General features: G+C 38.5%; 51 protein-coding genes (1 of these 51 running past the window's edge). 24 read left to right on the plus strand and 27 right to left on the minus strand.

Annotated features, from left to right (window positions below):
- The first annotated feature begins 240 nt into the window (after positions 1-240).
- The 4 genes from HMPREF1320_RS01220 (at position 241) to HMPREF1320_RS01235 (ending at position 3,507) form a co-directional block, all read left to right on the plus strand.
- On the plus strand, positions 241-945 hold the full coding sequence (locus HMPREF1320_RS01220; RefSeq protein WP_002672085.1) for a MotA/TolQ/ExbB proton channel family protein: 705 nt from the start codon (positions 241-243) through the stop codon (positions 943-945).
- 27 nt (positions 946-972) lie between these two features.
- The gene (locus HMPREF1320_RS01225) at positions 973-1,359 is read left to right on the plus strand and encodes an ExbD/TolR family protein (RefSeq protein WP_002672086.1); all 387 of its coding nucleotides are present in this window, start codon (positions 973-975) and stop codon (positions 1,357-1,359) included.
- 8 nt (positions 1,360-1,367) lie between these two features.
- Positions 1,368-2,183, plus strand: a complete 816-nt coding sequence (locus HMPREF1320_RS01230; protein WP_009751468.1) for an energy transducer TonB — start codon at positions 1,368-1,370, stop codon at positions 2,181-2,183.
- Between the two features lie 109 nt (positions 2,184-2,292).
- Positions 2,293-3,507: a bifunctional folylpolyglutamate synthase/dihydrofolate synthase gene (locus HMPREF1320_RS01235; RefSeq protein ID WP_009751478.1), complete on the plus strand. Its 1,215-nt coding sequence runs from the start codon at positions 2,293-2,295 to the stop codon at positions 3,505-3,507.
- Positions 3,508-3,548: 41 nt separating this feature from the next.
- Here the strand turns inward: HMPREF1320_RS01235 and mgtE are convergent, their stop codons facing one another.
- From mgtE to HMPREF1320_RS01260, 5 genes are all read right to left on the minus strand, one after another.
- Positions 3,549-4,904 (minus strand): magnesium transporter, encoded by a 1,356-nt coding sequence (gene mgtE / locus HMPREF1320_RS01240; protein WP_009417199.1) that lies wholly within the window; start codon positions 4,902-4,904, stop codon positions 3,549-3,551.
- 27 nt (positions 4,905-4,931) lie between these two features.
- A complete protein-coding gene (gene rsmA, locus HMPREF1320_RS01245) occupies positions 4,932-5,705 on the minus strand; it encodes a 16S rRNA (adenine(1518)-N(6)/adenine(1519)-N(6))-dimethyltransferase RsmA (RefSeq protein WP_009417192.1) in 774 nt (257 codons plus the stop codon).
- A gap of 4 nt (positions 5,706-5,709) precedes the next feature.
- The gene (locus tag HMPREF1320_RS01250; protein ID WP_009417191.1) at positions 5,710-6,786 is read right to left on the minus strand and encodes an LptF/LptG family permease; all 1,077 of its coding nucleotides are present in this window, start codon (positions 6,784-6,786) and stop codon (positions 5,710-5,712) included.
- Between the two features lie 97 nt (positions 6,787-6,883).
- Entirely contained in the window at positions 6,884-8,014 is a 1,131-nt protein-coding gene (gene tgt, locus HMPREF1320_RS01255) for a tRNA guanosine(34) transglycosylase Tgt (RefSeq protein ID WP_009751464.1), read from the minus strand.
- 85 nt (positions 8,015-8,099) lie between these two features.
- The gene (locus HMPREF1320_RS01260; RefSeq protein WP_009751473.1) at positions 8,100-9,137 is read right to left on the minus strand and encodes a DUF445 domain-containing protein; all 1,038 of its coding nucleotides are present in this window, start codon (positions 9,135-9,137) and stop codon (positions 8,100-8,102) included.
- Between the two features lie 148 nt (positions 9,138-9,285).
- Here HMPREF1320_RS01260 and HMPREF1320_RS01265 point away from each other — a divergent pair, with 148 nt between their 5' ends.
- Positions 9,286-9,774 (plus strand): DUF2271 domain-containing protein, encoded by a 489-nt coding sequence (locus HMPREF1320_RS01265; RefSeq protein ID WP_009751431.1) that lies wholly within the window; start codon positions 9,286-9,288, stop codon positions 9,772-9,774.
- Positions 9,775-9,793: 19 nt separating this feature from the next.
- Positions 9,794-10,483: a DNA alkylation repair protein gene (locus tag HMPREF1320_RS01270; protein ID WP_009751426.1), complete on the plus strand. Its 690-nt coding sequence runs from the start codon at positions 9,794-9,796 to the stop codon at positions 10,481-10,483.
- On the opposite strand, the gene HMPREF1320_RS01275 is transcribed toward HMPREF1320_RS01270, so the two are convergent.
- The 4 genes from HMPREF1320_RS01275 to HMPREF1320_RS01290 form a co-directional block, all read right to left on the minus strand.
- Positions 10,480-11,028, minus strand: coding sequence for an RsmD family RNA methyltransferase (locus HMPREF1320_RS01275; RefSeq protein WP_009419692.1), 549 nt, complete (start codon positions 11,026-11,028; stop codon positions 10,480-10,482). The two genes, HMPREF1320_RS01270 and HMPREF1320_RS01275, sit on opposite strands and share 4 nt — an antisense overlap.
- 92 nt (positions 11,029-11,120) lie before the next feature.
- On the minus strand, positions 11,121-11,840 hold the full coding sequence (locus HMPREF1320_RS01280) for a YebC/PmpR family DNA-binding transcriptional regulator (protein ID WP_009750545.1): 720 nt from the start codon (positions 11,838-11,840) through the stop codon (positions 11,121-11,123).
- Between the two features lie 7 nt (positions 11,841-11,847).
- Positions 11,848-12,984 (minus strand): CapA family protein, encoded by a 1,137-nt coding sequence (locus tag HMPREF1320_RS01285; RefSeq protein WP_009751482.1) that lies wholly within the window; start codon positions 12,982-12,984, stop codon positions 11,848-11,850.
- Between the two features lie 8 nt (positions 12,985-12,992).
- On the minus strand, positions 12,993-13,643 hold the full coding sequence (locus HMPREF1320_RS01290) for a phosphatidylserine decarboxylase family protein (protein ID WP_009751444.1): 651 nt from the start codon (positions 13,641-13,643) through the stop codon (positions 12,993-12,995).
- 520 nt (positions 13,644-14,163) lie between these two features.
- Here HMPREF1320_RS01290 and prmA point away from each other — a divergent pair.
- Genes prmA through HMPREF1320_RS01305 form a run of 3 tightly spaced genes read left to right on the plus strand, consistent with a single transcriptional unit; the run spans position 14,164 to position 17,189 of the window.
- Positions 14,164-15,000 (plus strand): 50S ribosomal protein L11 methyltransferase, encoded by an 837-nt coding sequence (gene prmA / locus HMPREF1320_RS01295; protein WP_009751436.1) that lies wholly within the window; start codon positions 14,164-14,166, stop codon positions 14,998-15,000.
- Entirely contained in the window at positions 15,000-15,686 is a 687-nt protein-coding gene (locus HMPREF1320_RS01300) for an SMUG2 DNA glycosylase family protein (protein WP_009751424.1), read from the plus strand. Before prmA ends, HMPREF1320_RS01300 begins: the two co-directional genes overlap by 1 nt.
- Before the next feature lie 3 nt (positions 15,687-15,689).
- On the plus strand, positions 15,690-17,189 hold the full coding sequence (locus HMPREF1320_RS01305; protein ID WP_009417202.1) for a phytoene desaturase family protein: 1,500 nt from the start codon (positions 15,690-15,692) through the stop codon (positions 17,187-17,189).
- On the opposite strand, the gene HMPREF1320_RS01310 is transcribed toward HMPREF1320_RS01305, so the two are convergent.
- The 3 genes from HMPREF1320_RS01310 to ettA all read right to left on the minus strand — a co-directional run bounded on the left by HMPREF1320_RS01310 (position 17,153) and on the right by ettA (position 21,709).
- On the minus strand, positions 17,153-19,216 hold the full coding sequence (locus HMPREF1320_RS01310; protein WP_009751471.1) for a M13 family metallopeptidase: 2,064 nt from the start codon (positions 19,214-19,216) through the stop codon (positions 17,153-17,155). The genes HMPREF1320_RS01305 and HMPREF1320_RS01310 overlap by 37 nt on opposite strands.
- A 136-nt stretch (positions 19,217-19,352) precedes the next feature.
- On the minus strand, positions 19,353-19,931 hold the full coding sequence (locus HMPREF1320_RS01315) for a flavin reductase family protein (protein WP_009412825.1): 579 nt from the start codon (positions 19,929-19,931) through the stop codon (positions 19,353-19,355).
- 86 nt (positions 19,932-20,017) lie between these two features.
- On the minus strand, positions 20,018-21,709 hold the full coding sequence (ettA, locus tag HMPREF1320_RS01320) for an energy-dependent translational throttle protein EttA (protein WP_002672152.1): 1,692 nt from the start codon (positions 21,707-21,709) through the stop codon (positions 20,018-20,020).
- A gap of 272 nt (positions 21,710-21,981) precedes the next feature.
- On the opposite strand from ettA, the gene HMPREF1320_RS01325 reads away from it, so the two are divergent.
- Together HMPREF1320_RS01325 and HMPREF1320_RS01330 are read left to right on the plus strand one after the other, a co-directional pair.
- Positions 21,982-22,581, plus strand: a complete 600-nt coding sequence (locus tag HMPREF1320_RS01325) for a hypothetical protein (RefSeq protein ID WP_009751456.1) — start codon at positions 21,982-21,984, stop codon at positions 22,579-22,581.
- On the plus strand, positions 22,571-22,855 hold the full coding sequence (locus tag HMPREF1320_RS01330) for a winged helix-turn-helix domain-containing protein (protein ID WP_009751459.1): 285 nt from the start codon (positions 22,571-22,573) through the stop codon (positions 22,853-22,855). The genes HMPREF1320_RS01325 and HMPREF1320_RS01330 overlap by 11 nt, the downstream gene beginning before the upstream one ends.
- A gap of 30 nt (positions 22,856-22,885) precedes the next feature.
- Here the strand turns inward: HMPREF1320_RS01330 and HMPREF1320_RS01335 are convergent, their stop codons facing one another.
- The 6 genes from HMPREF1320_RS01335 to HMPREF1320_RS01360 form a co-directional block, all read right to left on the minus strand.
- On the minus strand, positions 22,886-23,506 hold the full coding sequence (locus HMPREF1320_RS01335) for an L-threonylcarbamoyladenylate synthase (RefSeq protein WP_009751442.1): 621 nt from the start codon (positions 23,504-23,506) through the stop codon (positions 22,886-22,888).
- Between the two features lie 17 nt (positions 23,507-23,523).
- Positions 23,524-23,940, minus strand: coding sequence for a PaaI family thioesterase (locus HMPREF1320_RS01340; protein ID WP_009750555.1), 417 nt, complete (start codon positions 23,938-23,940; stop codon positions 23,524-23,526).
- A gap of 50 nt (positions 23,941-23,990) precedes the next feature.
- Complete coding sequence (locus tag HMPREF1320_RS01345) at positions 23,991-24,308, minus strand: DUF4298 domain-containing protein (protein ID WP_009751472.1); 318 nt, start codon at positions 24,306-24,308, stop codon at positions 23,991-23,993.
- 32 nt (positions 24,309-24,340) lie between these two features.
- Positions 24,341-24,649, minus strand: a complete 309-nt coding sequence (locus HMPREF1320_RS01350; protein WP_002672207.1) for a septum formation initiator family protein — start codon at positions 24,647-24,649, stop codon at positions 24,341-24,343.
- Positions 24,649-25,263: a uridine kinase gene (gene udk, locus HMPREF1320_RS01355; protein WP_002672209.1), complete on the minus strand. Its 615-nt coding sequence runs from the start codon at positions 25,261-25,263 to the stop codon at positions 24,649-24,651. The genes HMPREF1320_RS01350 and udk overlap by 1 nt, the downstream gene beginning before the upstream one ends.
- A gap of 103 nt (positions 25,264-25,366) precedes the next feature.
- Positions 25,367-26,212, minus strand: a complete 846-nt coding sequence (locus tag HMPREF1320_RS01360; protein ID WP_009751447.1) for an NADAR family protein — start codon at positions 26,210-26,212, stop codon at positions 25,367-25,369.
- Between the two features lie 800 nt (positions 26,213-27,012).
- Between HMPREF1320_RS01360 and tig the strand changes: the two genes are divergently transcribed.
- The 7 genes from tig (at position 27,013) to HMPREF1320_RS01395 (ending at position 34,134) form a co-directional block, all read left to right on the plus strand.
- Positions 27,013-28,341, plus strand: coding sequence for a trigger factor (tig, locus tag HMPREF1320_RS01365; protein WP_009751461.1), 1,329 nt, complete (start codon positions 27,013-27,015; stop codon positions 28,339-28,341).
- 232 nt (positions 28,342-28,573) lie between these two features.
- On the plus strand, positions 28,574-29,233 hold the full coding sequence (gene clpP / locus HMPREF1320_RS01370) for an ATP-dependent Clp endopeptidase proteolytic subunit ClpP (RefSeq protein ID WP_009417196.1): 660 nt from the start codon (positions 28,574-28,576) through the stop codon (positions 29,231-29,233).
- On the plus strand, positions 29,233-30,465 hold the full coding sequence (gene clpX, locus HMPREF1320_RS01375) for an ATP-dependent Clp protease ATP-binding subunit ClpX (protein ID WP_002672217.1): 1,233 nt from the start codon (positions 29,233-29,235) through the stop codon (positions 30,463-30,465). The genes clpP and clpX overlap by 1 nt, the downstream gene beginning before the upstream one ends.
- 63 nt (positions 30,466-30,528) lie before the next feature.
- Positions 30,529-31,131: a thioredoxin family protein gene (locus HMPREF1320_RS01380; protein WP_009751455.1), complete on the plus strand. Its 603-nt coding sequence runs from the start codon at positions 30,529-30,531 to the stop codon at positions 31,129-31,131.
- A 30-nt stretch (positions 31,132-31,161) separates the two neighbouring features.
- Positions 31,162-31,800 (plus strand): hypothetical protein, encoded by a 639-nt coding sequence (locus HMPREF1320_RS01385; protein WP_009751432.1) that lies wholly within the window; start codon positions 31,162-31,164, stop codon positions 31,798-31,800.
- 4 nt (positions 31,801-31,804) lie between these two features.
- On the plus strand, positions 31,805-32,479 hold the full coding sequence (trmD, locus tag HMPREF1320_RS01390; protein WP_009751450.1) for a tRNA (guanosine(37)-N1)-methyltransferase TrmD: 675 nt from the start codon (positions 31,805-31,807) through the stop codon (positions 32,477-32,479).
- A 26-nt stretch (positions 32,480-32,505) separates the two neighbouring features.
- Entirely contained in the window at positions 32,506-34,134 is a 1,629-nt protein-coding gene (locus tag HMPREF1320_RS01395; RefSeq protein WP_009751476.1) for an AMP-binding protein, read from the plus strand.
- On the opposite strand, the gene HMPREF1320_RS01400 is transcribed toward HMPREF1320_RS01395, so the two are convergent.
- The 5 genes from HMPREF1320_RS01400 to HMPREF1320_RS01420 form a co-directional block, all read right to left on the minus strand.
- Positions 34,131-35,624, minus strand: a complete 1,494-nt coding sequence (locus HMPREF1320_RS01400) for a sulfatase (RefSeq protein ID WP_009751474.1) — start codon at positions 35,622-35,624, stop codon at positions 34,131-34,133. The two genes, HMPREF1320_RS01395 and HMPREF1320_RS01400, sit on opposite strands and share 4 nt — an antisense overlap.
- 372 nt (positions 35,625-35,996) lie before the next feature.
- On the minus strand, positions 35,997-37,820 hold the full coding sequence (locus HMPREF1320_RS01405) for a HEAT repeat domain-containing protein (protein WP_009751453.1): 1,824 nt from the start codon (positions 37,818-37,820) through the stop codon (positions 35,997-35,999).
- A gap of 10 nt (positions 37,821-37,830) precedes the next feature.
- Complete coding sequence (locus HMPREF1320_RS01410) at positions 37,831-39,276, minus strand: SWIM zinc finger family protein (RefSeq protein ID WP_009751454.1); 1,446 nt, start codon at positions 39,274-39,276, stop codon at positions 37,831-37,833.
- Between the two features lie 330 nt (positions 39,277-39,606).
- A complete protein-coding gene (locus HMPREF1320_RS01415) occupies positions 39,607-40,461 on the minus strand; it encodes a hypothetical protein (RefSeq protein ID WP_009417194.1) in 855 nt (284 codons plus the stop codon).
- A 55-nt stretch (positions 40,462-40,516) separates the two neighbouring features.
- The gene (locus HMPREF1320_RS01420) at positions 40,517-41,479 is read right to left on the minus strand and encodes a transketolase family protein (protein ID WP_034553797.1); all 963 of its coding nucleotides are present in this window, start codon (positions 41,477-41,479) and stop codon (positions 40,517-40,519) included.
- Positions 41,480-41,760: 281 nt separating this feature from the next.
- Here HMPREF1320_RS01420 and gltS point away from each other — a divergent pair, with 281 nt between their 5' ends.
- Positions 41,761-42,999: a sodium/glutamate symporter gene (gene gltS, locus HMPREF1320_RS01425; RefSeq protein WP_009751443.1), complete on the plus strand. Its 1,239-nt coding sequence runs from the start codon at positions 41,761-41,763 to the stop codon at positions 42,997-42,999.
- Positions 43,000-43,226: 227 nt separating this feature from the next.
- Here gltS and nagB read toward each other — a convergent pair whose 3' ends face one another.
- The 3 genes from nagB to HMPREF1320_RS01440 form a co-directional block, all read right to left on the minus strand.
- The gene (gene nagB / locus HMPREF1320_RS01430; protein WP_009751462.1) at positions 43,227-45,170 is read right to left on the minus strand and encodes a glucosamine-6-phosphate deaminase; all 1,944 of its coding nucleotides are present in this window, start codon (positions 45,168-45,170) and stop codon (positions 43,227-43,229) included.
- Between the two features lie 249 nt (positions 45,171-45,419).
- A complete protein-coding gene (gene cysS / locus HMPREF1320_RS01435; protein WP_009417189.1) occupies positions 45,420-46,898 on the minus strand; it encodes a cysteine--tRNA ligase in 1,479 nt (492 codons plus the stop codon).
- 33 nt (positions 46,899-46,931) lie between these two features.
- The gene (locus HMPREF1320_RS01440; RefSeq protein WP_009751457.1) at positions 46,932-47,876 is read right to left on the minus strand and encodes a glycosyltransferase family 2 protein; all 945 of its coding nucleotides are present in this window, start codon (positions 47,874-47,876) and stop codon (positions 46,932-46,934) included.
- 355 nt (positions 47,877-48,231) lie between these two features.
- Between HMPREF1320_RS01440 and gyrA the strand changes: the two genes are divergently transcribed.
- The 4 genes from gyrA to gltX all read left to right on the plus strand — a co-directional run bounded on the left by gyrA (position 48,232) and on the right by gltX (position 53,971).
- The gene (gene gyrA, locus HMPREF1320_RS01445) at positions 48,232-50,757 is read left to right on the plus strand and encodes a DNA gyrase subunit A (protein ID WP_009751430.1); all 2,526 of its coding nucleotides are present in this window, start codon (positions 48,232-48,234) and stop codon (positions 50,755-50,757) included.
- 632 nt (positions 50,758-51,389) lie between these two features.
- A complete protein-coding gene (locus HMPREF1320_RS01450; RefSeq protein ID WP_034553813.1) occupies positions 51,390-51,749 on the plus strand; it encodes a YraN family protein in 360 nt (119 codons plus the stop codon).
- A 50-nt stretch (positions 51,750-51,799) separates the two neighbouring features.
- Positions 51,800-52,462: a hypothetical protein gene (locus HMPREF1320_RS01455; protein WP_009751477.1), complete on the plus strand. Its 663-nt coding sequence runs from the start codon at positions 51,800-51,802 to the stop codon at positions 52,460-52,462.
- 6 nt (positions 52,463-52,468) lie between these two features.
- A complete protein-coding gene (gene gltX, locus HMPREF1320_RS01460; protein WP_009751427.1) occupies positions 52,469-53,971 on the plus strand; it encodes a glutamate--tRNA ligase in 1,503 nt (500 codons plus the stop codon).
- A gap of 155 nt (positions 53,972-54,126) precedes the next feature.
- Here the strand turns inward: gltX and HMPREF1320_RS01465 are convergent, their stop codons facing one another.
- Positions 54,127-56,250 carry a Tex family protein gene (locus tag HMPREF1320_RS01465; RefSeq protein ID WP_009417190.1) on the minus strand — a complete coding sequence of 708 codons (2,124 nt, stop codon included), beginning with the start codon at positions 56,248-56,250 and terminating at the stop codon, positions 54,127-54,129.
- Positions 56,251-56,759: 509 nt separating this feature from the next.
- On the opposite strand from HMPREF1320_RS01465, the gene HMPREF1320_RS01475 reads away from it, so the two are divergent.
- Positions 56,760-57,671: the start of a tetratricopeptide repeat protein gene (locus HMPREF1320_RS01475; protein ID WP_009751481.1), read on the plus strand. Its footprint extends 1,599 nt past the window's final position; only the first 912 of its 2,511 coding nucleotides appear in the window; it begins with the start codon at positions 56,760-56,762; its stop codon lies beyond the right edge, outside the window.

Consider the following 57,671-nt stretch of genomic DNA (forward strand, 5'->3'; position numbering starts at 1 on the left):
TTCTTAGCTCAGCTGGTTCAGAGCATCTGCCTTACAAGCAGAGGGTCACTGGTTCGAATCCAGTAGAGTCCACAAAAGCTACTCAATACTGAGTAGCTTTTTTTGTTAATTATTCATTTAAAAAACAAATGATTATCAAGCACTTATAATTTTATAAATTGTTAATTATTAATTAATAATTGTGTATTGATAATTATTTCTTACTTTTGCGATATTTTTAAACAGAAAAACAAAAATAATATGTTAGGATTACAAACTTCTGTAGACGTTGCGACTACTGCAACCGACACTGCTCCCGTCGCAGTACAAGAGAAAACCCTTTCTATAATGGAACTGATTCTAGATGGTGGTATGGGGAGTATCATTATTATTAGTATTTTATTTGTGATGCTCGCTGTAGCTCTTTTTCTCTATTTTGAACGCCTTTTTGCTATTAAGGCAGCTTCTAAGATGGATAAAACTTTTATGTATAAAATACGTGATTGTATCTCAGCTGGGCGCTTAGATGCTGCTAAAATGCTTTGTGTACAATCCAATACTCCTGTAGCACGCCTTATTGAAAAGGGGGTTTCTCGTATAGGTAAACCTCTTGAAGATATCAATAAAGCTATTGAAAATGCAGGCACTTTAGAGGTCTACAATCTTGAAAAGAATACGGCTATTCTCGCTACTATTGCAGGAGCAGGACCTATGATTGGATTCTTAGGTACAGTTGTTGGTATGATTATGTCATTCCACGAAATGGCTTCAGCAGGCGGTCAGGCAGAGATGGGGTCATTAGCAAGTGGTATCTACACCGCGATGGCAACTACCGTAGCGGGGCTTATAGTAGGAATTATTGCTTATGTAGGCTACAACCACTTAGTAGTAAAAACTGATAAGGTGGTACACCTAATGGAAGCCAATGCTGTTGAATTCTTAGACTTGTTAAACGAACCTCTATAGGTCTTAAAAAACTACTCTGATCTAATTATGAAATTAAAAGGTAGAAATAAAGTAAGTCCTGAGTTCAGTATGTCGTCTATGACGGACATTGTGTTTCTGTTGTTAATATTCTTTATGATTACTGCCAACAGCCCCAATGCACTCGATTTGTTATTGCCTAAAGCTAAAGGTAAAAGTACTAATACACAAAACGTTTCAGTAAGCATTGATAAAGATTTAAACTATTTTCTTGACAAGAAACCTATTTCAGTAGATAATCTCGATACAGAGCTCAAATCAGCGCTCAAGGGAGTGGAAAATCCTACTATCATTTTGCGTGTAGAGGAAAGTGTACCTATTGAAAATGCGGTAACAGTGATGGATGTGGCAAACCAAAACCAATTTAAGGTGATTTTGGCTGTCCGTCCAAAATAGAAAGGTATATGAATTTATTCGATACAGAACATAAACGGAAATCATTAGCACTCACTACGGCTGTGATGTGTTTAGTAATCTTCATACTATTTTTTGCAGGAATGAAGTACTTAGACCCACCGCCCGAAAAAGGTGTAGAGGTTATTTATGGAGTCGATTTGGTAGGAATGGGCGAGCGCACTCCTCCGCCAAGTGCTGCTAAACAGGAAGAAACTAAAACGCCTCCCCAAACACAACCAGAACAGAGTATTTCACAAGAAGTAAAGGAGAACCTTTTGGCTCAAGATAACAACGAAGAAGTTTCTGTACCCGAAGTACCTAAAAAGAAAGAAACACCTAAAAAAGACACTCCAAAAGAGAGTCCCAAACCCGCTCCTAAGCCTTCACGGGAAACTTCGGATGCGTTATCAAATATATTGGGAGCTGCCAATGTAGGTGGTAGTGGTACCTCAGGACAAGGAGATGGCAACCAACCTGGTTATCAAGGACAGATAGATGGTAGCCAGTACGCTAATTCTTATTATGGCTCAGGAGGTGGTAATGGCACTGGCAAAGGTTGGGGACTTAAAGGTCGTACTATTGCTTCACAAGGTAAAGTACCTCAAAATTGTAATGAAGAAGGACGCGTGGTAGTGCAAATAGAAGTAGACCGTAGTGGTAAAGTAGTAAAAGCTACTGCTGGTGTGAAAGGAACTACTAACTCTGCTCAGTGTTTGCTGGAAGCTGCTCGAAAAACAGCTGCTATGCACCGCTGGAACGCAGATGATAATGCCCCTGCACGTCAAGTAGGTTTTATTGTTATCAACTTTAAACTCGGAGAATAAGAAATAAATTAATAATTGGTAATTAATAATTAACGAAATGAGATAATGGTTATACTATAACTGATTATCTCATTTTTGATTGTACAACAACTAAAAAATATCTTTAACATTGAATTATCAAGAAACACTTTCGTGGATGTTCAACCGCTTACCAATGTTTCAGACACAGGGTAAAACCGCTTTGAACAACAAATTAGACAATATCCTCGCCTTTACTTCGGTGTTAGGAAACCCTCAAACAAAATTCAAAAGTTTGCATATCGCAGGCACTAACGGAAAGGGTTCTTCCAGCAGTATGCTCGCTTCTATCCTACAAGAGGCAGGATATAAGGTAGGATTGTACACTTCTCCACACCTCAAAGACTTCCGAGAACGTATCAAAATTAATGGGAGGGAAATACCTGAAGACTATGTGGTAAGTTTTATAGCTAAAAACAGACCTTTTTTGGAAGAATATCACCTCTCATTCTTTGAAATGACAGTGGGAATGGCGTTCAGCTATTTCGAGAATGAAAAAGTAGATATCGCTGTGATAGAAGTAGGCTTAGGAGGGCGTTTTGACTCCACTAATATTATCACTCCCGAAGTTTCTCTTATTACCAATATCTCCAAAGACCATACTGATATTTTAGGAGATACTTTACCTAAAATAGCTTTTGAAAAAGCTGGTATTATCAAACGAAATGTGCCTGTAGTAATCAGTGAATATCAAGAGGAGACAGCTCCCGTCTTCACAGCAAAAGCTAAAGAAATGAAAGCTCCTATTATTTTTACCAATCACATAGAAACTTCTCTTACAACCGATCTTCAAGGTGCCTACCAAGAGAAAAATATCAAAGGAGTAATAGCTGTTACCGAATTGCTTATCCACCAGGGGTGGGATATTACTCCGGAGAATATTGCACAAGGTCTTTTACACGTAGTGCACAATACAAATCTGAAAGGTCGTTGGCAAACCCTTGGCTCCTACCCTACTATCGTATGTGATACAGGACATAATGTGGGCGGACTTACTTATGTGATGGAACAACTAAAAAAGCAAACCTATACACATCTTCATATTGTAGTAGGTTTTGTAAAAGAAAAAGATGTAAATAGTGTTTTAGAGCTTTTCCCAAAAGAAGCTACCTATTATTTTTGCAGTCCTGCTATTGCAAGAGGACTTAATGTAGATACATTAAAGGAAATTGCCACTGCAAAAGGACTCCAAGGGGAGAGATATTCTTCAGTAGCAGAAGCCTTAAATGCCGCTAAGGCACAAGCGCTTCCCACTGACTTTATCTTTGTTGGTGGAAGCACGTTTGTAGTTGCGGAAGTGTTGTAAAATAACAAAAAGTGAATACTGAAAAACAAATGAAGGTTGTTTTAAAACCCTAATATCATTTTGGCAATAAAAAAGTAAATCAAGATACCTAAAACATCGTTGCTGGTAGTGATAAACGGACCCGTAGCAACCGCTGGGTCAATACCGCGCTTGTGGAGAAGTATCGGGATAAAAGTACCTATCACAGCAGCATTTACAATCACTGTAATGAGTGCTATGGCTACCGTAATACTTACCAAATACTCAGCTTGAAAAGCAAAATGGCTTACTAATATCACTATTCCTGCAATAGTTCCTCCGTTGATGAGTCCTAATAGAAATTCTTTGAGCAACCGTTTGATAAGTTCGCCATCGATAGAATTATTTGCCAACCCTTGTACTATTATCGCCGATGATTGTACTCCCACATTTCCCGCAGTAGCTTGAATAAGCGGAATAAATATCAATAATATAGGGTAAATCATCATCGTATCCTGAAAACCATTGATAATACTCGCTGCACCTAATCCTCCGAACATTCCAATAAGTAACCAAGGCAAACGCGCTTTGGTAAGTTTCCATACACTATCGCTTGCCTCTACATCATTGGTGATACCTGCTGCCAACTGATAGTCTTTTTCAGCTTCTTCTTTTATCACGTCCACCACATCATCAATAGTGATGCGCCCCACAAGGCGTTTCATCTCATCAACTACGGGAATTGCCTCTAAGTCATACTTACTCATTATGTGAGCTACCTCTTCGGCTGTATCAGTAACGTATACGTAATCTACTTTTGGAATATAAATGTCTTTCACTTCTGAACGTGTGGAAGTAGTAAGCAAATCTTTAAGTGAAAGTCGTCCTTTAAGCACATCATTATCATCTACCACATAAATAGAATGCACACGAGTAACGTGAGCCGCCTGTTCGCGCATTTCTTTTACGCATTTTAGCACATTCCAATTCTCATTTACCTTTACAAGTTCCTTCGCCATTAGTCCTCCCGCAGTATCTTCGCCATAACGAAGTAATTCTACGATATCTTTGGCGTGTTCTACGTCCGAGATATGCGAAATAACCTCTGTTTTTCTATCTTCGGGCAATTCAGAAATGATATCCACCGCATCATCGGTGTCCAACTCGATGATTTCATCGGCAATTTCTTTTGCAGAAAGGTTTTTTAAGATATTCTCACGGTAATCATCGTCTAATTCTGTGAGTACATCTGATGTTTTCTCAGCATCAATTAAACGAATGATGTATACCCCCTCTTCAATATCCAATTCGTGAATGATTTCAGCTATATCGGCATAGTGCAAATCATTTAAGAGGGTTGTAAGTTCTTTATTTTGTTTTTCCTCAATGAGTTTATGGATTTTCTCAATGAGTTCATCTGTTATTTTAAAAGTTGTCATAGTTTTAAGACGTCAAATCGTTAGCTATCAAACTTGATTACTGATTTTTTTAGTAATAAAAACAAACTCTTGCCAAGGCAATTGCTCAGGACGTTTATCAAATATAGGGTCTTGCTTTAAATTCTCATCTGTAAGTAGTGGTTTTAGGCTGTTGCGAAGGGTTTTTCGCCGTTGATTGAAAGCTGTTTTCACTACGGTAAAGAATAATCTTTCATCACAATCTAAATGGAAGTCAGCTTTTCGTACTAATCGTATTACACCGCTCTTTACTTTGGGCGGAGGATTAAAAACACTCTCCGAAACTGTGAATAAATAGCTCGTTTCATAAAAAGCCTGTACTAAAACTGATAAAATTCCATACGTTTTTCTGCCTTCGTGCTCGCATATACGTTCGGCTACCTCTTTCTGAAACATTCCACTAAACTCAGGAACATATTTTCGCAGTTCAAGTAGTTTAAAAACGATTTGAGTAGAGATATTATAAGGAAAATTACCTATAATAGCAAATGGTTCGGATAAATAACCCGCTACATCATATTTCAAAAAGTCATCGGCAATTATTTTTCCTCTTAATGCAGGATAATTTGCCTCCAAATAAGCTACCGATTCCTTATCGATTTCCACTATGTGCACATCAACGTCTTTTTTGAGCAAAAACTGAGTGAGTACGCCCATTCCAGCTCCTATTTCTACTACTTTTTTATAGTTTTTTAGCGATAATGTATCAGCTATTTTCTGTGCAATGTTTAAATCTTTTAAGAAATGTTGCCCTAAATGCTTTTTTGCTTTTACTAATTCCATAAATTTAACTTCTTACTTTCCGGAGTAACAAAATAGCTAAGGTAAGGAAAATAAGGTTAGGCAAGAGGACAGCCATCAATGGGGATAAGCCTCCTGAGGTTTGGGCAAGGGTTCCAAACACACGGTCGAAGAACACAAAGCTAAACCCTACAACTACCCCCACCATTAAGTTGATTCCCATTCCTCCGCGCTTTTTCACCGATGAAACAGCCACGCCGATAAGCGTAAGGATAAAGGCAGTACTTATTGCGCCCCAACGGCGGTATTTTACCAATAGATACATATTTAAATTGGGCGAACCTTTCATCTTTTCGTGTTCAATGAACTTATTTAACTCAAACAAGTTCTTATTTTCAGCTGTATATTCCATCGGCATTAGGTCATCGGGTTTGAAATTGAATATCGTGTCTAACTGGTCGCGTTTCACTATCACATCGTCGCCCTCCCCTATCTTTCTTTTGGAGTAATTGGTAAGCCGATAGGTTTTCGTGCTGTCTATCCACTGAATCGTTTCGGCATTTATCTTTTCCGTCATCTTAATACCATCAAAATGTTCTACTGAAAAGTTATACCCGCGTTTGTCTTGGTAGTTAAACGAGCTTACATAAAGGTAATCGTTGTCAGAAAACTGATTGTAGAGGTCTGAAACGCTTTCCACCTTCGAAGAACGTATATACTTATTCCAAAAATCATTATACACAGTGCTGGCAGCCGGTACAATAAACATTCCCATAAAAAACACTATCACCGAAATGATACTCGCACCCACGATATACGGACGCAAAAAGCGCATATACGATACACCTGAGCTCTGGATAGCGATTATCTCGGTATTATTGGCTAACTTTGATGTAAACCAGATGATAGAGAGGAACAGCAAGATGGGGAACAATATATTGGCAAAATAAACGATAAAACTGAGGTAATACCACAGTATTTCGTTCATCGGGGCGCCTTTTTGTATCATCTTATCTACTTTTTCAGATAAATCTACGATAATTCCGATAGGAATAAAGAGAATTATCATCATAAAGAAGGTAAGAAGATAGCGTTTTAAGATGTACCAGTCGAGTATTTTCATTTTTTTGTTTTTTAAACCTTCCCCTATCCCCCTCCAAAGGGGGAATTAGCGACGCAAAAGCGTTTTTATCAGAAGTATATTAATTAATTTAATTTGTTTAAAGACGATTTGACATATCAGTAACCATTTTTGTCTTCCACGTAAGGAAAGTACCCGCTACAATTTGTCGGCGAGCTTCCCTCACAAGCCATAAATAGAAACCAAGATTGTGAATTGAAGCGATTTGTTTGCCCAAAAACTCGTTAGCAGCGAATAAATGACGTAAATAGGCTTTCGTGTAATAGGTATCTACGTAAGTATGCCCATCAGGGTCTATGGGCGAGAAATCATCTTCCCATTTTTTGTTTTTAATATTGATAATTCCTTTTGCAGTAAAGAGCATTCCGTTGCGAGCATTGCGCGTAGGCATTACACAATCCATCATATCCACTCCCAAAGCAATATTTTCCAATATATTAACGGGTGTACCCACTCCCATAAGGTATCGGGGCTTGTCTTTGGGGAGAATATCGCATACAAGTTCGGTTATTTCATACATTTGTTCTACGGGTTCGCCTACTGATAGCCCCCCGATAGCGTTTCCGTCGGCATTTTTGCTTGCAATATATTCGGTAGACTGTGTACGAAGGTCTTTATAGACTGACCCTTGTACTATCGGGAATAAACTTTGATGATAACCGTATTTAGGAGGTACTTTTTCGAGGTGAGCAATGCATCTATCGAGCCACCTATGCGTGAGATGCATTGAACGTTTTGCATAACCGTATTCACAAGGGTAAGGCGTGCATTCATCAAAAGCCATCATAATATCAGCTCCTATACTGCGCTCTATTTCCATTACTTTTTCGGGTGAAAAGAAGTGAAAAGAGCCATCGATATGGCTTTTGAACTTTACACCTTCTTCTTTTATCTTTCGATTGGCAGCTAATGAATATACTTGATAACCACCGCTATCGGTAAGTATGTTTCTATCCCAATTAATAAACTTATGTAAACCTCCTGCTTTTTCCAAAATGGGTGTTTGAGGTCGTAAATAAAGGTGATAGGTGTTCCCCAAGATGATATCGGCATTAATATCGTCTTTCAGTTCGCGTTGGTGCACTCCTTTCACGCTTCCCACCGTTCCCACAGGCATAAAAATGGGGGTTTCAATCACGCCGTGGCTGGTAGTAATCTTCCCAGCACGTGCTTTAGTATGTTCGTCTGTTTTTAGTATTTCAAAATCCATAGTTGAAACATTTTCGGGCGCAAAGGTAGGGAAGAATTAGCAAATTAGCAAATTAGAAAAGTTAGCAAATAGGCTAATATCTCTTTCAGAATAACTGAGTAAGGGCGTAAATAGCCAAACCGACTAATCCGCCTACCAAAGTGCCATTGATACGGATAAATTGAAGGTCTTTACCTACTTCCAATTCAAGTTTTTCGCTCAATTCGCGTCCCTCCCAGTTCTCCACCGTATGACTGATGAGTTTTCCCACTTCCTCTTTGTTTTTTAGCACAAACTGATAGGCAGTTTTCTGTACCCAAGTGTCTATTTGGTGTTGCAGCTGGACATTTTGGCGGAGTTCATCGGTGAGGCGCTCCGTAGCGGTGCGCAATAGCTTTGCAAGATGTTGTTCCCACTCAGGAGTATTGAGTTTTTCGGCAAATTCATACAATTGCGCTGTAATTTCAGCCCTGATAGGGTGTGTTTCATCTTCCGATGCTTTTACAACTAACTGATAGAGCCCATTGCTTACCTTCCGAGTAATTGTATCTTTAATAAACGATGGTACAAGAGGAGGAAATTGGCTGTCAATTTCGTGTTGCACCAGCTCTTGATGTTCGGCGAGGTAAGTAGCTACTTTTTCAAAAGCTTTTCGAAGAAATTTCTGATGTTTATTCTCGTCTAAAAAAGTGGTGAGTACTTCGCTTGCTTTTGCATTGAGAGGTATTTTTCTTACAAAAGTTTCTATCTGGTGAGGAGTACTTTCTTTCGAGAGCCACTCAACTATAAATGATGATACTTTAATATCGGTAATGTAAGGACGTATCTGTTTAGGTTTAAGGAAGTTCTCCACCACAAAATCACCTAAATTCTCCCCGATGTCATTCTTTCTTTCCTCAATGAGGTTGGTATGTGGAATGTTTAATCCTAATGGTTTGTGAAAAAGCGCTGTTACTGCAAACCAATCGGCAAGCGCTCCTACCATAGCGGCTTCGGAAAAAGCCTTTATATAACCTATAAAAGTGAGTTTGGGAGCTTTTTTGTACCATACCACCATTGCCATATAAATGATGAGCATCAAAACAAAGAGCCCCGTAGCTATATTCTTGTGGTGTTGTAGTTTTTGGCGCTTGGAACTGTTCATAAATTATCAGTTTTTCAGGTGCAAAGGTACGAAGAAAAGTGGGAAAAATAAAAAAGTTGAGTAATATAAATTGTCAGATAGTAATTATTGTCTATCTTTGCATCAGTTTATTCTAACTGATTGTATTTAACCCTTAACTATAAAAAAAATGAAAAAGCACTTTTTAATAACATTAGCCGTAGGAATAATTGCTTTACTTACTCTTTCATTTGTACAGCAAGCAACTGTTAAAAAATACAAATGCCTCATACAACTCACTAATTACAAGGGTGAAGGAGCCTACATAGTAGTTTCACTCATCAATCCCGAAGGTAAATATGAGCAAACACTACAAATTCTTGGAGATGATCCTGAATGGTACGACGATCTTACTCAATGGTGGAAGTTTTATGGCAAACGCCAGACAATTGATGGGATTACGGGAGCTACCATTAGCGGAGGAGAACGCGCTGTAAAGATACTTACAATTGATGATAGTAAACTGAACAAGGGCTACAAAATACGTTTTGAGACTGCCGTTGAAGATGAATATTACTATGCTAAAGATGCTGAAGTAGAATTTAAAACTGAGAACCTTAACACTAAAATTGAAGGTAAAGGTTATATCCGTTATGTGAGATTAATGCCTAACGATTGACAATCACCTTAAAGAAATTATGAGTAAAGAAATTATTTTAGACCGGTTATGGGCATTAGAAGACTCTCCTTATAGAGATTTTACAGCGAATTTGATTCCCACTGTGGAGAAATCTCGTATTATAGGGGTTAGAACACCTGCAATGCGAGCGTTGGCTAAAGAATTAGTAAAGCATTACCCCACTGAAGCAATGTCTTTTTTAGAAGAGTCACCTCATTATTATTATGAAGAGAATAATCTACACGGTTTTATCATTGAACAGCTAAAAGATTTTGATAAAGCGATGCAATATACAGAGCGGTTCCTCCCCTATATTGATAATTGGGCTACGTGTGATACTTTTGCTCCTAAAATCTTCTTGAAATACCCCGAAGAGACATTAAAACACATCAAACAATGGATTACAAGCAAAGAAACCTATACAGTACGTTACGGAATTGGCTTGTTATTGTCTAATTATTTAGATGCTCTTTTTAAGGAAGAATACTTAACCTGGGTAGCAAAAATTACCTCAGATGAATATTATATAAATATGATGATAGCGTGGTACTTTGCTACTGCTTTAACAAAACAATATGAAGCAACAATCCCTTACATAGAATCAAAAACACTTTCTCCCTTTGTTCAAAATAAAAGTATACAAAAAGCAAGGGAAAGTCGCCGTATTTCCGAAGATACTAAGAAATATTTGTCGCAGTTTAAACTCTAATCTTGCTCTTCTCTTTCAAAAAAACTAAATACGCTCCCCCCATATTTCTTCGCTTGTGAGAAAAATGGCTGTTCTGATAAATCTGTTTTAGACGAATGTTCAATAATGAGCATTCCATTTTCAGTAAGTAAGTTTTGATTGAAGACAATATCGGCAATAGTAACAAACTTTTCAATCAGGAAATCATACGGAGGGTCAGCAAAAATAACATCAAACTGCTGAGTAGTACGTTTTAAATATTCATATACATCGGCTTTAAGTGCTGTAATAGGATAGACTAATTCACGTGCTATTTTATTGATAAATTGCACACAACCGTTATGGTTATCAACTGATAATACTGAGGGGCAACCTCTACTTGCAAACTCATAGCTAATATTTCCTGTTCCTGCAAAAAGGTCGAGTACAGAAAGTTCTTCAAAATAATAATAGTTATTGAGTATATTAAAAAGAGCTTCCTTCGCAAAATCGGTAGTAGGGCGAACTGGCAATTTATTAGGTGCTATAAGCTGTTTCCCCTTATTCTTCCCTGATATTATTCTCATAAAGATTAACCTTTTTATTGAACAGTTTCCCTCACTGTTAAACTCTGCATTACCTCGTTCATAGCTTTTTGGGTAAAGGATAAACTCATTAATTATTCTTCCACTTCTTTCATCGTATGGTACACCTGTTGCACGTCCTCATCTTCCTCTATCTTCTCGAGAAGTTTCTCCACATCGGCTTGTTCTTCAGGGGTAAGTTCTTTCGTTACTTGTGGAATACGCTCAAAGCCTGACGATAAGATTTCTATGTTACGACTTTCTAACTCTTTTTGGATAGCTCCAAAGCTCTCAAAAGGCGCATAGATGAGGATACCGTCTTCGTCTACAAACACTTCTTCTGCCCCGAAGTCTATCATTTCGAGTTCTAACTCTTCGGGGTCTATCCCATTGCCATTAATACGGAAGTTACAAGTGTGGTCGAACATAAACTCCACTGACCCCGATGTGCCTAAAGTACCATTACACTTGTTAAAATAACTGCGGATATTAGCTACGGTACGGTTGTTATTGTCGGTTGCCGTTTCTATGAGTACAGCAATACCGTGAGGTGCATAGCCTTCAAAAAGAACTTCTTTATAGTTTGCAGTATCTTTTTCAGTTGCTTTTTTGATGGCGCGCTCAATATTTTCTTTAGGCATATTGGCGGCTTTGGCATTCTGTATCACGGCACGCAAACGCGAGTTACTCTCAGGGTGAGGACCTCCCTCTTTCACTGCCATTACAATATCTTTCCCTAAACGGGTAAATGTTTTTGCCATTGCTGCCCAACGTTTAAATTTACGGGCTTTTCTAAATTCAAATGCTCTTCCCATTTTTATTTTAGTTATTAGTTATTAGTTTGTTATCTGTCTGTTCTGTTGTTTTAATCAAAATTTGGTTATTCACAAAGTGTAAAGGTGTCTCAGGAAAGTCAAGATGAGTAAGGCGTTTCATCTCATTAAACACCTTGCAATCATTATCGAGTTTTAATCCTTTCACTTTCGTCTGTTTCACTGAAATCACATTGGCATAAAGAAAATTGCCTTTGCGGTCAATCTTAATATCAAGCAAAGGAGCAATACCATTAACTCCTTGCAGATTAAAATGCCCATAAGTATTGAAATTTCCCATACTATAAGCGATAAACTTCCTATTGTACACTTCCACCGCGCGGGTAACGTGAGGCCCGTGCCCCAATACAATATCGGCACCTGCGTCTATTACCGAGTGCGCAAACTTATACACATTCCCCCTATTCTCACCGAAGAAAAACTCATCAGCTCTCGGCACACGTGTATTTTTAGAGCCTTCAGCACCTCCGTGGAAAGAAACAATGAGAATATCCGCCTGTGGGCGCAATTCCTTTACCAAATTGGTAGCCTGCTCTATGTTGTTTATCGATAGCATATTGCTATTGGGCGAAAAAGCACAAAAACCGTACTTTATGCCTTCTTTCTCAAATACAACCGACTTTTTTTCTACTGGTCCTGCGTGGTATATACCCATCTTATCGAGTATCTTAGCCGTATTGCGCCGTCCTTTTTCACCAAAGTCATTGGCGTGATTATTAGCGGTACTCATCAGGTTAAAACCTGCTTCCTTAATGATTTTCCCATAGCGGTTGGGCATACGGAAAACATAGCAAGGACTCTCTTCTGTATCCTTGCACTTCTCGAAATCGCCACTCTTGCACTTCTCCGAATCGCCACTATCGAGTATCACTCCTTCTAAATTTCCGAACACAATATCACCTTTCAGATAGGGTTTTACGTATTTAAAACTGTTCACCGCATCGTCCTTAGGCAAATAACCAGCAGGAAAACCCGAGCCTATCATCACATCGCCAACGGCTACTATGGTAAGCGTATCTTTGGTACGAACGAGTAAGGTATCAACAGTAGTATGCACCAAACTATCTATTTGAGCTGTAGCATATCCACTAAAACTTAATGCTATTAACAATAAGATTCTCTGCATCTTATTCTTTATTTTTCGGCAATCACATCAACTCCTCCTTTTACGGTCTGATTGAGTTGTACATTTATTTTCGTCCCCAAAGGCAAATACACGTCTACACGCGATCCGAATTTGATAAATCCAGCATCTTCGCCTTGTACCACTGTTTCACCGACTTTGGCATAATTCACAATGCGTTTAGCCAATGCTCCCGCTATTTGTCGGTATAACACTTCACCGAACACAGGGTTATCTACCACTATGGTAGTACGTTCATTCTCTTCCGAAGCCTTAGGGTGCCACGCTACCAAATACTTTCCCGGGTGATACTCGCTATAAGTAACCTTTCCGCCTAAAGCATAACGAGTTACGTGCACATTCACAGGCGACATAAAAATCGATACCTGCAAACGTTTATCTTTAAAATATTCTTTCTCAAACACTTCTTCTATCACCACCACCTTACCGTCTACGGGAGCGATAATATGCTGGTCATTTTTAGGCGTAATGCGTTTAGGATTTCTAAAGAACTGCAATATAGCTATCAAAAATAAAAAAGCTACTATCTGTATAAGCTTCTTAAGCCACGGTATATCAACAAAATAATGCGCTATAAGCGATATACCTATCACGGCGAATAGCGTAATGAGAATAATCTTAAAACCTTCCTTGTGAAACATTGTATGCAATTATTTTAGGGTGCAAAGATACGAAAGAATTAACAAATTGCAACGCACAATAAATATTTTTCAACCATAATTCTTGGTCTTCCCTATTTTTTTACTACTTTTGCCCTCTGACATTAAAACTTTAATAACTATTGCATTTTTTTTTGCATATCGGCAATTTTAACATTTTTTCCTCAATGTCGAAAATTGAAGTTTTTACCAATTGAAATACAGCTTAATAAGACGTTAGCTTCGGCTTACCTCCGTCTTAGGTTCGTCTTTCCTTCGTCTTAGGTTCGTCTTTCCTTCGTCTTAGCTTCGCTCTAACATCATCTAAACGGCAGAGTAGCTGTAACTCTTATTTAACTGATTAATAAATATTTAATATTTTTCATAGCAATAAAGATAAAGAAGTGTTTTAATCAATTTTTTTGAAGAAAATGCACGGTTTTTATATATTTTAACATTTTTTTCTCAGTTTTCTAATCAGTACTCCACTTAAATAAATAATACTGATAATCAATTATATTTAATGAATTACATAGAATACACTTTTACCATTGCCCCTATGGGGGTTGCTTCTGAAATATTAGTTGCCGAACTCGCCGAAGTAGGCTTCGAGAGCTTTGTAGATACCGAAACCGGTTTGCAGGCTTATATACAAGAACCTTTTTGGAATGCTAATATACTCTCTGACATACAGATACTTCACAGCGAGGAGTTTCAAATTACCTACACACATCAAACTATTGAACAGGTGAACTGGAATGAGGAATGGGAAAAACACTTCGAGCCTATCACCGTAGACGATGAGTGTACCGTTCGTGCTACCTTTCACCCCAAAGCACATACCCCTTATGAAATTGTTATCGACCCTAAGATGAGTTTCGGTACTGGTCATCACGAAACTACTTATATGATGTTGCAATTCCTTTTAAAGGAAGAACTCAAAGGCAAAAAGGTACTCGATATGGGTTGTGGCACGAGCGTACTCGCTATTATGGCAGCCAAACGCGGTGCTACTGAGGTACTCGCCATTGATGTAGACGAATGGTGTGTAAAGAACTCCATAGAAAACGTAGAACGCAATGGTTGCGAGCACATCAAAGTACAGCTGGGAGATGCTTCTTCACTGGCTAATGAAAAAGACTTCGACCTTATTATTGCGAATATCAACCGTAATATTCTCTTAAACGATATACCGCAGTATGTACCAGCTCTCAAAACAGGAGGCGCTCTCTTGCTCAGTGGTTTTTACAAGGAAGATATACCTCTTATCCGCGAAAAAGCGGAAGCATACGGTTTGCAATACATCGAGAACTTAGAACGCAACAACTGGGTAGCAGTAAAATTCAAAAAACAAGCCTAATGAATACTTTTGCCGATAGAATTATCAACTTCAACACACATTTAGAGTACAACCAATCCTTGCCTAAGGATTTTGATGTGCTGAATCCTTATATGGATAACCCTGAAACTATGGAGGTAATGCGTGCTTTTTATCACAAATTCTACAACGATAACCGTCAGCGGAAATTCATTATAGGCATCAATCCCAGCCGACACGGGGCAGGAGTTACAGGCGTTCCTTTTACTGATACCAAGCGATTAGAAAGCGAGTGTGGTATTGTAATGAAGTCGGCACATACCCACGAAGTATCATCGGTTTTTATGTATGATATGATAAAAGCATACGGTGGAGTTACTAAGTTCTACAATGATTTTTATATCAATTCTCCTTTTCCTTTGGCTATTGTGCGAAAAGCCTCTAACGGCAAATGGCTCAATGCTAATTATTACGATGAAGAGGCACTCTTCAAATCATTAAAGGACTATATGATAGAAACTTTAAAAAAGCATATCGCCTTAGGAGTAGACACTCAAAAGGTGTTCGTATTAGGCAAAAAGAACGCTACTTTCTTACAAAAATTGAATAAAGAAGCTACTTTATTTGGTGAAATGGTAGTATTAGAGCACCCTCGCTTTATCCAACAGTATAAATCAAAAGAAAAACAGCTGTATATCGATAAGTTTTTGACGAGTTTTGGAATATAGACAATGAAGCAATACGATGTTTTGGTGATAGGTAGCGGACTCTCGGGGCTCTTTTCGGCTTTGCTCTTGGCTAAAGCAGGAAAGAAAGTGTGTATATTGGAGAAAAATGAGCAGTATGGGGGTAACCTGCAAACTTTTGTGCGCAATAATACGCTGTTTGATACAGGAGTGCATTACATAGGAAGTCTTGCAGAAGGTCAGGTACTATACGAGTATTTTAAAGATGTAGGTATTGCCACTCATCTTTCGGTAGAACGGCTTGATATAAACGGCTACGACCGTATTTGTTTTGGCGATACACCTAACGTGATGTATCCTCACGCTCAGGGGTATGAGAACTTTGTACAACAACTCCTCTCCTACTTCCCCAATGAAAAAAAAGCCTTAGAAGAGTATGCTCACACAATGCAATCTATTTGCGATAAGTTTCCACTCTACCGCCATAAGCAAGCAGTAGCCGATTACGATGTACATACGCTTTCCTTAAAACTCTTAGACTTCCTCAACGGTATCACTACCAACGACCGACTCAAAGCAGTGCTCTTAGGCTCTAACTTTCTCTATGGAGGTGCTGATGAGCAGACACCTTTATACGTACACGCGTTATCGGTCAATTCATATATAGAAAGTGCTTGGCGACTCACACAAGGTGGTAGCCAAATCACCAACTTGCTCATTGAAAAATTGCACCAATACGATGCTGACCTTTTCAACCAAAGGGAGGTCATAGGCTTTGAATACAGTGAAGGGAATACTATCAACACAGTACTCACCAAACAAGGAGAGCAGTTTGTTGCAAAACAAATCATCTCGGCTATAGATGTAAAGCAACTACTCAACATCACAGGCAAAACGCCTTTTAAGCCTTCTTTTTGCAAACGCGTGCAGGGCTTACAACCTACGGTTGCTGCCTTTTCATTGCATTTGGTACTCAAGCCAAATTCTTTTCGCTACTTGCCCTATAATGTGTATTGGTTTAAGGATAACAATAGCGTTTACCACGCTACTAATTACCCTAATAACGACTTCCCGATTTCGTATATGCTCTCTATGAATCCTCCGAAGGACGGCAGGGAATATACTGATAATGTTACTATCCTCACCTATATGAACACTGATGAACTGCAACGCTGGCAAAATAGTTTCACGACCAATACCGAGGGTAATCATAGAGGCAACCAGTATGAAGTTTTCAAAAGTCAGCGTGCTATGGATTTATTAGATGTAGTTGCTCAACAATTTCCCACACTCAAAAGTGCTATTGCTCATTACTACACCTCTACCCCACTCACTTACCGCGATTATATAGGCAACCCCACGGGAGCATTGTACGGCTACAAAAAAAACGCTAACCATATAATGGAAAGCGTTTTTATGCCACAAACTCACATCAAAAATTTGTATGTTACAGGGCAGAGTGTTGCAATGCACGGATTAGTAGGAGTTACTATCAGTGCGGTACTCACCTACCAAATTTTGATGCGGTCTTCAGGTTTTTTATAGAGTTTATCACCTTCTTTTACATCAAAGGCTTTATACCAAGCGTCTACATTCACAAGCGGACCGAATGAACGGAAATATCCTGGGCTATGAGGGTCGGTTTTTACTTGGTTTGTAAGGTATTTATCAGTAGAAAGCGTACGCCATACAGTACCCCAAGAGATAAAGAAACGTTGTTCTTGAGTGAAATTGCTTATTTTACCTACATTGCCTTTGTCTTTTAAGTACATTTGCAAAGCATCAAAAGCGATATTCACCCCACCGAGGTCAGCTATGTTTTCACCACTGGTGAAAGTACCATTTACAAATACACCTTTTACAGGTTCGTATTGGTCGTATTGTTTAGCAAGGGCTTTGGTAGCGTTCTCAAAGTTCTTTTTATCTTCAGGAGTCCACCAATTTTTTAGATTACCATCACCGTCAAATTCAGCGCCACTATCGTCAAATCCGTGTGTCATTTCGTGACCTATTACAGCACCAATACCACCGAAGTTCACCGCAGGGTCGGCTTCGAAATTGAAGAAAGGAGGTTGTAAGATAGCCGCAGGGAACACAATTTCATTATACAATGGATTGTAATACGCATTCACTGTTTGAGGCGACATACCCCATTTAGTTTTATCTACAGGCTTGCCTACTTTTTCCAAACTTTTTTGGTAAGCCCATTCACTCACGCGTTGCAAGTTAGCAAAATACACCGTTTTAGCAGCCGGTTCAATAGTCAATTTAGAGTAGTCTTCCCACTTATCGGGGTAACCTACTTTCACAGTAAATTTATTGAGTTTAGCCAAAGCCTTTTCCTTAGTAGCATCTGACATCCAAGTTACATCTTTGATATGTTGTGCAAAGCTCTTTTTGAGATAATCTACCAAAGTAACCATTTCTTCTTTAGCTTTAGGTGGAAAATACTTTTCTACATACAATTTACCAAAGGCTTCACCCAAAATACCATTGATCACACTTAGAGCGCGTTTGTTCATCGGACGTTGTTCTTGTTGTCCTTGCAACTCCTTGTTGTAGAAGTTAAAAGAAAGCTCATCAAGTTCTTTGGTAAGGTTGCTCGCATTATCGGCTACTAATTGATATTTGAGGTAATCTTTGATAAGAGGCAAGTTCTTTTCGTTGATAAACTTATCGTATTGTTTGTACAAACGAATTTCAGAAACAACTACTTTATCAGTGTTCACCCCTACGTTTTTAAGAAACTGAGGTAGATTGAGGTTCTTCACTAATTTGCTAAGCTCAGCCATTGTTTGAGGGTTGTAGCTAAGGTTAGGGTTGCGGTCTTCCTCATTGGTGAGCATCAATTTAGCTACCGAGCGTTCAAAATCTACCATTTGTTTAGCTTTCTCAGCGGCTTTATCGTCTTTAAGCACTTTGAAGATAGCCTTTACATAATCTTGATACTTTTGTAAAGCCTCAGTATTCTCCTTGTTATCTTTTTGGTAGTAATCGCGCCCCATACCGATGCTAAAGTTGCCGAGATACACAGTATTCATATTAGAATCCTTCATATCGGCATATACCCCCCAAGCACAGATAGGGTTTTCGCCCTCACGAGTTACCTCTTCCAAATACTTTTGAAGGTCTGTGAGGTTTTTAATAGCCTCAATCTTATTCAAATAACCTTCAATAGGTTTAAGCCCTTCGGCATCGCGCTTTTTCCAATCGATAAACGATTCGTAGAGGTCTTTTATTTTCTGACCTTCAGTACCTTGAACGAAGTTTTCCTTGAGGAGATTATCCAAGATAAGCAAGCAATTCTCATCGGTTTTCTCGCGTAGGATATGGAAAGAGCCCCACGTAGGTTTATCGGCTGGTATTTTGGCAGTTTTAGCCCAAGTGCCGTTCACATAATTGTAGAAATCATCTTGCGGACGTACCGTAGTGTCCATTTCAGCAAGAGCAATCCCCTTGTCAGCATTTTTGTCTGTCATTGCATTTTCTGATTTTTTGTTATTCCCGCCACAAGCAACAATGAGTGCTGCCGACGAAAACAACAGTGCGGTTTTTACTGTTTTTCTCATCATCTTGTATAATGTTTTTGTTTAATGAAGCAAAGGTAAAAAATAATTAGCAATTAACAATAAAGAATATAAAAAAAGCTTTGCTAAACCTTGTAAGAGTTTTAGCAAAGCTTTCTTTTTTCTTATCTTAGATAAGCCATTACTTAATACTGAAATTCAAACCTTTGTGTTCTCCCAATCCGTAATAATGTTTAAAGTTATAGATAAGTGGTTCCCACTCTAATGGATTGATTTTATTACCTTCCATTACCAAATGGTCTTCAGCGTGTACTTGCACAAATTCCAATTCTACAAGTACATAAGCATCGCGGTCATTCACGTTTTTCACTTTAGCTTCTGCCTGAATAGGACATTCGGCAATACGCGGAGGGCGTACTTTTTCTGAAGGTAATTGAGTAAATCCACCAATACTAAACTTGTCGTCAGTATAAGTGTATTTACCCATTTTTTGAGGAGGTACAGGGTTTTGAGCGGTATAAGGGGCAATAGCCTCTACTTTTTCCCACATAGCTGCCGTAGGGAGGTTAAAAACTACCTCGGGCACTTCCATCACATTATGATAAGCCTTGTTTAGTTTTACAAGCGCTATCACAGCATTCGCACCTAAAGTAAAGGTGCTTGAAATAGGCGTTACATCGGCGTTTCCATCTTTATCGGTAGTAGTAAGAAGTACTACAGGAAACCCGTAATAAAACATAGTTGGTAAAAAAGACTTCATACTATTTTTTTATTTTGGCACAAAAGTACAAAATCCAATTGGAAAAACAATAAATATTTATCAAAAAGTTTTCATATTTATTATTCTTACCGTACTAATTTCTTATACTTAATACGAGTAGGTGTTACTTCTTTGCCAAGTCGTTTTTTCTTATTCTCTTCATACTCTGAAAAGCTACCTTCAAAGAAATACACTTGTGAGTCACCTTCAAAAGCTAAGATATGAGTACAAATACGGTCTAAAAACCAACGGTCGTGTGAAATTACTACTGCACAACCTGCAAAGTTCTCTAAACCTTCTTCTAAGGCGCGAAGAGTATTTACGTCTAAATCGTTGGTAGGCTCGTCTAACAGTAATACGTTACCCTCTTCTTTAAGAGTCATTGCCAAGTGTAAACGGTTGCGTTCTCCGCCTGAAAGAGTAGCTACTTTTTTATTTTGTTCGCTACCACCAAAGTTAAATCTACTGAGATAAGCACGAGAGTTCACTTGTCTACCCCCCATCATAATGAGGTCTTGTCCACCAGAGAAATTCTCCCATATAGACTTCTCGGGGTCTATCTGTTTGTGAGTTTGATCTACATAAGCTATCTTCACCGTGTCACCTACCAGAAACTCACCACTATCGGGCTGTTCCTCACCCATTATCATACGGAAGATAGTAGATTTACCTGCTCCATTAGGACCTATCACTCCTACTATTCCTGCTTGAGGAAGCACAAAGTTTAAATCATCATAGAGTAGTTTATCACCAAAAGCTTTGGCTACGTGACGTGCTTCTATTACATTAGTTCCTAAACGAGGTCCGTTGGGAATATATATTTCCAACTTTTCTTCTAATTGTTTTTGGTCTTCATTGAGCAGACGGTCATAATTCTGCAAACGTGCTTTTTGTTTGGCTTGACGCCCTTTAGCTCCTTGACGTACCCATTCAAGCTCACGCTCCAATACTTTCTGACGTTTGTTTTCAGTTTTCTGTTCTTGAGCTAAACGTTTAGCTTTTTGGTCGAGCCAAGAAGAGTAATTACCCTTCCAAGGAATACCTTCTCCACGATCGAGCTCTAATATCCAACCCGCTACATTGTCTAAAAAATAACGGTCGTGAGTAACGGCTATGACTGTACCTGCATACTGTTGCAGATGCTGTTCTAACCACAATACCGATTCTGCATCGAGATGGTTAGTTGGCTCGTCGAGTAACAAAACATCGGGTTGTTGCAAGAGTAGACGGCAGAGTGCCACCCTACGGCGTTCTCCTCCCGAAAGCACTTTGATAGGCGTATCGGGCTCAGGGGTACGGAGGGCTTCCATCGCTACTTCTAACTGATTGTCGAGTTCCCAAGCATTTAAGGCATCTATCTTATCTTGTAACTCGGCTTGCTTATCCATCAGCTTTTGCATCTTATCGGGGTCAGAATAGTTTTCCTCAAGCCCAAAAAGGTCGTTGATATGATTGAATTCCTCTAAGAGTTTTACTGTTTCGGCTACTCCTTCGCGTACTACTTCAATAACAGTTTTATCATCATCAAGATGAGGTTCTTGTTCGAGATAGCCTACGGTATAATTAGGAGCAAATACTACTTCTCCTTGATAGTTTTTATCTATTCCTGCAATAATTTTTAGCAGAGAGGATTTACCAGAGCCATTAAGCCCTAAAATACCGATTTTGGCTCCATAGAAGAAGCTTAGGTAAATATCTTTGAGTACCTGTTTATTAGTAGATGAATAGGTTTTGCTTACCTTATTCATTGAAAAGATTATCTTTTTATCGTCTGCCATAGTTTAGTGAAAAATAAAAAATGAATAGTAAATGAAATCATTAAAGATTCTCATTATTACAAGTGCAAAAATATAAAAACAATACCAAGTAAACAAATTTTGGCTCGCACGCACTTATAAACTGTAAAATTAAACTCCTATAATTAATTGAATTACAAGTTTATAATAAAAAAATATACCTTATGCTATAAAAATAATTGCTAAAAATTTTGTTTATATTATAAACTAACTTATATTTGCAGCGAATTTATAACATTAAACATTTTAACATTATGGACTTACAAGTATCCGACAGCTTGAAAATCATTCAGTCTGTCATCAATCAACGAAAACAAAAGTACGAAGAGAACGGTTTCTTCCTCATCTTTTGGAGTGTGCTTATTATGCTTGCAGGTGTACTGCAGTTTGCGATGCTTATCACCAACTATTATCCCAAACAATCAGGATTTGTATGGTTGATATTAATGCCTCTTGGCTTTGTGGTGAACTTCATTATCAAATACAAAGAAAAGAAAGTTGCTACACAAAAAAACTACGTCGATTGGTTAGATTGGATATGGGCAGTTGCAGGTATTAATGCAATTTTTGCTTTTTTAGTACCTTTGAGCCCTTTTGGAAAATTTCAAATAGCTATTTTGGTCATTTATCTGCCTTTTGCTTTTGTAGCTTTAGCAATGGCATTACAAATGAAAATGAAACTCTGGATAGCAACATCGTTAGTAGCTTTGTTGTTAATTTATGCAGGTATATTTGTGCCTTTTAGTTATGAAATCTATTTGCCTTTGCTATGCGTAGTATTAGCAGCCTTATTGTTCTTAGTGCCTGGTATTCAATTTCATAACAAATATAAAAAGAGAAGTAATGTTCGCTGATTTAGACCCTATTTTGCACTCACAGCTTCGTTTGGCTATCGTCTCTCTATTGGTTTCAGAAGAAAAGGCTGATTTTGCTCGTATTAAAGAAGTTACTAAGGCTACTTCTGGTAATATTTCGGTGCAAATCCAGAAGTTAGAGACTGCTGGTTATATCACTGTCAAAAAATCTTTTAAAGACAACTACCCCAATACCGAAGTTCAGCTCACCAAAGAAGGTCTTTTAGCTTTTGAGCGATATGTAGAGGCACTAAAAAGCTATATTAGCCGTTAGTCGTTAGTTTCTAACCACTAACGGCTAATATTAAATAATCGATATGTCTCCTTTGCCTTCACGCAATACTTTTGGAGTATCTCCTGAAAGGTCTATAACTGTGGAAGCTACATTATCGCCATAACCGCCGTCAATCACCAAATCTACTTTGTTTTGCCATTTCTCGAAAATAAGTTCTGGATCGGTGGTATATTCTATCACATCATCTTCATCATAAATAGAGGTAGATACAATAGGGTTCCCTAATTTCTCTACAATTGTACGAGCTATTAAATTATTGGGGACACGAATACCCACTGTTTTTTTCTTCTTAAAATCTTTAGGCAAATTATTATTACCTTGCATAATGAAAGTATAAGGACCAGGTAAAGTACGTTTCAACAACTTAAAAGTACTTGTATCTATTTGTTTTACGTAATCTGATAGGTTCTTTAAATCAGAACATACAAAAGAGAAGTTTGCTTTTTCGAGCTTTACTCCTTTGATACGTGCAATCTTTTCAAGAGCTTTAGTGTTAGTTATATCACAGCCCAATCCGTAAACTGTGTCGGTAGGATAAATAATCAATCCTCCACGGCGAAGGACTTCTACTACCCTACTTATATCTTTTTCATTGGGATTTTCATTATATAGTTTTATAAACTCAGCCATTTTTCAATGATTAACAGTTAGTAATTAATTCGTATAGTGGTAAATTTGCAGTAAGAGATAAGCTTTTCGTCTTGATTTGTTACTTTTATTTCCCATAACTGGAGCGTTCTACCTGCATTCACACATATTGCCTTAGCATAGAGTGTATCTCCTACCCTACCTGCTCGCACGTGATTAGCACTTAGTTCTATACCTCGTATCTGCTCTCCTTCTTCTCGATAAAGCAAATAAGCTCCTAAACTCCCTGCTGTTTCTGCCAGCGCAAGTGTAGCCCCCCCGTGAAGAACCCCGTCTATCTGAGTAACACGTTCGGTAACTGGCATACTAAGAGTAATAGTACTTTCAGTAATTTCAGCAATTTCCATTTGCCAATCACGCATTAAATTATTAGGAGGTAGTGTTTCCCACAGTTGTCTCAAGGTTTCTTTATTCATATGATTTGGTAAAAACTTTAAGAGTTTACAAAAGTATAAGCGTTGATTTCCTAAGGATTCATTTCTTTTGCTTTAATTTTATCCAATAAAGTGCGATATTCATCAGCTAAATAAAACTGAGTGCCAATAGCATCAAAAATAGCATCTTGTGTGAGTACCCATTGCGGTACTTCGTCAGGTATTTTACCATCGTTGCTATCAAAATAGTCTTGGCGCCACTGTTTACTGTCGTAATAAGCTACCAACTGGTCATACTCAGGTTGGATTGCTTTCCATTCTTCCAATACTTCTTGAGCTTTGGCAAGAGTATTTTCTAATTTAGCAAGAATGTCGTTCATCTTGCTAATATTCTCATATCGTTTGTTCATAGCTAATTCAAAAAAAAAGTTAGTTTATTGTTTTAATTAATGCTATCGTATTCGATGATAAACACTTCTTCGTCGTCGTGTTTGAGATAGTATATTTCACGTCCTAACTTCTCTTTACCTTCTTCGGTGTAAAGAGATTGAAGTTCTTTTTTATCTTTTTCAATCTCCCTTTTAAGGAACTGTTTTTGCTTATTGAGTTTTTCTCTTTCTTTATTGAGTTCGTGGTGAGTTAATATAGAATTAGCATCAAAGAAAGTCATCCATATTATAAAAAAGAATAATATGGCGAGATATAGTTTATAGCCCTTCAATAAAGATAGATATTCAAGTAACTTTTTCATTATTTTTGAAATATACGGTTATGCACTATTGTTTTAATGATATCAATAGCTACTTTATTGCGCTTATTATTAGGAATAATGATATCGGCGAATTCTTTAGCAGGTTCAATAAACTCTAAATGCATAGGTTTTAAGGTGGTTTGATAGCGATTGAGTACTTCATTCACATCACGACCTCTCTCGGTTGTATCGCGTTTGATACGACGTATAAGTCGTTCATCAGAATCGGCGTGTACAAATATTTTAATATCAAAAAGCTCACGGATATCGGGGTGTGCAAAGATAAGAATACCTTCTACAATTACTACTTTGGTAGGTTTAACTAAAATGGTTTCGTTAGTACGGTTGTGTTCTACAAATGAATAAGTAGGACTTTGAATATCTTTTCCTTCTCTTAATGCTAATAAATGTTCTTTAAGCAAATCAAAATCGATAGAGTTGGGATGATCAAAATTGATTTTGGTGCGGTCAGAAAAGCTAAGATAACTCAAATCTTTATAGTAAGAATCTTGTGAAATAACGGTAACTTCCTCACCTGAGAGTTCTTTAATAATTTGATTAACAACAGTTGTTTTACCACAACCTGTTCCTCCTGTAATTCCTATGATAAGCATCTTTGATGTATTTTGGGGCAAAAGTATAAAATACTACTCAATTGACAAAGTAAAACTTAAAAATCGTCAATGAGAAGTTCTTTTAGTGATTGGTCTTTACATACTATAGCAACAAGTGTGCGTTCTTATAAAGTTTGCGCAGTTCATCTCGTACTTCCATTAGGGCAAACCCCAAGAGATTCTTACCACGCCACGAAGCGATGTTGAACGCTTTTTCGTTATCTTTACCTAAACCAATGCCCCAAATGGTGTCTAACGGACTGGCTTCTACTAATATCTTATCACCCGTAGATAAAAGAAAATCCATCATTGCTTGGTTTTGGGTAAATTTATAGTAATTGCCATTAAGTACAATACTGTATTTCACCTTATCCCATACGGCAGGGTCGAAATTGCGTACCTTTCTGCCTAAAGCCTTTATCAGCTTAGGGTCAGTGGTGTTCATTATTTCCTTTTCTACTTCTTCATCGTCAAACAAACGAGCTTTTTCAGCCATCATATACTGTTCAGCGCATAAATATTTATTAGCATTTACCCTAAAAGACGAAGGTTGCCATTGCGAAAAGCAAGACTCATCCACCACATCAGCATTCGGTTTCCAAAAGAAAAGGAACTTGAGCTTTTTAGATGAATTGATAAAAGTTTCTTTGGAATATTTACACATTCCCTTAGGTAGCCAAAAGGAAATACTTCCAAAGTAATAATCCTCTTCATTATCAACAATATCTTGAGATAATTTACCGTCATTATTAATCATTTTCCAATTGTTGTGATGCCAAAAAACAGGATAAGGAAAAAGCTTTTGATACTCTTGTTGCTGTTTAGATGTAAGCGTGTCGTACCAATCCCAAAAATGGTAACGGTACTCTTCGCCATAGCCCATACGCCAGCCCATCGTAAATTCAGAAAGTTCAGGATATTTAATCCACTGCGGAGTCATATAATCCATAATTGAATAATTAATCATTAACAATGGGACAAAGATAGTAAATAATTGGATAATTAGCAAATGCGCTGTTAATACCACAGTGCGAGTCGTATGAGCAGTCGTAGCACGACAGGCAATCATAGCACTATGTACGGGTAATAAAAAGACGGTGCGAGCCACACGGGCAGATAATGAAAAGACTAGTGAAAAGCCCCCGAACCCCCGAAGGGGGACAAGCCTTAAAAAAAAATTGGTAAAGACTATCAGTCTGAAAGACAAAACTTATTTGAAGATAGAGCGAAACTGAATCAAGCCTAAGGAAAACAAAAGACGGTGCGAGCTACAAGAGTAGATAAACAATTAACGAACAAAAGACGAACAAAAGACGAACAAAAGACGAACAAATGACGAACAAATGACGAACAAATGACGAACAAATGACGAACAAATGACGGTGCGAGCCGCACGGGCAAATGAACAATGAACGAACAAATGACGGTGCGAGCCACACGGGCAAATGAACAATGAACGAACAAATGATGGTGCGAGCCGCACGGGCAAATGAACGAATGACGAACAATGAATGAAGATAAGGAAAAAGAAACCTCTCCCTATTCACATACTGAGCTGGTGCAAACTTCCTCTTTGAGGAATGTAGCGACACAAAAAACATTGTGAGATGAGAATGATTAAAAATTTAGTGTGAAGAAAAAAGTAAAATTGATGCTTTTAAAATATAAGAATTAGCATAAAGTTTTGCTATATAAAAAAAATGTACTACTTTTGCAAACTGAAAAATTTGGATTAATATTTTTTAAAAAATGAATATAAACAGAGAGCAAGTAGATGCTTTGAATGCTGTCATTAAGATAGCTATTGAAAAAAACGACTACGCCGATAAAGTAGAGAAAGTACTAAACGATTACAGAAAAACTGCTTCTATTCCTGGATTTAGAAAGGGTCACGTACCTGCTGGTATGATTAAAAGACAGTATGGCAAAGCTGTGAAGTTTGACGAAATCAACCGAGTGTTACAAGACTCGTTATACAAATACATAGGCGATGAAAAACTCAATATTTTAGGTAACCCACTCCCCAAAGAGAAAAAAGACATCGACTTAGATGCCGATGACTTTACTTTTGAGTTTGAAATAGGCTTAGCTCCTGCTATCGAAGTAAACTTGCAACCTAAAAAAGGAATCGTTCGCTACGAAATTACCGTTACTGATGACCAAATCGACAAACAAATAGAACGCATTCAGAAACAATTTGGTAAACTCGTTGCCAAAGGCGAAGTAATAGATGATGACAGTCTTGAAGTGACTGGTACTTTCTTTAACGAGGAAAAAGGTATTGACTCTCAAGCTACTTTCACCTTAGAAGAACTCAGCAATGCTGTGCGCAAAGAATTTGTAGGCAAAAAGATAGGTGACCAATTTCAGTTGCAAACCAAAGGGTTGTTCAAAGATGCACACAGCTTAATGCACTACCTAAAAGTATCGCACGACGAAGCTCATCACTTAGATGTAGAAGTTACTTTTACCCTGGAAGAAGTGAATGAACGCGAAAAAGCTGCTTTAAACCAAGAATTGTTTAATAAACTCTTCCCTGATGGTTCTGTTACCACCGAAGAGCAATTGCGCAACAAGATAAGAGAAGGTGCTCAACAACAATACAATGAGCAAGCCGACCAGCATTTCTTAAACACCGTTACCGATTATTTGGTAGACAATACTCAGTTTGACCTCCCTGTTGCTTTTCTTAAAAAATGGTTGCGCACCGCTGGTGAAAAAGAACTTACTGAGGAAGAAGCGGAAAAAGAATACGAGCATTCAGAAAAAGGATTGCGTTATCAGCTTATCGAAGGCAAGGTAATGGAAGATAATAACTTGCACCCTAAATTTGAAGAGTTAAAAGACTTTGCGCGCACTTATATCAAAGCACAGTTATCTCAATACGGTATGCCTACCGATGACGATAGTTATGTAGACGGCATTGTAGACCGTGTATTGCAAAACCGAGAAGAAGTACAACGCATTCAGCAACAATTAGTATTTAAGAAACTCATTGAGTTTTACAAAGAAAATGTAAATACTGATGTAAAGAAAGTTACTTTCGATGAATTTGTAAAGTTAGCTTTCCCTGAATAGAACTTCACAAAAAACATAAAAAACCAGTCCAAAATTGCTAATGATAAATACCTTTTCTGTATCTTACTTTGGCAATTTTGGACTACCCTTTTTAGGTAAAAGGTAAGAGATAAAAGGTAAAAACAGTTACACTTAGACAAAGTTTGATATTTTGTAGAAGTCTGTTAATCATTATCTAACCATACTTCCTAAAAAGATAACCTTTAATTATTAACAATTAATCATTAAAAAAGTGAATTTATCAGACGAATTTAGAAAATATGCTACTAAACAACACGGTGTAAATAGTCTTTACTACGATAAGATTATCGGCAGTATGACTCCTTACATTATGGAAGAACGCCAGCTGAATGTAGCCCAAATGGATGTATTTTCGCGCTTGATGATGGATAGAATCATTTTCTTGGGCACCGATATAAATGACCAAGTAGCGAATATTGTAACTGCGCAATTGCTTTTCTTGGAAAGTGTAGATAGTGCTAAAGATATTCAAATCTATATCAATTCGCCAGGGGGTAGCGTGTATGCCGGCTTAGGTATTTACGATACGATGCAGTTTATAAAACCTGATGTGGCTACTATCTGCACTGGCATTGCTGCTTCGATGGCTGCCGTATTGCTATGTGCTGGGACTGAGGGCAAACGCTCGGCATTGCCACACTCTCGTGTAATGATTCACCAACCTTCGGGAGGTGCACAAGGGGTAGCCAGCGATATGGAAATAAATCTAAAAGAAATGTTGAAACTCAAAAACGAACTCTACGAAATCATTGCCAAGCACTCTAAGCAACCTTTTGCTAAAGTGTATAAAGACTCAGAACGCGACTACTGGATGATAGCACGCGAAGCTAAAGAGTATGGTATGATAGACGAAGTGTTAGAAAGAAAATAATGGCTAAAAAAGAAGTAGAATATTGTTCATTCTGCGGTCGTGCAGAACCCGAAACCGAGATGCTAATTCGCGGTATGGCTGGTAATATATGCAACTATTGCGTTGAACAAGCTAATATCATTATAGAAGAGGCATTCGGTACTAAAGCTCAAAAAGGGAAGCCTGTAGTATCGGGTGATATGACCCTGAAAACCCCACAAGAGATTAAAAAATTCCTCGACCAGTATGTAATAGGTCAGGATTTTACTAAAAAAATACTCTCGGTGGCGGTATACAATCACTACAAGCGTTTGCAACAACCCGATGCTGACGATGAAGTGGAAATACAAAAGAGTAACGTGATAATGGTAGGCGAAACGGGTACAGGTAAAACCTTAGTAGCACGCACCATTGCTAAGATGCTAAATGTGCCTATTGCCATTGTAGACGCTACAGTACTCACTGAGGCAGGCTATGTAGGTGAAGATGTAGAGAGTATTCTCTCACGCCTGTTACAAGCTGCTGACTATGATGTGGAAAAAGCTGAAAGAGGCATCGTGTTCATAGACGAAATCGACAAGATTGCTCGCAAGAGCGACAATCCCTCTATCACTCGTGACGTATCGGGCGAAGGGGTACAGCAAGCACTGCTAAAACTCCTCGAAGGCTCTGTGGTGAACGTACCTCCCAAGGGAGGACGCAAGCACCCCGATCAGAAGTATATAGAAGTAAACACCGAACACATCTTGTTTATTGCCGGAGGAGCTTTTGACGGCATCGAGCGTGTTATTTCTAAACGCCTGAATATGCAAGCGGTGGGTTACAATTCGTCTAAAAATACACAAGTAGATAGGAAAAACTTGGTGCAATACATCATACCCAAAGACCTAAAAGACTTCGGTTTGATACCCGAGATTATAGGTCGTTTGCCGGTGCTTACCTATATGAATCCATTAGATAAACACACTTTGCGTATGATTCTTACCGAACCTAAGAACGCTATCATCAAACAGTATAAAAAACTCTTTGAGATGGATGGCATTAAATTTGATATAACAGAAGAAGCACTCGACTTTATCGTTGAGAAAGCCTTAGAGTATAAACTCGGCGCACGTGGTTTGCGTTCACTATGCGAGAATATACTCACTGATGCGATGTTTGAGCTTCCTAATTCAGGCGTAAAAGAACTGACAATAACCAAAGAATACGCTGAGGAAAAACTGAACAAATCAGCTTTGCAAATAGCTTCTTAAATTATAAAAGCAGGTGCGAGCTTGTAGCTCGTGCCTTACCTTTTAATTGTTAATTAATTGAATATGGATACAACACAAATCATTCGCAATAGCCTCCTAAAAGCTGTCTCTTACGAGACCTATCGCAATCTGATAGACAAGTATGCAACAGAAGGGAAATCGAGCGGAGAAGAACAAACCGAAGAACGCATATATTATACTGCTTTAAACCAAAAACGCTACAAACGCTTAGATAAGACCATAGAAATACCTGAAGATAAGGCTCAATTCTTTGTAAACTACCCTAAGAGTGTTTGTTTATTAGTGATTACCGAAAGTTGGTGTGCTGATGCGGCTCAAATTGTACCCGTAGTACATAAAATAGCGACCCTCAACCCTAAAATCACTATGAAACTTGTTTTTAGAGATGAGAATGAAGAGCTGATGAATCTTTTTCTTACCAATGGAGGCAAAGCCATTCCTGTAGTAGTGTTTTTAGACTTAGAAGATAAGGTGTTAGCACATTGGGGCTCTCGTCCGTCAGTAGCTACTAAAATGGTAGAAGAAGAGAAGGCTAAGAATGGTAAACTCACCCCTGAATTCAAAGAAGAACTACAAAAATGGTACAACCAGGACAAAGGAGCCACCATTGTAGACGATTTTACGAAGATAATGAAAACACTGTAACCTCAATTATTAATTTAAAATATAAGTTATATGAAAAAACTAATAATAATGATGGCACTTAGTGCCTTTTCTGGTGTATCAATTAAAGCACAAGATGCGACAACAACTTCATTTAGTTCACAGAAAACTGCTTCAACTACTGTGGAAGTACAACCTGAAGAACCAAAGCCTACCAGCCTACCCGAACAGTTCCAACGTATGATAGACAGAGCAGGGTCTTGGCAAAACTACAAAATGTTTGACAAAGTTAAGCTTGCCAGCTTTCAACGCAGTATGGCAGACAGCGTGAATAATATAAAATCACGCCTCGCGGCTGAAAAGGAAACAGTAAAAACTCACGAAGAAACTATTAAGACACTAAATGATAATATAGCCTCTTTACAAACTACCTTAGACCAGACCCGCAATGAGAAAGATAGTATGAATCTCTTTGGAGCTTTGTTATCCAAAGGCTTATACAATACCATTATGTGGGGAATTATTATTGCTTTAGGAGTTCTATTAGTGCTATATATTTACAAATACTCTAACGGAAATATCGTTACAAGAAAGTCTCTTCATCAATTATCAGAATTACAAGAGGAATACGAGAGCTATCGCAAAGCAGCTATTGAACGTGAACAGAAAGTGCGTCGCCAGTTGCAAGACGAAATAAACAAACATCGTTAGACTGATGCGTATTGATATTATATCAGTTGTTCCTGAACTAATGGAGAGTCCTTTTGGCTACTCCATTATAAAGCGTGCGATTGATAAAAAATTAGTAGAAGTACATTTTCACAACCTGCACGATTATGCCAATAATGCCTACCGCCAAGTAGATGACTATCAGTTTGGAGGAGGGGCAGGTATGGTGCTGATGATAGAGCCTATCGATAAGTGTATTTCAGCTCTCAAAGCTGAAAGAGATTATGACGAGGTGATATTCCTCACCCCTGATGGCGATACACTGCAACAAAAGATGGCTAACCAACTGTCATTGGCTAAAAATCTTATCATCTTGTGTGGGCACTTTAAAGGGGTAGACCAACGCGTACGCGACCACTTTATCACCAAAGAAATATCCATAGGTGACTATGTGCTTTCAGGTGGAGAATTAGGTGCAGCAGTGCTCTGCGATGCAATTATTCGCCTCATCCCTGGTGTCCTCTCCGATGAAACTTCAGCCCTTACCGATTCGTTTCAGGATAATTTGTTGGCTCCACCAGTCTATACACGTCCTGCTAACTACAAGGGTTGGGAAGTACCCGAAATCCTTACCAGTGGCAATACCCCCAAAATAGAACAATGGCGGGAAAATATAGCTTATGAGCATACCAAAGCCAAACGACCTGACTTACTGAAATAACAAAAGAATAACTTAAAATAATCCTTATGAATAAAAACTTAGCTTACACCTATGGAGCTTCCAATATCTCTCTTATAGGGGAAACTATCGACCAGAACCTTCGTAAAACAGTAGAAAAATACCCTAATAAGGAAGCGCTTATATCTGTGCACCAGGACTACCGAGTTACTTATACCGAGTTTTATAAGCAAATAACAACGGTAGCAAAAGGGCTTATTGCCTTAGGTGTGAAACAAGGCGATAGAGTAGGTATTTGGTCGCCTAATTGCTATGAGTGGACGCTCTTGCAGTATGCCACAGCCAAAATAGGAGCGATAATGGTGAATATCAATCCTGCTTATCGTACCAGTGAGTTGATTTATGTAATCAATCAATCAGGGATATCATACATCTTTGCTGCCCCTCAGTTTAAAAGTAGTAATTATAAAAAAATGATAGACGATGCGCGTGAGTTTACTGAATCTTTGCGTAAAGAAGTGTATTGGGGAGAGAGTTGGGAATATTTTTTAGCACACGGTGAAAAAGTTACCGACGAGAAACTACTTTCTTTTGAAGAGAGAGTGCAGTTTGATGATCCCGTAAATATACAATATACTTCAGGAACTACGGGCAACCCCAAAGGTGTTACACTTTCTCACCACAATATCCTCAACAACGGTTATTTTATCGGTATCCGAATGAATTATACCGAAAAAGATAGAGTGTGCATTCCTGTACCTTTTTACCACTGTTTCGGAATGGTAATCGGCAATATCGCCTGCACAACACACGGTGCTACTATGGTAATCCCTAATGACAGTTTCGATGCTACTAAAACACTCGAAGCTGTAGAGAAAGAAAAATGTACTTCGCTTTATGGTGTGCCTACGATGTTCATCTCAGAACTGTATGTATTAGACAAACAGCCTTATGATTTATCAAGTTTGCGTACAGGGGTAATGGCAGGTGCTTTGTGTCCTCCTGAAATTATGAAACGTGTGAAGGAGCAAATGAATATGCACGAAATAACCATTTGCTACGGTATGACAGAAACTTCACCCGTCTCTACACAAACTAAAATAGGAGCACCTTTCGAGAAACAAATCCACTCGGTAGGAACTATTCACGACCACTTAGAGATTAAGATTATCAATCCTGAGACCAAAGCCATCGTGAAACGAGGTGAGAACGGTGAGCTATGTACCCGTGGCTATTCAGTAATGTTGAAGTATTGGAACAGTCCGCAGGCTACACAGCAGGTGATAGACGAACAACGCTGGATGCACTCTGGCGATTTGGCTATGATGGACGATGATGGCTATATTCATATCTCAGGTCGCATTAAAGATTTAATTATTCGCGGAGGTGAGAATATCTCTCCTAAAGAAATAGAAGACTTCCTCTATACCTATAAAGGAGTAATGGACGCGCAAGTAATTGGTGTCCCTAGCAAAAAATACGGCGAAGAAGTTATGGCTTGGATTAAACCTAAAGAAGGGGTTACCCTCACTGAAGAAGAACTCCACGACTTCTGCAAAGGGCGTATTGCTCATTATAAAGTGCCTCGTTATTGGAAATTTGTAGAAGAGTTCCCGATGACTATCTCGGGTAAAATACGCAAGGTAGAAATGCGTGAAATATCAGCGAGAGAACTCGGTTTAGAGGACGAAGATTAAGGTAAGGGAACTATTTTCCCTGTCTCTTTATTCATAGGCATCTGCGCCTTTACTTCTTTGAGGTAATGGCGCATTTTTTTTGTGAGTTGCTTTGTCTTACGAGGGTACTGCTTAATTAAGTTATGAGCTTCGCTTATATCTTCTTTAATATTGAACAACTGTTTTTCACCTGTTTTGTGCATATATACTAATTTCCAATCGCCTTGCCTTATAGCACTCGAAGCTCCATAACCATAGCCTTCTACTGTATACCAATTGTTAGGACAATGCCAATAAAAGCAACGGTGCTCCTCTCCTACTCTTTTACCTTTTAAGGTCGCCAAAAAACTTTTCCCATCTACCTTTTGAGGTACTTTATAGTCTCTTATCTTCGCCACTTCCAAAAGCGTCGGAAATACATCTTCTATAATCACAGGTTGCTCCGTACGCTTATTTGTGGGTAGTTGCCCTTGCCAAGAAGCTATCATAGGAATACGCACACCTCCTTCATAAGCCGAGCCTTTACCTGCTTGTAGCGGATAATTATGTGTATTAGGTTTCCCACCACGACCTACGGCACTCAGCCCTCCGTTGTCCGATAGAAACAAAATAAAAGTATCATTTTCTAACTGATGTGCTTTGAGGTAATCCAACACATCGCCCAAACTCTTGTCCATAGCTTCTATCATCGAGGCATAACGGGCTTCAATAGGATTTAAATGCTGATATTTAGCACTGAAACGCTTATCTTCCTCAATAGGAATATGCACTGCATAATGTGAGAGGTAGAGAAAAAACGGACGGTCTTTAGGTCGGTTATCTAATGTTTCAAGTGCTTCTAACGTAAGTGCTTCAGTTACCGAAATATCTTTTCCCCAATATTTTTCGAGGTCAGGAATCGCAAAAGCCGACGAAGGTTGTCCATCAGTACGATTACCAAAATTAGTAAGCCCTGAATAGCTTGCAGGTCCTCCTCCCGCGTGTCCTGCAATATTCTTCTCAAATCCTAAATTCAACGGATTAGCCCCTAAGGTTTGAGTTGCCCCAAAGTGTGCTTTCCCTATGCAAATAGTGTAGTAACCAGCTTCTTTTAATAACTGAGGAAGCGTTTTAGCATAATAAGCGTGAGGTACATTAGGTATGGGTGAAATACCATTCACATTCCAATCGGGTGGTGTGAGTACAGTATCTTCCACATCGGTAGGGGTATTGTAGTGCAACGTCCAGTTAGTAACACGATGGCGCGCCGCATTGCTACCGGTAAGCAAACTCACTCTGCTGGGCGAACAAATTGACGCCGCATAACCTTGCGTAAGCTGCACCCCTCGCGAAGCCAATCGCTCCATATTAGGCGTGTGATAAATATCGTTATTAGGAACACGTTCACTCCAAAAAGGCAAAGAAGTGTCTTCCCATCCCATATCGTCTACTATAAAAACTACTATATTAGGGCGTTGTGCTTCAACTGTGAGAAAAAAGAGTGTTGAAGCAAGTAAAAAGAGTGTTCTCATTTCATTTAAAGTTTCAGCAAAGATACAACTTTTCAATTAAACAAAATTATATGTAACTAAAATAATAACTAAATTTCATCTTAGATAGAGTCTAAGTTGATCTTAGATATATTTATTCTTCGTCATTTGTTCGTCTGCCCGTGCGGCTCGCACCGTCTTTTGTTCGTCTTTTGTTCGTCTTTTGTTCGTCTTTTGTTCGTCTTTTGTTCGTCTTTTGTTCGTCTTTTCATTATATGCCTGTCGTGCTACGACTGACCGTGTAACTCGCACCGTCTATCCTATAAGCTTTGTATAAAAATCTTCCTAATTCACTACTAATCACTAACCATTAATCATTAACCATTCATTTGTGCTTTCGTCAAACCCTTTTTGTTATCCTCTTTCTATCTCTTCTGCTATTTCTTTAAATATCTTTAACTTATTCTTCTCAGCCAAAAGTGTGAACTTCTGTGCGTATTCCTTAGGAAACTGCTTCCAAAAATCTGTGTCAGAAAGGTTATACAGAAAATAATAAGCATTTCCAGCCTTTATTTTTTCTAATGAGTGATAAACAAGCTCATACTTATTGGGTAAGTTTCGTTTTAAAATAAGGTGGTACAACCATATGGTGTCTTCTGAAAAAGTTTCTGAGAGTGCTTTCAAAAGCCATTCATCTAATGATTTTCCATCTTTTTCTAAGGCATCGAGTATAATAAAAGTATTTAATGCATAATTGTTATGGAGCTTTTTAAGACTACGGAGAAATGAATAAAACACAGGTATCCAACGAGGGTCTATTCTATCTACTCTCACCTCTGAACATTTACGAACTGTATAAGTATAATAGCCATTAGTTCCACTAAATGCTTCTAACATACTTCCTGTTGCAAGTGATTTTCCAAGTGTAGTGCTAAATGTTTCAAATAGTTGTTCCTTACTAAAATTTTCATTATTGAAAGCTCTCCAAAAAAAGTTTATCCACAAATCATTATAACCACTGTTAAAAGTGAGATATTGCTTATGCTTATCATAGAATGCCACTACCTTATCAGCTTCAAAGCTATTGAGAATACCCAATATTTTCATAGGTATGGGGTCATAAGTATTCTTAAATAAACTTCTGCGAAGAGTATTAAATTTCTGAGATTGTAGTAATTCAGATAAGAACTCATATACTTCATTACAATCCTTATTCTCCAAAATATCCAAATCAATAGCAAAACGTTCAAAAGCATTAGTTGCTACATTGTTATCTGTTTTTTCTATTGAAAGTAGTGTGTTAAATTGCTCGTATACCTTTTTAAGAAAAGGTTGATAATGTGAAGGTATTGCTAATAAAGAAATAGCTTCAGCCAAAGCTTTTGCATTTCCTTTTGCTTTATTAGTTTCATAAAGAGCAAGTAACTTATCGATGCTACGTTGTGTGCCCAATATTGCTAATGCCTTATAGGAAGCCTCCCGTACCAACTTATTCTTGTCACTTGTAAGACTCATAATAAAGTCTTCTGTTTGTGTATCTTTCCTCTCAGCTATTATGCTAATGGCTTCAGCTTGTAGGTTAGGTAAACTCTCACCGAATATCTTATCCGTTAGGCTATCCATCCGGGCATACTTTAGCTGGTATAATAATCGCAAACGGCGTACATTTTCTGTTTTGTCTTCCAAGCAAAAATCAGAGAGAAGAAAGGGAATCATTGCTTGACCACAAGTGGGAATAATAGTTTGGAGTACATAATCGGCGAGTTCAGTATACTTATCAGCCAAGGCATAGCTCAAATAACCAAAGGTACGAGAATCTTTAAATATACCACGTTCAAAAGCGTCTTTAAGTACTTCTAAACGTCCTGAGTTACTCTGGGTAAGAGCTTGCAATACAGGTTTCAGTTGTAAATACGAATAGGTTGTATTCACATCGGCTATAGATACATTAGGTTCTTGTAGGACTTTTGTAGCTTCTGCTTGTATAGTAACACCTTGTGTATAGAGCACCGAATAGAGCAAAGTGGAAACATTTAATAGCTTTTCGGCAGATTGCTGGCTTTCAACTTGTAGCAATGCTTCTACTTCTTGGGCTAATTTATTAAATACCGGAGCCTTTTCTCCCAATTTCTTCAGTACAGGAATGTACTTCTGTAAGCGAGGGTCATTTTTAGCAAACTTACTTCCTGCTATAAACAGACGATTAAGTTCTTGTTGTAAATCGTATAAAGGTTTCATATCTAATATGCTAATATAATAAACGAATAATTTTATCAGGGGTAATAAGCGACATTGGCTGAGCAGACAAAAGTCCGCTGACTACATCATTATGCATCATTGCTGTGAGGGTGAGCCCTTCGGCGTTGGAGGGCAAAAAAGCTTTCAGATTGCCCGTTGGCGATACAGCCCCTTCTCTTATATCTTTCAAGGTGATAGCAAAACCATTGGCATCTTCTACAACCAAATCCTCCCCTACTCTATAAGCTTTATGCAGTGCCAAAAGTACTACCGGATGCTTGTCCATCAGTGGATTTTTTATAGTGTTCTTTACACTCTTGATAGTATCAGCAAACTGAGTCGATGCCCATTGCTTAATGGTAGTAAGGTCTGTTTTTTGTAGAGGGTGTTCTGTTATACTGTCAGCTTCCCAACGAATACGAGGATTGGTATCGCCGGGGTAAATATATAGGTCTTTCAGTTGTAAAACACCAAACATAGTGTTCTCTTCCTTGATGTACTTTGCTGCCTTGTAAGGACGATAATTCATCGTCTTGAATATCTTGCCTGTGGTTAGGTTTAGCCATAATCCTTCGTCTACATATTCTTTGCGCGCTTCATTGTCATAACTATTAAACGAAAGCTGTACAAGGCTTGCATTTTCCTCATAAAGTCCATATTGCATTAGCTCTACTAACTTCCATACATAGCCTATTTGCTCTTCAATAGCTGAGGATAGTTCAGGCAATCCTTCTGGATTTTCTTTGCGGGCTTTTAGATATTCAGAGGCTTTTTTCAGTAAAGCTGAAAGATAATTTAAGTTATTTACTACCTCTGTATATTCTTCCTCTTCTACTTCTTCAAGTGACAAAAGCAGGTTATTGAAAGCCGTTTGTATACCGCCTATATAGTAGTTGCCCAATTCTTTTATTTGAGTTCTAAGAGTGGTGCGTAATTTAGCATCTATTGAAGAAAGTCCTGTACTGACTATATCGCGCAAAAGTTTCTGAGCTGTATCAATACCTATAAGCTGAGTGTCTACTTTCTTAACAAAAGCTGCTCTATTTACCTTCTTAGGTTTCTCAGCTTTCTCTTTGATAGACTCTTTTTCTTGAGTTTTCTTTTCCTGTCTTTTCTCTATCTTTTCACGCTTAGCAGTAATATCTTCTGGCACCTCACCTTCACTAAATTGACTCTTATCTGCCTCAAAGCAATACAATAAACCAATAGCGTGTTTGCAAGGAAACTGACGGCTAGGGCAATTGCAGCGAAACACTGGGTTATGGCTATCTATATAGTCAGCTGAGCAATAATAAGGATTTTTACCACTTCCTGCACATTCACCCCATATAAGGTTCTTTTCAGCATTGATTTTTAGATTAGTAAATTTTCCTTTCTTTTGTAAATCTCGCCCTTTTTTAGCTGCTTCGGCATTAGGAGCGAGTTCTTCAATCTTTTGTTGTGTTACTTCTATCATATTGTATTGTGAATTATATGGTTTTATAGGAACATAAACAACTTATTATCCTTTTATAAAAGTGAAAGCTACAAAACGGAACGCAGTCGATGGCAATGTTTAAGTTCAAGACCTCTATACCCACAAAGGCAAAGACTATAACAAAGTTTTAATTATGATGTGATAAACATCAGTGGGGTAACACACATTCCCCTTATTAAAAACTGTTTGGGTATAGAGCGAAATATCAATGAGTGTGTTTGCTATCTAATGAAAAATCCGTTTTGTAGCTTTCTAAATTGGTATGATGTAAATCTGTTATAGGTCAACTATTTTACACCGCACCAAACCCTATTTCTTTAAAAGGTACTCAATAGTACTTTTATAACTGTTAGGCACTACGATTCTAAAACCTGCAACCGTTTCCTTTATTTTCATCAAATCGGCAGTTCTTTCTACTACCAGAGCAGTTACCTTTTCCTGACGTTCTTGTTGCAACCTTTGAAGTTCTTGTTCATATTGCAATTGAGCGTTATTCTGGAACGTACGAAACTGAGCCTTATAAAAGTTTACTTCACTTTCAACCTCGCGATGCTGAGCTAATAGCTGTTCTTGCAGTTCTTGTAGCTCAGCGAGGTCATACAAGGGTACATTCTTTACTTTAAATACCTGCTCACCTACTTGTTTTAAGGTAATAAGTTCTTTCTTTGTGAGATTTGCTCGTACTTCATCAAAATTATGAATATACTTCCCAATGTGGGCAGCTTTAGCTTCAGCTTCCTTATATCGTACTACTTCTTCAAGTGATAAAGTTTTGAGGTAATCCTCTATGGTAACCTCTCTAAGCCGATTGAGGTGTTCATAGTCAATTGGTTTTACTTCAGCTTCTGCTTCAAGTTGTATATTGGTTAGCTTTTTTGTTAGCACATCTAATCGAGCTTCCTTCTCCTTAATTGCCGTACGCAAATAAGCTGAGATTGCATATAGCGATCCTATTTCAGTGAGCTTACCTCCGATATCTTCTACCTTCTCAAAGTTATCCAAAGGTTCCCCATCAATACTTGAAGTATGAGTTTCAATAGTATTAACAAGGTCTTGAATAGGTTTGAGCCGTTCTTTAATACGCTCACATACGTAGTTAGCCTCTGATGAAGTAAGTCCAGAGGTATTAAAATAAGGATTCTTGGTTTGTAAATAATCTATCATAAACAATTTGCTTTTATTTATTTTACCAAATAAATTAGTAGTTTTTTATCTTCCCTTAATGGGTAGTTTTTCTTTTGAGTACCTTCTCAACAGCTTTCAAGATACCTTCTTTGTCTAAACCGTACTTTTGCATTAGCTGAGCGGGAGTTCCACTTTCACCAAAGGTGTCGTTTACAGCCACAAATTCCTGTGGAACAGGATAACGCTGTGTAAGCACACGGGCTATGCTCTCACCTAATCCACCATAGTAATTATGCTCTTCACAAGTTACTACTGCTTTAGTTTTCTTTACTGAAGTAAGAATAAGCTCTTCGTCTAACGGTTTAATAGTATGAATATCGATAACTTCTGCTGAAATACCTTTTTGCTCCAATTCCTCACAAGCCAAAAGAGCTTCCCATACCAAATGCCCTGTAGCGATAATAGTAACGTCCTTCCCTTCGTTTAACAAAATACCTTTTCCTATTTCAAAGGTTTGGTCTTCAGGAGTAAAGTTTGCTACCGTAGGACGACCGAAACGCAGGTAAACAGGACCTACATAATCAGCAATGGCAATAGTAGCAGCTTTCGTTTGATTGTAATCACAAGGATTGATAACTACCATATTAGGAAGCATTTTCATCAAACCAATATCTTCTAATATTTGATGGGTAGCTCCATCTTCTCCGAGAGTAAGCCCAGCGTGAGAGGCACAAATTTTTACGTTTTTATTTGAATAAGCTATCGATTGACGTATTTGGTCATACACACGCCCTGTAGAGAAAGCTGCAAAGGTGCCTGTAAAAGGTATTTTACCCCCAATTGCAAGACCAGCGGCAATACCCATCATATTTGCCTCAGCAATACCTATTTGAAAGAAGCGTGTAGGGTTCTCCTCGATAAATTTTTCCATCTTCAATGAGCCAATCAAATCGGCACAAAGAGCAACTACATTAGGGTTCTTACGTCCTAACTCAGCAAGTCCTGCCCCGAAACCACTTCGGGTGTCTTTTTTTCCTGTATCAATATATTTTTTCATCGGTAAATGAGTGTTATTCTTTTTGAGCGACAAAAGTAATACTTTTTATCTTTTCTTCCTAACAAAACTATCTATTTCTACATAAACAAAATAAATGAAAAGCAGAAACGCCTCTATAAGCATAAGAAGAAAACTAATTAGTTCTATCACAAGCTATCGTTTTAAATTAAGAGTAAAGATAGTAAACATTCATTACTTACAGTTTTTTTTGTTTATTTATTTCTTCAGTAAAATAATCTTTTGTACTTTTAGCCCCTCATTAAATCTATATCTCGCTTATTATGGATATGAAAACCATTATCATCGACCCTTATTACACCCTGATTGTCGCTACGATAGTGTTGCTCGTAGGGCGACTATTAGTGCATAAAATCAAATTTTTAAGAAACTTCAATATACCCGAACCTGTAGCGGGCGGATTGTTAGCAGCAGTATTTATCTATCTGCTGTATACTGCCACAGGCATTTCCTTAGAGTTCAATAACAGCTTGCAAGATGCTTTTATGTTATTCTTCTTTTCGTCCATAGGTTTGAGTGCCGATTTCTCTCGACTAAAAGCTGGTGGTAGAGGGCTGATTATTTTCCTAGGGGTGGTCGCCCTCTTTATTGTAGTACAGAACTCTGTGGGGGTGGGCTTAGCAAGTGCTTTGGGGCAAAACCCTATTATGGGACTCATCACGGGCTCTATCACACTTACAGGCGGACACGGAACGGCAGGTGCTTGGGGTAAAATATTAGAAACCGACTACGGTATAAAGGGAGCTACTGACCTGGGAATGGCTTCGGCTACCTTCGGGTTGGTACTCGGCGGACTTATTGGTGGTCCCATAGCACGCAAGTTAGTGAACAATATAGGAAAAAAGCCTATTACTGAAAAACAAAGTACTGACACCGTAGCCGATAACGTAGTAGAAGTTTTTGAAAATGCAATTAAACAACGCCTCATCACTTCTAAATCAGCGATAGAAACTATGGCACTATTTGCCGCTTGCCTATCGTTTTCAGCTATAATGGTATCACCCACAGTAACTGCCTTTTTCCCAGAGAGATTCACTATTCCTCAGTTTGTATGGGCATTGTTTTTTGGGGTACTCTTGCGCAATGTGCTTACCAGAGGCTTTAGTGTAAATATGTTCGACCGCGCTATCGATGTGTTTGGCAACGCTTCTCTGAGTTTGTTTTTAGGCATTGCCCTCTTAAACCTCAAACTGTGGCAATTGCTTGATTTAGCCCTCCCGATGCTCATTATTTTGGCAGTGCAAACCTTTGTGATGTGCTCTTATGCCTATTTTGTTACCTTCCGCCTGATGGGTAGCAACTACGATGCTGCTGTACTCTCAGCAGGACACTGTGGTTTTGGTATGGGTGCCACCCCTACGGCAGTCGCCAATATGCAGTCGGTAACCGAGCGTTTTGGACCTTCACACAAAGCCTTCCTGATAGTGCCAATGGTAGGGGCTTTCTTTATCGACTTCATCAATGCTTTTATTTTAACTACATTTATTAGTTTGTTGCAATGATAATAGTCGGATGATTAATGGTAAAAATAGGGTTAGCTTATAAAAAGTTTATAGGATAAACGAACAAAGACAAAAAAAGTATTAGATTCTGAAATAACGGACAATATTCGTGATAAAACACCAAATAAAATGAGGCTATCTGTCGGATAGCCTCATTATTTTTTAGATTGATAACAATCTTTTAAAACTTTTTAGAAAAGTTACTTCTATAAAAACCTATCAAATTCTTAGAAGAAGTAACGTTTGAAAGCCTCGATAGCGGCATAGTCAGCAAAGCCTAAATTGCGATAACGACGAGCGGTTTCGCTGTTACGAGCTTCGGCGCGTTGCCAGAATTCGCGCAAGTCGTCTCCTTGGAACATAGCACCGTCTTTTTGAGATTGGTGGAAGAAGATAGCTTGACGTTTTTTGAGTACTTGTGCTGGGCTCATAGGTACTGCCATTTCGATTTCGTGGATGTCCCATTCGTGCCAAGCACCGCGGTACAACCATACCCAGCAGTCTTTCATATAATCTTTGTGTTTCAAATTCTTCAAAGCAGCAAAGATAGCATCAAGACATACTTTGTGAGTACCGTGAGGGTCAGCGAGGTCACCAGCAGCATAGATTTGGTGAGGTTTTACTTCTTCAATCAAATCCATAATGATTTTGATATCGGCTTCGCCTATAGGGTTCTTTTTCACACCTCCTGTTTCGTAGAAAGGCAAGTTGAGGAAGTGTACTTGGTTATCGGGTACACCTTCGTAGCGTGTAGCAGCCAATGATTCGTGGCGACGGATGTTACCTTTGAGTTGGCGTACGAGCAAGCTATCGATTTCGTTAGATTTTTTGTTGGTGATGTTGCTAATAATCTCGTTGATTACAGCTACTTCAGTTTTGTTTTCTTTGGCTATATCTTTGAATACTTCGGCGAATTTAAGCGCTTCGTGATCGGACACGGCAAAGTTACCAGAAGTTTGGTAAGCGATATGTACTTCGTGACCTTGAGAAACTAAGCGGTCGAAAGTGCCTCCCATAGAAATCACGTCGTCATCAGGGTGAGGACTGAAGATGATCACACGTTTTTTGTGAGGATGTTCGCGTTCAGGGCGGTTTGTATCATCGGCATTAGGTTTACCTCCTGGCCATCCGGTAATGGTGTGTTGCAAGCGGTTGAACATAGCGATGTTCAAATCGTAAGCGGGGCCTGATTCAGCCAAGAGTTTGGACATACCGTACTCGTTGTAATCGGAATCGGTAAGTTTGAGGATTGTTTTATTAAGATGTTCGCAAAGCCAAACGATAGCCTTAGCTTTGAGGTCTTCGTCCCATTGTACATCGGTAACGAGCCAAGGGGTTTTGATACGAGTAAGATCGGCAGAAGCTTCTTCGTCTAATACAAAAGTAGTGTTTTCGTGAAGTTGGAGGTAACTTGAAGGTACTTCGGCAGTGATATCGCCTTCTACGGCTTTGGCTACGATAGAGGCTTTACTGCTACCCCAAGCGAGCAATACGATGCGGTGTGCTTTTAACACTGTGCGAATACCCATTGTAATGGCTTGACGAGGCACATTGTCGATACCGTGGAAGGTTTCGGCAGCATCGGAACGGGTGATGTGGTCGAGAGTGATGATGCGGGTACCAGAATTGCGGTTAGAACCAGGTTCGTTGAAGCCGATGTGACCGGTACGACCGATACCGAGTAGTTGAAAATCAAGTCCGCCACATTCTTCTATTTTTTTGTCGTAATTAGCACAATAAGCTTCTAATTCGTCGTGAGGTACTGTTCCGTCAGGGATATTGATATTTTCCTTAGGGATATCAATATGGTTGAAGAGGTGCTCGTGCATAAAATACCAATAACTTTGTATATCCTGTTTTTCCATAGGATAATACTCGTCTAAGTTGAAGGTAATTACGTTTTTGAAGCTAAGACCTTCTTCTTTGTGCATACGCACGAGTTCGTCGTAAACTTTTACTGGAGAAGAACCAGTAGCTAAGCCTAATATGCATTTTTTGCCTTCGGCTTGTTTCTTTTTGATAAGGTCGGCGATTTCGTGTGCGACACTAATTGAAGCGGTTACTGAGTTCGAGAAAACAACGTTGTAGATTTTCTCGAAACGAGTTTCCTCAACGGAGCCAGCAGGCTGATGAGCAATTGATGAAACTTCTTTTCTGATATGTGTTCTCATTTTTGTTAATGAATAATTATTATAATTTCAGTTTTGACCCTGCAAAAGTATTTCTTTTTTACAAATTACACAAATAAATTTAACATTTCTTTATAGTATCTTTTTATATAGCATTCTAAGAACTTAAAGCATAGATAATTTGGTTCATAAATCAAATTATTAAGCACCTAATAATCACCATAAAGACGAATCTCTACATTCTCTGAATTAAGTACTACTAAGCTCTTTGTTTCAACCGCAACAGTTGTTTTAATTTACACTATAACTCGTTCCTTCCTTACCGTCTTTGAGCTGAATACCCAATGCAAGGAGTTCATCACGAATTTTATCGGAAAGCGCCCAGTCTTTATTGGCACGAGCTTCCATTCGCATATTGATAAGCAACTGAAGCACGCCGTCGAGTTTGTCATTGTTATTAGCTGCTTGTTGCTCACTTTGTAACCCCAATACATCAAAAACAAAAGCATTCATCAGTTCTTTCAATTCCTTGAGCTCTGTTACCGAAATTCTCTCTTCATCATTTTTTACTTGAAATATCCACTTTACAGCTTCAAAGAGATGGGCTATGAGTATAGGTGAATTGAAATCGTCTAACAGTGCATCATAGCATTTTTGTTTCCATTCGGCTATAGGGAGCGAAGTTGGGAGCTCTGTATCAGTAGTAAGTTCATTCAATATCTTCATCGCTTCCATAAGTCTGTTAAAGCCTTTTTCGGCAGCGAGCATTGCTTCGTTAGAAATGTCAAGTACACTACGATAGTGTGCTTGCATAAAGCAAAAGCGAATAACAGCGGGAGCAAAAGGTTTCTCAAAAAAAGTATTCTCTCCGCTGATGAGTTGCATAGGCAATATATAGTTACCAGTAGATTTACTCATACGTTGCCCGTTCATTGTGAGCATATTAGCGTGCATCCAGTATCGTACGGGACTTTCGCCGTGCCCCGCTTTTCCTTGTGCAATTTCGCATTCGTGGTGTGGGAACTTTAAGTCCATACCGCCTCCGTGAATGTCAAATTGGTTACCGAGGTATTTGGTACTCATCACCGTACATTCTAAGTGCCAACCTGGGAAGCCGTCGCCCCAAGGTGATGCCCAACGCATAATGTGGGCAGGAGAAGCTTTCTTCCAGAGCGCAAAGTCTTGAGGATTGCGTTTTTCGCCTTGCCCATCTAAATCACGAGTATTGGCAAAGAGCTCTTCTATATTGCGTCGAGAGAGCTCCCCATAATTGAGTCCGCGTTTGTTGTATTCAAGTACATCGAAGTATACAGAACCATTGCTTTCATAAGCAAATCCGTCTTTTAAGAGTTTTTCGGTAAGCTGTATTTGCTCCAATATATGCCCTGTAGCGGTAGGCTCAATAGTAGGAGGCAGTAAGTTAAATATCTCTAATACTTTGTGGAAATCTACAGTGTATTTTTGTACAATTTCCATAGGTTCGAGTTTTTCGAGACGTGATTGTTTTACAAAGCGGTCGTTGTTCACATCACCATCATCGGTAAGGTGACCTGCATCGGTGATATTGCGTACATAGCGTACTTTGTAACCTAAGAATTTAAGCGTACGATAGACAAAATCAAACGACATAAAGGTGCGCACATTGCCTAAATGCACATTACTGTACACAGTAGGCCCACATACGTACATTCCTACATTGTTTTCGTGTAAGGGTACAAACACTTCTTTTTCTCCTGTTAAGGAATTAAATATTTTTAATTGATGTTCCATTACTGTTATATTATCTACTAATTTGCTAATTTACTAATTTGTTAATTCCCTAATTTTATATCTCTCTTCGTTACTTTTAGTCTTTAAAATAATTTCTCCCAGAAAGCCTGCAATAAATAGTTGTGTGCCGATAATCATAGTGGTAAGGGCAAGGTAAAACTGAGGTCTATCAGCAATAAGGCGACCGTGTGGATTGATAAATAATTTATCAATACCAAGGTAAGCCGAAAACAAAAAACCTATAAAGAACATCAGTACTCCCAATGCTCCAAAGAAGTGCATCGGACGTTTACCGAAATGGGATAGAAAACTAATGGTGATAAGGTCTAAAAAACCATTGATAAACCTATTCATACCGAATTTGGTCACACCGTATTTGCGGGCTTGGTGTTGTACAACTTTCTCAGTAATGCGGTTGAAACCAGCGTTCTTTGCCAATACAGGAATATAGCGATGCATCTCACCTGATACTTCAACATTCTTTACAACCTCTTGTTTGTAGGCTTTGAGTCCGCAGTTGAAATCGTGGAGGGTGAGACCTGAGGTTTTGCGCGCTGCCCAGTTGAAAAGTTTAGAAGGCAGATTTTTTGCCAATACCGAATCATAACGTTTTTTCTTCCACCCCGATACAAGGTCATAACCCTCTTGGGTAATCATATTATAAAGAGCAGGAATCTCATCCGGACTGTCTTGCAGGTCGGCGTCCATAGTAATCACGACTTCACCTTGTGCTTGTTTGAAACCTGCGTGCAATGCTTGTGATTTGCCGTAATTGCGCAAAAAACGAATACCTTGTACATTAGTGTCTTTACCCGATAACTCTTCGATTACCTGCCAAGAATTATCAGTACTACCATCGTCTACAAAGATAATTTCATAAGAATAACGGTGTTCAGTGAGTACTTTGTGTAGCCACTGATAAAGTTCAGGTAGCGATTCTTGTTCGTTGAGAAGCGGTATAACGATTGAAATTTGCATCTTATAACAATTTGAAGTGCAAAAGTAATAAATTAATAATGAATACCAATAAATGTGGCAAATAAATTCATTTTTATCACCATATAATTTGTTTATATGAATGATATAAGGTTAATCACTTTAAAATACGATTTCATAGATAATAACACTGCATTTTCACCTATCAGAGGCTCTTTTACTTAATCTATAGCACTATTTTTCTTCTTTTCTATTAATTTTTTATAAGTTATTTTCACACTTACTATCAAACACTTACAGTTTAATGATGAAAAAACAAACATTTTTTTATTGCCAATATAAAAAAAGGTTGTATCTTAGCACGCTAATTTATATAACAGATACCTATTAATATATTATGACAGAAGGAGAAAAACTGATTCCTGTAGACATCAGCGATGAAATGAAATCTGCCTATATCGATTATTCGATGTCGGTAATCGTTTCACGTGCATTGCCCGATGTTCGTGATGGTTTAAAACCTGTACACCGCCGTGTACTTTACGGTATGTACGATATGGGAGTGCTCAGCAATCGCCCTTATAAAAAGTCGGCTGCTATTGTGGGTGAGGTTCTCGGTAAATACCACCCTCACGGCGATACAGCTGTTTACGATACTATGGTGCGTATGGCACAATATTGGAGTTTACGCTATATGCTTGTAGACGGACAAGGTAACTTCGGTTCAATGGGTGGTGACCCCCCTGCCGCAATGCGTTATACCGAAGCCCGTATGCGTAAATTCTCCGAAGAAATGCTCTCAGATATCGATAAGGAGACAGTTGACCACCAACTTACTTATGACGACTCTCGTGAAGAGCCTATCGTACTCCCTACACGCATCCCTAACCTATTGGTGAACGGTTCAGCAGGTATCGCAGTAGGTATGGCTACTAATATGGCTCCTCATAACCTTAATGAAGTTATCGATGGAACTATTGCTTATATCGACAATAACGATATTGAAATCGATGAACTCATTAAATACATCAAAGCTCCTGATTTTCCTACGGGAGGTATTATCTATGGCTATGAAGGCGTAAAAGAAGCCTTCAAAACAGGACGCGGACGAGTAATCATTCGTGCCAAAGCTGAGTTTCAAGAAATAAAAGGTAAAGATTGTATTGTAGTAACCGAAGTCCCTTATCAAGTCGATACATCTGTGCTTTTGAAAAAAACATCTGACCTCGTAAAAGAAGGTAGGTTAGAGGGTATCACCGATGTACGCGATGAATCAGCTCGTGGTAAAATACGTATCGTTTATATTCTCAAACGCGATGCAGTCCCTAATGTAGTGCTCAACAATCTCTTTAAGCATACCGAGCTACAAACCTCATTTAGTGTTAATAACATCGCCTTAGTAAAAGGACGCCCTCAGTTGTTAAACCTTAAAGACCTTATCTTTCACTTCGTAGAACACCGTTATGACGTAGTGTATAGGCGTACCGACTATGAACTTCGCAAAGCCAAAGAGCGTATTCATATTTTAGAAGGGTATATGAAGGTGATGGCAACCGAGGACACTATGGGTAAAGCTATTGAGATTATCCGTTTCCACGATAAACCCAAAGAAGATTTAATTGCCGAATTCGACCTTACCGATGTACAAGCCGAAGCTATCTTGGCGTTAGCACTACGTCGTATCAATAAGGTTCTTATCCAACAAACAAAAGAAGAATACGAAGAAAAGCTGGCTGAAATACGCGATTTAGAAGATATCTTAGCTCGCAAAGAACGTCGTACCGAAATTATTAAGGAAGAACTACTAGAAATAAAAGAGAAGTATGGCGATGAGCGTCGTTCTACCATTGAATACGCAGGGGGCGAATTCAGTGTAGAAGATATGATTCCTGATGATAAAATGGTAATTACCATCTCACACGCAGGCTATATCAAACGCACTCAGCTTAGTGAATATAAGACCCAAAGCCGTGGCGGTGTAGGACAAAAAGCCTCTACCACACGCGACCAAGATTTCTTAGAACACCTCTTTGTAAGTTCTAATCACCAATATTTATTATTCTTTACTCAAAAAGGTAAGTGTTTCTGGATGCGTGTATACGAAATACCAGAAGGTAGCAAAACTGCCAAAGGTCGTGCTATACAAAACCTTATCAATATCGAATCCGATGATAAGATTAAGGCTTTCGTGAGTGTACAAAACCTCAAAGATGAAGACTACATCAGCAACAATTACCTCATTATGGCTACTAAAAAGGGTATTGTTAAGAAAACGCTTCTCAAAGAATACTCTCGTCCACGCCAGAATGGTATCAATGCCATCACTATTAAAGAAGGTGACGAACTTATCGAAGCAAAACTTACCTCAGGCAGTAGCCAGTTGATGTTAGCCGTGAAATCAGGTCGTGCGATTCGTTTTGCCGAAGACAAAGTGCGTGCCGTAGGGCGTAATTCGCAAGGGGTTCGTGGTATCGACTTAGATACTGAAAACGATGAGGTAGTAGGTATGATTGCTATTGAAAACCCACGCGAAGAGACTGTATTGGTAGTATCAGAAAACGGCTATGGTAAACGTTCCTATATTGATGACCCCGAAACACACGAAGCCGTATATCGTATTACTAACCGTGGTGGTAAAGGGGTAAAAACCATTTCTATTACCGAGAAAACAGGTCAGTTAGTAGCCATTAAAAGCGTTTTAGAAGGTGAAGATTTGATGATTATCAATAAATCAGGTATTGCTATTCGTTTATCAATCGATACCCTTCGTATTTTAGGACGTGCTACTCAAGGCGTAAAACTCATCAATATCAAAGGCAAAGACTCTATTGCTGCCGTTACTAAGGTAATGAAAGAAGATGACGATGAGAGCACTGAAGGAGCTCCTACTAATGATAATGAACCTTTAGATACTCAAGAATAAAATTTGTGTTCATAATTAATTAAATTAAAAAAGCCCATAATACTGCGTATTACGGGCTTTTTTTCTACCCTAATTTACCCACCTTACCTCCGCTATTCCTTTAACCACTGTTCGCCTTTTATTCGTCTTTTCTTTATCTGTCCGTGCGACTCGCACCGTCTTTTGTTCATTTACATATACAAACTTTGCCAAAGTTTGAAACTTTGGCAAAGTTGAAATCTACTAATAACATTCTTCTTATTTATATCTTAGTTTTAACTTACCCCCACTTTTCTTCCACCTTTTATTCGTTCTTTATTCGTTCTTTGTTCGTCCTTCCTTCGTTCATTGTTCGTCTTTTGTTCGTCTTTTGTTCGTTAATTGTTTATCTGCCAGTGCGGCTCGCACCGTCTTTTGTTTATTTGCCCGTCGTGCTACGACTGCCTGTGCGGCTCACACTATCTACCTGTCGTGCTACGACCTCGCATTGTTTTACCTTTTACCTTTTACCTTTTACCTATATAATTAGTATTGTGATATCAAATAGCTTAGTCCCTCTCAACTTATAGAAATGAAAAAAAACTAATATTTTTTTGTTACATATATTAATATTTTGTACTTTTGGCGTTAAATTATAAAAACCAATGCTTATTATGGCAATGCACAACGATTTAGGAAATGAAGGAGAACAAGATGCCGTAAACTTCCTAATAGAAAATGGTCATACTATTTTAGAACGCAATTTTAGGTTCGGGCACGCCGAGATTGATATCATTTCGCAAAAAGGAAATATTTTGCATATCACAGAAGTAAAAACACGTAGTTCAAGTGCTTATGGTGAACCCGAGAGCTCTGTAAATCAGCAAAAGATAGAACTATTAGTGAAAGCTACCGATTTTTATATAAAGAAAAAAGACTTAGATGTAGAAATACAATTTGATATTATATCCATCGTAAAAAACAATGCAGAATTTAGCTTAAACTACATAGAAGACGCTTTTTATCCTTTTTAATGATTTATGCCCCCAATTACTTTTAAATAAATTTATAATATCCAATACAAATGAAAACAATAGCATCAGCCGTCGAGCACTATATCAAATCAAAACCTTTCTTACAAACCGCTCTTTCAGAAGGGATTATTAACCTTACTTCTTTGGCTCGTATCATACGTAAGGATATACAAGCTGAAACTACTCAGCGTGAAGTGCGCAATGGGGCTATTGTTATGGCTCTCAAACGCCTTTCAGTAGATATGGAGTTTCGCTCTACTCATCGTATTGTAAAAGTATTGAAGAATATAGGCGATATTATTGTTCGTTCAAATTTAACCGACTATACTTTCTTAACCTCTGAGACCTTTATGAATGCTCAGGCTCAGCTACTCAATAAAATCAAAAATAATAGAGATATCTTCTACGCTACTACTCGTGGGGTAAATGAAGCAAATATTATTGTCAGTAACTCAATGGAGTCTATTGTTGAGAATATCTTTAAGAAGGAACGCATTTTGCAAAAATTCACCGATTTAGGAGCTATTAGTGTAAAACTTCCCGAAGAAAACGTCTCAGTATCGGGTATTTATTATTTTATATTTCAACGTTTGGCTTGGGAGGGAGTGAATATGAACGAGGTGATTTCTACCGCCAACGAATTTACTATCGTAATCCCCGAAATCCACATCGATATAGCTTTCAAAGTAATTAAAGATTTAAAATTATTATAAAAATAAATGGTTAGAGTTAGATTTGCTCCCAGTCCTACGGGAGCATTGCATATCGGAGGCGTACGTACCGCCCTATTTAATTATTTGTTCGCCAAAAAGCACGGTGGTGATTTTTTACTTCGCATAGAAGATACCGACCAAAATCGCTATGTTGAAGGCGCAGAACAGTACATCATAAATTCCCTCAATTGGCTAGGTCTTACTTACGACGAGGGAATAGGCAAAGAAGGCAAACACGCCCCTTATCGCCAAAGTGAACGTAAACCGTTATACAAACAATATGCCGATACCCTTATCAATAACGGTTGGGCATACTACGCTTTTGATACTGCTGAGGCATTAGATACAGCTCGCAAGGAAGCAGAAGCCAAAGGAGAGACCTTTATATACAATTGGGCTACACGTGATGCATTGCAAAACTCACTTTCACTTAACAAAGAAGAAGTACAACAACGCTTAGAGCGTGGTGATGAATATGTGATTCGCTTTAAAATGCCACATAACGAACAGCTAAAAATGAACGATATGATTCGTGGTGAAGTAACTATTGATACGAGTACCTTAGACGATAAAGTGCTCTTCAAAAGCGACGGAATGCCTACTTACCACTTGGCAAATATCGTAGACGATCACTTAATGGAAATCACTCACGTGATACGCGGTGAAGAGTGGTTGCCTTCTATGGCATTGCACCTATTGCTCTATCGCGCTTTTAGTTGGCAAGCCCCTGCTTTTGCACACTTACCTCTTATCCTCAAACCGGTGGGTAATGGTAAGCTCAGCAAGCGTGACGGTATCAAATTAGGCTTCCCTGTTTTCCCAATGGATTGGACAGAGAATGGCGAAACCCTCAAAGGTTTTAGTGGAGAAGGGTATTTCCCCGAAGCACTTATCAACTTTTTAGCACTCTTGGGTTGGAATCCTGGTACCGATGAAGAAATCTTCACTGTCGAGCAACTCGTGCAACTCTTTGATTTGGAAAAAGTACATAAGGCAGGTGCTCGCTTTGACCCTGAGAAGATAAAGTGGTTCAACCACCAATACCTACAAATGAAGCCTAATGCAGAATTAGCTACCCTTTTCCAAAAAGACCTTACCCAAAGAGGCGTTACAGTTCCGATGGCTACAATAGAGAAAGTAGTTGGTCTCATCAAAGAGCGTGCTACCTTTGTGAGTGATTTTTGGGAACTTAGCAAATTCTTTTTTGAAGCTCCCGCTCAGTACGACGAAAAGGCACTCAAAAAACAATGGAAAGAGCAAACTCCTGAAATCGTAAAAGAAGTAAGTGAGGTACTTAAAAACACATCTAACTTTACCTCAGTAGCTTTAGAAGAAGCAGTAAAACAATATATGGAAGCTAAAAGCTTAGGCTTTGGACAAGTGATGCCTCCGTTGCGTTTAGCCTTAGTAGGTGAACTCAAAGGACCTCACGTATTTGATATTATAGAAGTGATTGGCAAAGAGGAAACACTACGCCGTTTAGACGCACTTCTTTCAGCAGAAAAGTAACATATATAGAGCAGAATAGCAACTTAAAATAAGCCTATATGAAAAGTTTTTCATACAGGCTTATTTTATTCTGATAATACGAACCGTGTTTGATGAGGAGGTACTTTATAGCGTTTGTATCTACTGCAAATTGTAAGTGTTTCCATCGTTAATTATTACCACACCATACTTAATGAAATACGTTTGCGCACTTCATCTTTTTCAATCACTTTTACTTGCACTTGTTGGTGGAGTTTAACTACTTCATTCACATCAGAAACATAACCTTCTTTCAGTTGAGAGATGTGTACCAATCCACTTTCTTTAACACCTACGTCCACAAAGCAACCAAAGGCAGTAATATTGTTTACTATACCAGGTAATATCATTCCTACACGCACATCATCAAAGGTTTTTACATTAGGGTCGAAGGCAAAGGCTTTAGCAGTAGTACGAGGGTCGAGCCCTGGTTTTTCTAATTCCTTTAATACGTCCTTCAAATAAAGTTCACCAACCTTATCTGTTTTGTACTTTTGAATATCAATAGTGGCAATAGCTTGCTTGTTACCTATAAGTTGTGCCACTGAGATTCCCGTGTCCTTCGCCATTTGTTTGATGATAGGATAGGCTTCGGGGTGTACTGCTGAATTGTCGAGCGGGTTCTCACTATTATGTACACGTAAGAAAGCTACTGCTTGCTGGTATACTTTATCACCCAAACGAGGTACCTTTTTTAAGTCTTCTCGCTTACTAAAAGCACCATTAGCCGAGCGGTAGGCTACTATGTTTTCAGCCATCTTCTCTCCTATTCCTGATACATAACTGAGTAGTGATTTGCTTGCTGTGTTGAGGTTTACCCCTACTTTGTTCACGCAACGTACTACCGTTGCATCGAGCTCCTCTTTCAATAACGACTGGTTTACATCGTGTTGGTATTGACCTACTCCTATGCTCTTAGGGTCTATCTTCACTAATTCAGCTAAAGGGTCGGCAAGACGCCTGCCTATGGATACTGCCCCACGTACAGTTACATCGTAATCGGGGAACTCATCGCGAGCTATTTTAGAAGCTGAATAGACCGATGCTCCTGCTTCACTCACCACAAATACTTCCACCTTTTTAGCGAAAGCAATACTTCTTACAAACGACTCTGTTTCGCGAGAAGCAGTACCATTGCCTATACTAATGGCTTGGATGTTGTATTGAGAAACCATTGTGCTGAGCTTTTTAGTAGCCATAGTTATATCATTCTGGGGAGCGTGAGGGTAGATAACATCGTGATGCAAAAGGTCGCCTTTTTCATCTAAACACACTACCTTACAACCTGTACGATATCCTGGGTCAATAGCCAAAATGCGCTTTTCACCCAAAGGAGACGCTAATAACAACTGTGAAAGGTTCTCGGCAAACACACTGATAGCTTTCACATCGGCTTTATCTTTTGCCTCTTGTAGTGTTTCGTTGGAAATAGAAGGCTCTAATAAGCGTTTGTAGCTGTCTTTTACCGTTTTCTTCAAGAAATCGGCTACTTCTCCCCTACTCTTTATGATGTTTTCTTCCATAAAAGGTAAGGTTTCTTCACTATCTACTTGTACTTTTAGTTTTACAAATCCTTCTTTTTCAGCACGCAACATTGCTAATACACGGTGAGAGGGCGCTTTGTTAAGGGCTTCTTCCCAATCGAAATACTGAGCGTATTTCTGAGCTTCTTCCTCTTCGTTTTTACCTTTGGCTACTTCGCTACTGATGATTGCTTTGCGCTGGAATATTCGGCGAAGAGTGCGACGTATAAACGTATTCTCGTTAATCCATTCAGCTATAATATCCGAAGCCCCTTGTAAAGCATCTTCTTCAGTAGGTACTTTATCGGAAAGATAACGCCCTGCTAATAGTTCCAAGTCGGTTACACGCTGACTCATTATCTGTTTTGCAAGAGGTTCTAAGCCGTTTTCTTTGGCTACATCGGCTTTTGTTTTACGCCGTTTTTTGTAAGGCAGGTATAGGTCTTCTAATTCATTGAGCTCAAAAGAGTTCTCAATACGTTTACGCAAATCGTCTGTAAGCTTTCCTTGTTCTTCAATAGAAGAGAGAATTGTTTCTTTGCGCTTACAGATATTGTCGTAATCAGCTTGGGATTTGGCAATATGCTCAATGGCTACTTCATCTAAATTCTGAGTGCTATCTTTTCGATAGCGTGCAATGAAGGGGATAGTGCAGCCTTCGGTTAATAGTGAAAGTGTGTTTTCAATAGCTTTTTCAGGTAGTTGTGTTTGGGCTTTTATATATTGAATGTTTGTCATACTAATGTGTCATCGATTTAACAGTGTTTTTAAATTGAAGGTGCAAAGATATTGAAGAATTAGCAGATTAGCAAATGTCTTTTAATACCACAATGCCAATAATACTAAATCAATGACAGTGCGAGGTCGTAGCACGACAGGCAGAGAAACAATTAACGAACAAAAGACGGTGCGAGCCCCACGGGCAGATAAAGAAAAGACGAACAAAAGACGAACAAAGAACGAACAAAGAACGAACAAAGAACGAACAAAGAACGAACAAAGAACGAACAAAGAACGAACAAATGACGAACAAAAGACGAAGAAAAGACGAAGAAAGGACGAAGAAAGGACGAAGAAAGGACGAACAATGAACGAATAATGAACGAAGGATAACAAGAGTAAAAATATATCTAAACTGTATACAAAGCGGTGCTTTGGTAGAGAAAACTTATTTTTTTGAAATAATATTTCGCTCTTTTAAAAAAAAGTAGTACTTTCGCACTCTGTAACAGCACTTATGAAAAAGTATGAAAAGAGTTTTACTATACAGTAGTTTTTTAGTTGTTTTTTTGCTATATTTAGCTTGTACACCTAATGCTAATACCTATTATAACCGTCAGATGCAACCTATTGTTACCAAGTATAATGTACTGTTCAATGGGGAGGAAGCATATGCCAAAGGTCTTAATGAACTACGCGAAAAATATCAAGATAATTTTAGTGAAATTCTACCCGTAGAGCCTATTGGTATGACAGGAAAAGTGCAATTAGATGGTACAGGTAATGCTGATTTTCAACGTGCTGAAGAAAAAGCTATTAAAACCATTCAGAAACACTCTATGGTTTTTAAAGGAGTACAACGCAACTATAAAATTGACGACGCTTATATGTTACTCGGTCAAGCCCGTTATTACGATGAGCGTTTTTTTCCTGCCTTAGAGGCTTTCAATCACCTGCTTACAAACTACGGAACCAGCGAGCGTATTCCTGAGGCAGCGGTTTGGGCACAAAAAGCTAATCTCCGTTTAGGTAAAGATAAAATTGCCATAGAAAAACTCACTGAATTTTTAAAAGAGAATCCTAAATTACGCAAAAATGATAGAGCTGAAGCCTATGCTACCTTAGGACAGGCTTATATCAACCAAGAACAATATCCTGAGGCTGCCGATGCGCTTTACAATGCTGGTAAATACACTCGTAATAAGGCTTTACGCGGTAGATATTACTTTATTGCAGCTCAGCTTTATGAAAAACAGCATCAAAAAGACTCTGCCGAAGTAGCTTTTGAAAAGGTTGTGAAGCAAAACTGGAAGATTCCGCGTAAGCTATGGGTAGAAGCCCAAGCAGGAAAGGCTCGCAACAAAACATTTACCCCTGAAGAAAAGGCTGATTTTTTAGCTTACCTTACCAAGCTTGAACGCCGTTATGAGCACAAAAAC

The sequence above is a fragment of the Capnocytophaga sp. oral taxon 335 str. F0486 genome (assembly GCF_000277665.1).
Taxonomy (GTDB): Bacteria; Bacteroidota; Bacteroidia; order Flavobacteriales; family Flavobacteriaceae; genus Capnocytophaga; species Capnocytophaga ochracea.

Excerpts from the sequence above, each read along its gene's own strand:
- HMPREF1320_RS01220 (WP_002672085.1), top strand. The coding sequence starts at position 241 with ATGTTAGGATTACAAACTTCTGTAGACGTTGCGACTACTGCAACCGAC.
- HMPREF1320_RS01225 (WP_002672086.1), top strand. The coding sequence starts at position 973 with ATGAAATTAAAAGGTAGAAATAAAGTAAGTCCTGAGTTCAGTATGTCG.
- HMPREF1320_RS01230 (WP_009751468.1), top strand. The coding sequence starts at position 1,368 with ATGAATTTATTCGATACAGAACATAAACGGAAATCATTAGCACTCACT.
- mgtE (WP_009417199.1), bottom strand. The coding sequence starts at position 4,904 with ATGACAACTTTTAAAATAACAGATGAACTCATTGAGAAAATCCATAAA.
- rsmA (WP_009417192.1), bottom strand. The coding sequence starts at position 5,705 with ATGGAATTAGTAAAAGCAAAAAAGCATTTAGGGCAACATTTCTTAAAA.
- HMPREF1320_RS01250 (WP_009417191.1), bottom strand. The coding sequence starts at position 6,786 with ATGAAAATACTCGACTGGTACATCTTAAAACGCTATCTTCTTACCTTC.
- tgt (WP_009751464.1), bottom strand. The coding sequence starts at position 8,014 with ATGGATTTTGAAATACTAAAAACAGACGAACATACTAAAGCACGTGCT.
- HMPREF1320_RS01260 (WP_009751473.1), bottom strand. The coding sequence starts at position 9,137 with ATGAACAGTTCCAAGCGCCAAAAACTACAACACCACAAGAATATAGCT.
- HMPREF1320_RS01265 (WP_009751431.1), top strand. The coding sequence starts at position 9,286 with ATGAAAAAGCACTTTTTAATAACATTAGCCGTAGGAATAATTGCTTTA.
- HMPREF1320_RS01270 (WP_009751426.1), top strand. The coding sequence starts at position 9,794 with ATGAGTAAAGAAATTATTTTAGACCGGTTATGGGCATTAGAAGACTCT.
- HMPREF1320_RS01275 (WP_009419692.1), bottom strand. The coding sequence starts at position 11,028 with ATGAGAATAATATCAGGGAAGAATAAGGGGAAACAGCTTATAGCACCT.
- HMPREF1320_RS01280 (WP_009750545.1), bottom strand. The coding sequence starts at position 11,840 with ATGGGAAGAGCATTTGAATTTAGAAAAGCCCGTAAATTTAAACGTTGG.
- HMPREF1320_RS01285 (WP_009751482.1), bottom strand. The coding sequence starts at position 12,984 with ATGCAGAGAATCTTATTGTTAATAGCATTAAGTTTTAGTGGATATGCT.
- HMPREF1320_RS01290 (WP_009751444.1), bottom strand. The coding sequence starts at position 13,643 with ATGTTTCACAAGGAAGGTTTTAAGATTATTCTCATTACGCTATTCGCC.
- prmA (WP_009751436.1), top strand. The coding sequence starts at position 14,164 with ATGAATTACATAGAATACACTTTTACCATTGCCCCTATGGGGGTTGCT.
- HMPREF1320_RS01300 (WP_009751424.1), top strand. The coding sequence starts at position 15,000 with ATGAATACTTTTGCCGATAGAATTATCAACTTCAACACACATTTAGAG.
- HMPREF1320_RS01305 (WP_009417202.1), top strand. The coding sequence starts at position 15,690 with ATGAAGCAATACGATGTTTTGGTGATAGGTAGCGGACTCTCGGGGCTC.
- HMPREF1320_RS01310 (WP_009751471.1), bottom strand. The coding sequence starts at position 19,216 with ATGATGAGAAAAACAGTAAAAACCGCACTGTTGTTTTCGTCGGCAGCA.
- HMPREF1320_RS01315 (WP_009412825.1), bottom strand. The coding sequence starts at position 19,931 with ATGAAGTCTTTTTTACCAACTATGTTTTATTACGGGTTTCCTGTAGTA.
- ettA (WP_002672152.1), bottom strand. The coding sequence starts at position 21,709 with ATGGCAGACGATAAAAAGATAATCTTTTCAATGAATAAGGTAAGCAAA.
- HMPREF1320_RS01325 (WP_009751456.1), top strand. The coding sequence starts at position 21,982 with ATGGACTTACAAGTATCCGACAGCTTGAAAATCATTCAGTCTGTCATC.
- HMPREF1320_RS01330 (WP_009751459.1), top strand. The coding sequence starts at position 22,571 with ATGTTCGCTGATTTAGACCCTATTTTGCACTCACAGCTTCGTTTGGCT.
- HMPREF1320_RS01335 (WP_009751442.1), bottom strand. The coding sequence starts at position 23,506 with ATGGCTGAGTTTATAAAACTATATAATGAAAATCCCAATGAAAAAGAT.
- HMPREF1320_RS01340 (WP_009750555.1), bottom strand. The coding sequence starts at position 23,940 with ATGAATAAAGAAACCTTGAGACAACTGTGGGAAACACTACCTCCTAAT.
- HMPREF1320_RS01345 (WP_009751472.1), bottom strand. The coding sequence starts at position 24,308 with ATGAACAAACGATATGAGAATATTAGCAAGATGAACGACATTCTTGCT.
- HMPREF1320_RS01350 (WP_002672207.1), bottom strand. The coding sequence starts at position 24,649 with ATGAAAAAGTTACTTGAATATCTATCTTTATTGAAGGGCTATAAACTA.
- udk (WP_002672209.1), bottom strand. The coding sequence starts at position 25,263 with ATGCTTATCATAGGAATTACAGGAGGAACAGGTTGTGGTAAAACAACT.
- HMPREF1320_RS01360 (WP_009751447.1), bottom strand. The coding sequence starts at position 26,212 with ATGGATTATATGACTCCGCAGTGGATTAAATATCCTGAACTTTCTGAA.
- tig (WP_009751461.1), top strand. The coding sequence starts at position 27,013 with ATGAATATAAACAGAGAGCAAGTAGATGCTTTGAATGCTGTCATTAAG.
- clpX (WP_002672217.1), top strand. The coding sequence starts at position 29,233 with ATGGCTAAAAAAGAAGTAGAATATTGTTCATTCTGCGGTCGTGCAGAA.
- HMPREF1320_RS01380 (WP_009751455.1), top strand. The coding sequence starts at position 30,529 with ATGGATACAACACAAATCATTCGCAATAGCCTCCTAAAAGCTGTCTCT.
- HMPREF1320_RS01385 (WP_009751432.1), top strand. The coding sequence starts at position 31,162 with ATGAAAAAACTAATAATAATGATGGCACTTAGTGCCTTTTCTGGTGTA.
- trmD (WP_009751450.1), top strand. The coding sequence starts at position 31,805 with ATGCGTATTGATATTATATCAGTTGTTCCTGAACTAATGGAGAGTCCT.
- HMPREF1320_RS01395 (WP_009751476.1), top strand. The coding sequence starts at position 32,506 with ATGAATAAAAACTTAGCTTACACCTATGGAGCTTCCAATATCTCTCTT.
- HMPREF1320_RS01400 (WP_009751474.1), bottom strand. The coding sequence starts at position 35,624 with ATGAGAACACTCTTTTTACTTGCTTCAACACTCTTTTTTCTCACAGTT.
- HMPREF1320_RS01405 (WP_009751453.1), bottom strand. The coding sequence starts at position 37,820 with ATGAAACCTTTATACGATTTACAACAAGAACTTAATCGTCTGTTTATA.
- HMPREF1320_RS01410 (WP_009751454.1), bottom strand. The coding sequence starts at position 39,276 with ATGATAGAAGTAACACAACAAAAGATTGAAGAACTCGCTCCTAATGCC.
- HMPREF1320_RS01415 (WP_009417194.1), bottom strand. The coding sequence starts at position 40,461 with ATGATAGATTATTTACAAACCAAGAATCCTTATTTTAATACCTCTGGA.
- HMPREF1320_RS01420 (WP_034553797.1), bottom strand. The coding sequence starts at position 41,479 with ATGAAAAAATATATTGATACAGGAAAAAAAGACACCCGAAGTGGTTTC.
- gltS (WP_009751443.1), top strand. The coding sequence starts at position 41,761 with ATGGATATGAAAACCATTATCATCGACCCTTATTACACCCTGATTGTC.
- nagB (WP_009751462.1), bottom strand. The coding sequence starts at position 45,170 with ATGAGAACACATATCAGAAAAGAAGTTTCATCAATTGCTCATCAGCCT.
- cysS (WP_009417189.1), bottom strand. The coding sequence starts at position 46,898 with ATGGAACATCAATTAAAAATATTTAATTCCTTAACAGGAGAAAAAGAA.
- HMPREF1320_RS01440 (WP_009751457.1), bottom strand. The coding sequence starts at position 47,876 with ATGCAAATTTCAATCGTTATACCGCTTCTCAACGAACAAGAATCGCTA.
- gyrA (WP_009751430.1), top strand. The coding sequence starts at position 48,232 with ATGACAGAAGGAGAAAAACTGATTCCTGTAGACATCAGCGATGAAATG.
- HMPREF1320_RS01450 (WP_034553813.1), top strand. The coding sequence starts at position 51,390 with ATGGCAATGCACAACGATTTAGGAAATGAAGGAGAACAAGATGCCGTA.
- HMPREF1320_RS01455 (WP_009751477.1), top strand. The coding sequence starts at position 51,800 with ATGAAAACAATAGCATCAGCCGTCGAGCACTATATCAAATCAAAACCT.
- gltX (WP_009751427.1), top strand. The coding sequence starts at position 52,469 with ATGGTTAGAGTTAGATTTGCTCCCAGTCCTACGGGAGCATTGCATATC.
- HMPREF1320_RS01465 (WP_009417190.1), bottom strand. The coding sequence starts at position 56,250 with ATGACAAACATTCAATATATAAAAGCCCAAACACAACTACCTGAAAAA.